Origin of the sequence: Flavobacterium agri, assembly GCF_013401995.1 — a bacterium.
GTDB classification, from domain to species: Bacteria; Bacteroidota; Bacteroidia; order Flavobacteriales; family Flavobacteriaceae; genus Flavobacterium; species Flavobacterium agri.
On sequence record NZ_JACBJI010000007.1, the window covers coordinates 56,869 to 114,539 of the forward strand.

39 protein-coding genes and 1 other RNA gene (2 of these 40 only partly in view) are annotated in these 57,671 nt (G+C 47.1%); 21 read left to right on the top strand and 19 right to left on the bottom strand.

Translation table 11 applies throughout. The features are described from left to right. The 4 genes in view from HZF10_RS14845 to HZF10_RS14860 are tightly spaced (each overlapping or abutting the next) and all read right to left on the bottom strand, a layout consistent with a single transcriptional unit that may run on beyond the window. Window positions 1-175, bottom strand: the 5' end (the start) of a protein-coding gene (locus HZF10_RS14845) for a response regulator (protein ID WP_176007012.1). It extends 488 nt beyond the left edge of the window; 175 of the gene's 663 nt are visible here — the first part of the coding sequence; it begins with the start codon at window positions 173-175; the stop codon falls past the left edge of the window. After that, window positions 147-935 carry a sensor histidine kinase gene (locus HZF10_RS14850; RefSeq protein ID WP_176007013.1) on the bottom strand — a complete coding sequence of 263 codons (789 nt, stop codon included), beginning with the start codon at window positions 933-935 and terminating at the stop codon, window positions 147-149. The genes HZF10_RS14845 and HZF10_RS14850 overlap by 29 nt, the downstream gene beginning before the upstream one ends. Next, window positions 925-1,572 (bottom strand): hypothetical protein, encoded by a 648-nt coding sequence (locus HZF10_RS14855; RefSeq protein WP_176007014.1) that lies wholly within the window; start codon window positions 1,570-1,572, stop codon window positions 925-927. Before HZF10_RS14855 ends, HZF10_RS14850 begins: the two co-directional genes overlap by 11 nt. Then, window positions 1,573-2,235 (bottom strand): hypothetical protein, encoded by a 663-nt coding sequence (locus HZF10_RS14860; RefSeq protein WP_176007015.1) that lies wholly within the window; start codon window positions 2,233-2,235, stop codon window positions 1,573-1,575. It abuts the gene before it with no gap. A gap of 225 nt (window positions 2,236-2,460) precedes the next feature. Between HZF10_RS14860 and HZF10_RS14865 the strand changes: the two genes are divergently transcribed. The 3 genes from HZF10_RS14865 to HZF10_RS14875 all read left to right on the top strand — a co-directional run bounded on the left by HZF10_RS14865 (window position 2,461) and on the right by HZF10_RS14875 (window position 6,189). After that, window positions 2,461-4,323 (top strand): hypothetical protein, encoded by a 1,863-nt coding sequence (locus HZF10_RS14865; RefSeq protein WP_176007016.1) that lies wholly within the window; start codon window positions 2,461-2,463, stop codon window positions 4,321-4,323. Window positions 4,324-4,818: 495 nt separating this feature from the next. Next, a complete protein-coding gene (locus tag HZF10_RS14870; RefSeq protein ID WP_176007017.1) occupies window positions 4,819-5,307 on the top strand; it encodes a hypothetical protein in 489 nt (162 codons plus the stop codon). 27 nt (window positions 5,308-5,334) lie between these two features. Continuing rightward, the gene (locus HZF10_RS14875; protein ID WP_176007018.1) at window positions 5,335-6,189 is read left to right on the top strand and encodes a T9SS C-terminal target domain-containing protein; all 855 of its coding nucleotides are present in this window, start codon (window positions 5,335-5,337) and stop codon (window positions 6,187-6,189) included. A 144-nt stretch (window positions 6,190-6,333) separates the two neighbouring features. Here HZF10_RS14875 and HZF10_RS14880 read toward each other — a convergent pair whose 3' ends face one another. The 4 genes from HZF10_RS14880 to HZF10_RS14895 form a co-directional block, all read right to left on the bottom strand. Further along, a complete protein-coding gene (locus HZF10_RS14880) occupies window positions 6,334-7,752 on the bottom strand; it encodes an efflux transporter outer membrane subunit (RefSeq protein WP_176007019.1) in 1,419 nt (472 codons plus the stop codon). Window positions 7,753-7,764: 12 nt separating this feature from the next. Continuing rightward, window positions 7,765-10,935 (bottom strand): efflux RND transporter permease subunit, encoded by a 3,171-nt coding sequence (locus HZF10_RS14885; protein ID WP_176007020.1) that lies wholly within the window; start codon window positions 10,933-10,935, stop codon window positions 7,765-7,767. A 105-nt stretch (window positions 10,936-11,040) separates the two neighbouring features. Beyond that, window positions 11,041-12,171: an efflux RND transporter periplasmic adaptor subunit gene (locus HZF10_RS14890; RefSeq protein WP_176007021.1), complete on the bottom strand. Its 1,131-nt coding sequence runs from the start codon at window positions 12,169-12,171 to the stop codon at window positions 11,041-11,043. 395 nt (window positions 12,172-12,566) lie between these two features. Next, on the bottom strand, window positions 12,567-13,157 hold the full coding sequence (locus HZF10_RS14895; RefSeq protein ID WP_176007022.1) for a TetR/AcrR family transcriptional regulator: 591 nt from the start codon (window positions 13,155-13,157) through the stop codon (window positions 12,567-12,569). Between the two features lie 304 nt (window positions 13,158-13,461). On the opposite strand from HZF10_RS14895, the gene HZF10_RS14900 reads away from it, so the two are divergent. Together HZF10_RS14900 and bglX (HZF10_RS14905) are read left to right on the top strand one after the other, a co-directional pair. Continuing rightward, on the top strand, window positions 13,462-14,541 hold the full coding sequence (locus HZF10_RS14900) for an SGNH/GDSL hydrolase family protein (RefSeq protein WP_246282626.1): 1,080 nt from the start codon (window positions 13,462-13,464) through the stop codon (window positions 14,539-14,541). 31 nt (window positions 14,542-14,572) lie between these two features. Then, entirely contained in the window at window positions 14,573-16,837 is a 2,265-nt protein-coding gene (gene bglX, locus HZF10_RS14905; RefSeq protein WP_176007023.1) for a beta-glucosidase BglX, read from the top strand. A gap of 58 nt (window positions 16,838-16,895) precedes the next feature. Here the strand turns inward: bglX (HZF10_RS14905) and HZF10_RS14910 are convergent, their stop codons facing one another. Continuing rightward, window positions 16,896-17,342 (bottom strand): hypothetical protein, encoded by a 447-nt coding sequence (locus HZF10_RS14910; protein WP_176007024.1) that lies wholly within the window; start codon window positions 17,340-17,342, stop codon window positions 16,896-16,898. Between the two features lie 60 nt (window positions 17,343-17,402). Continuing rightward, window positions 17,403-18,677: a glycoside hydrolase 5 family protein gene (locus tag HZF10_RS14915; protein WP_176007025.1), complete on the bottom strand. Its 1,275-nt coding sequence runs from the start codon at window positions 18,675-18,677 to the stop codon at window positions 17,403-17,405. Window positions 18,678-18,953: 276 nt separating this feature from the next. Between HZF10_RS14915 and HZF10_RS14920 the strand changes: the two genes are divergently transcribed. After that, entirely contained in the window at window positions 18,954-19,151 is a 198-nt protein-coding gene (locus tag HZF10_RS14920) for a hypothetical protein (RefSeq protein ID WP_176007026.1), read from the top strand. 113 nt (window positions 19,152-19,264) lie between these two features. Next, entirely contained in the window at window positions 19,265-20,131 is an 867-nt protein-coding gene (locus HZF10_RS14925) for a T9SS type A sorting domain-containing protein (RefSeq protein WP_176007027.1), read from the top strand. Window positions 20,132-20,134: 3 nt separating this feature from the next. On the opposite strand, the gene HZF10_RS14930 is transcribed toward HZF10_RS14925, so the two are convergent. The 3 genes from HZF10_RS14930 to HZF10_RS14940 are packed head-to-tail and all read right to left on the bottom strand — an operon-like array spanning window position 20,135 to window position 24,319. Next, window positions 20,135-21,301, bottom strand: a complete 1,167-nt coding sequence (locus tag HZF10_RS14930) for a BT3233 family polysaccharide utilization protein (protein ID WP_176007028.1) — start codon at window positions 21,299-21,301, stop codon at window positions 20,135-20,137. Continuing rightward, window positions 21,298-23,136 carry a glycoside hydrolase family 2 protein gene (locus HZF10_RS14935; protein ID WP_176007029.1) on the bottom strand — a complete coding sequence of 613 codons (1,839 nt, stop codon included), beginning with the start codon at window positions 23,134-23,136 and terminating at the stop codon, window positions 21,298-21,300. The genes HZF10_RS14930 and HZF10_RS14935 overlap by 4 nt, the downstream gene beginning before the upstream one ends. A 1-nt stretch (window position 23,137) precedes the next feature. Then, window positions 23,138-24,319 (bottom strand): glycoside hydrolase family 76 protein, encoded by a 1,182-nt coding sequence (locus HZF10_RS14940; protein ID WP_176007030.1) that lies wholly within the window; start codon window positions 24,317-24,319, stop codon window positions 23,138-23,140. A gap of 245 nt (window positions 24,320-24,564) precedes the next feature. Here HZF10_RS14940 and HZF10_RS14945 point away from each other — a divergent pair, with 245 nt between their 5' ends. The 4 genes from HZF10_RS14945 (at window position 24,565) to HZF10_RS14960 (ending at window position 35,236) form a co-directional block, all read left to right on the top strand. Beyond that, window positions 24,565-27,894, top strand: coding sequence for a RemA C-terminal-like gliding motility protein (locus tag HZF10_RS14945; RefSeq protein ID WP_176007031.1), 3,330 nt, complete (start codon window positions 24,565-24,567; stop codon window positions 27,892-27,894). A 152-nt stretch (window positions 27,895-28,046) separates the two neighbouring features. Then, entirely contained in the window at window positions 28,047-33,521 is a 5,475-nt protein-coding gene (locus HZF10_RS14950) for a YDG domain-containing protein (RefSeq protein ID WP_176007032.1), read from the top strand. 146 nt (window positions 33,522-33,667) lie between these two features. Further along, window positions 33,668-34,603, top strand: coding sequence for a ring-cleaving dioxygenase (locus tag HZF10_RS14955; protein WP_176007033.1), 936 nt, complete (start codon window positions 33,668-33,670; stop codon window positions 34,601-34,603). A gap of 3 nt (window positions 34,604-34,606) precedes the next feature. Continuing rightward, complete coding sequence (locus HZF10_RS14960) at window positions 34,607-35,236, top strand: alpha/beta hydrolase (protein WP_176007034.1); 630 nt, start codon at window positions 34,607-34,609, stop codon at window positions 35,234-35,236. 102 nt (window positions 35,237-35,338) lie between these two features. Here the strand turns inward: HZF10_RS14960 and ssrA are convergent. The 5 genes from ssrA to HZF10_RS14985 form a co-directional block, all read right to left on the bottom strand. Further along, window positions 35,339-35,736: a transfer-messenger RNA gene (gene ssrA, locus HZF10_RS14965) on the bottom strand. Between the two features lie 167 nt (window positions 35,737-35,903). After that, the gene (locus HZF10_RS14970; protein ID WP_176007035.1) at window positions 35,904-36,449 is read right to left on the bottom strand and encodes a hypothetical protein; all 546 of its coding nucleotides are present in this window, start codon (window positions 36,447-36,449) and stop codon (window positions 35,904-35,906) included. Between the two features lie 181 nt (window positions 36,450-36,630). Further along, window positions 36,631-37,041 (bottom strand): hypothetical protein, encoded by a 411-nt coding sequence (locus HZF10_RS14975; protein WP_176007036.1) that lies wholly within the window; start codon window positions 37,039-37,041, stop codon window positions 36,631-36,633. A 34-nt stretch (window positions 37,042-37,075) separates the two neighbouring features. Continuing rightward, window positions 37,076-37,456 (bottom strand): hypothetical protein, encoded by a 381-nt coding sequence (locus HZF10_RS14980; protein ID WP_176007037.1) that lies wholly within the window; start codon window positions 37,454-37,456, stop codon window positions 37,076-37,078. Window positions 37,457-37,493: 37 nt separating this feature from the next. Then, entirely contained in the window at window positions 37,494-38,705 is a 1,212-nt protein-coding gene (locus HZF10_RS14985; protein WP_176007038.1) for a serine hydrolase domain-containing protein, read from the bottom strand. A gap of 199 nt (window positions 38,706-38,904) precedes the next feature. On the opposite strand from HZF10_RS14985, the gene HZF10_RS14990 reads away from it, so the two are divergent. The 9 genes from HZF10_RS14990 (at window position 38,905) to HZF10_RS15030 (ending at window position 56,930) form a co-directional block, all read left to right on the top strand. Next, the gene (locus tag HZF10_RS14990; protein WP_176007039.1) at window positions 38,905-40,122 is read left to right on the top strand and encodes an NAD(P)-dependent oxidoreductase; all 1,218 of its coding nucleotides are present in this window, start codon (window positions 38,905-38,907) and stop codon (window positions 40,120-40,122) included. Between the two features lie 73 nt (window positions 40,123-40,195). Further along, window positions 40,196-42,958, top strand: coding sequence for a two-component regulator propeller domain-containing protein (locus HZF10_RS14995; RefSeq protein ID WP_176007040.1), 2,763 nt, complete (start codon window positions 40,196-40,198; stop codon window positions 42,956-42,958). Between the two features lie 237 nt (window positions 42,959-43,195). Then, complete coding sequence (locus HZF10_RS15000) at window positions 43,196-46,204, top strand: SusC/RagA family TonB-linked outer membrane protein (protein ID WP_176007041.1); 3,009 nt, start codon at window positions 43,196-43,198, stop codon at window positions 46,202-46,204. Between the two features lie 5 nt (window positions 46,205-46,209). After that, window positions 46,210-47,640 carry a RagB/SusD family nutrient uptake outer membrane protein gene (locus HZF10_RS15005; protein WP_217703391.1) on the top strand — a complete coding sequence of 477 codons (1,431 nt, stop codon included), beginning with the start codon at window positions 46,210-46,212 and terminating at the stop codon, window positions 47,638-47,640. 81 nt (window positions 47,641-47,721) lie between these two features. Then, window positions 47,722-49,089 (top strand): glucoamylase family protein, encoded by a 1,368-nt coding sequence (locus HZF10_RS15010; protein ID WP_176007042.1) that lies wholly within the window; start codon window positions 47,722-47,724, stop codon window positions 49,087-49,089. Between the two features lie 3 nt (window positions 49,090-49,092). Continuing rightward, window positions 49,093-50,484 carry a glucoamylase family protein gene (locus HZF10_RS15015; RefSeq protein WP_176007043.1) on the top strand — a complete coding sequence of 464 codons (1,392 nt, stop codon included), beginning with the start codon at window positions 49,093-49,095 and terminating at the stop codon, window positions 50,482-50,484. Between the two features lie 147 nt (window positions 50,485-50,631). Continuing rightward, the gene (gene bglX, locus HZF10_RS15020) at window positions 50,632-52,929 is read left to right on the top strand and encodes a beta-glucosidase BglX (RefSeq protein WP_176007044.1); all 2,298 of its coding nucleotides are present in this window, start codon (window positions 50,632-50,634) and stop codon (window positions 52,927-52,929) included. A 102-nt stretch (window positions 52,930-53,031) separates the two neighbouring features. After that, complete coding sequence (locus HZF10_RS15025; protein ID WP_176007045.1) at window positions 53,032-55,281, top strand: glycoside hydrolase family 3 N-terminal domain-containing protein; 2,250 nt, start codon at window positions 53,032-53,034, stop codon at window positions 55,279-55,281. A gap of 215 nt (window positions 55,282-55,496) precedes the next feature. Then, entirely contained in the window at window positions 55,497-56,930 is a 1,434-nt protein-coding gene (locus HZF10_RS15030; RefSeq protein ID WP_176007046.1) for an MFS transporter, read from the top strand. Window positions 56,931-57,152: 222 nt separating this feature from the next. Here the strand turns inward: HZF10_RS15030 and HZF10_RS15035 are convergent, their stop codons facing one another. Next, window positions 57,153-57,425: a hypothetical protein gene (locus HZF10_RS15035; protein ID WP_176007047.1), complete on the bottom strand. Its 273-nt coding sequence runs from the start codon at window positions 57,423-57,425 to the stop codon at window positions 57,153-57,155. 122 nt (window positions 57,426-57,547) lie between these two features. Here HZF10_RS15035 and HZF10_RS15040 point away from each other — a divergent pair, with 122 nt between their 5' ends. Next, on the top strand, window positions 57,548-57,671 hold the 5' end (the start) of the coding sequence (locus HZF10_RS15040) for a hypothetical protein (protein ID WP_176007048.1). Its footprint extends 281 nt past the window's final position; the window shows 124 of its 405 coding nt (coding positions 1-124); the start codon lies at window positions 57,548-57,550; its stop codon lies beyond the right edge, outside the window.

Sequence of the window (57,671 nt, forward strand, 5' to 3'; positions counted from 1 at the left end):
AATAATCGAGGATGAAAAGGTCGGGAGCGTTTTCCATAGGAAGGCTCGACAGGAAATCCTCTCCGTTGTCGAATTCATGCGTTACCTTGTAATTGCTGATTTTGTGCAACAGCTCCTTCAATCCGTGGCGGACGATGTGATGGTCGTCAATGATGCCGATCGTCGTTTTTTCCATAAGTGTCGTTTTGCTGTAATCGTATGATCGTGCCGGTTCCGGGTACAGACGAAATGTCTATTTCGTATCCGATTGAAGTGGCACGTTGTTTCATGTTGGCCACGCCAAGTCCTGATGTGTCGGAGGCGTCGAATCCTTTTCCGTCGTCCGATATGACCATTTCGAAAGGATGATCCGTCATGGTGATGTTCACGTAAGTCGCCTTCGAATGTTTGAGAATATTGTTCATCGATTCCTGAAAGATACGGTAAAGCACGGTTTTTTCGTTCGTGTCGAAAACCTTGTCGAAATGCTGCGGTATATTGAATGACACCGCGATGCGCCCGGTTTTGTTGAGCCGTTCGCTTTCAGAAGCTATGGCCTTCATCAAATCGTTGCTCATCAAAAGTTGGTTGCTAAGGGAGTGGCTGAGGTTGCGGATGGATTCCGAAAGTTTTTTGACGGCTTCAGACAGCGGTTCCAGAGTCGTATTGTTTTGGGCCGAATCCAAACGCAATGCCTCAATCTGGAAGTTGATGTACGTAAGCTGTTGGCCCGCGTCATCGTGCAGATCTTGCGAAATGTTCTGCAATACTTGCTCCTGGGTCTCAATCACGGTTTGGGTAAGGGCTTTTTGCAGGTCGAGATCTTTTTGGTAGAGTTGAGCGGTGTACGAGCGGATTTTATTGATGTAAAGTTTTATAAGAAAGGCACAGAAAACGATTATCGTGCAAACGAAAATCAACGAAATCAAAATGCCGAATACGATTTTATCGTTCATGGGGTTCGATTTTTGGGCTGGAAACGCAATAATTGATCAAAGAATAATAAACAAGATTTACAAAAAGACTAATGATACTGAACAATGTGGTAGAACCAAAGACAACTGTCTGGAAAATGGCTTTGTCCCGAAAACCAAACAATAAGCTGAACCCAAGAAAGAAAAGCAAAGGCGCACACAACATCAGATAGGTAGAGCCATGCATGTTCAGGATGCTTTCATTGTGTAGCATCCTTAGGCTTTCGACAAGAAAAAGCAATACATAAAGAAATGCACCCGCAAGAAACGGATAGTAATTGAAATTCGTTGTGCCTTCGATAAAAAACAAGTTTATCAAACTGAAAACCGCATACAGGATGATGGCTTTGAGAATGTAAGGACGGTGAAAACTCTTATAAAATATCCAAAGCCAAATGACGTTGTGCAAAACCACATAGATGCTGGTATTCAAACCAGAATCCACTTTCGTGTAAGCCAGATAGCTTAGACAAAACTCGTTTATCAAGCCGACAACCAATACGAGAAGCAACGGAAAATACTTTTGGAACCTTCCTTTGGAATTATACAAAATCCAAAGGAAGGTAATGATCATGTAAATCCTGACCGTATTGATGGATGCCAGCAGGAATTCCTTCATCTATTTGAGCGACATTTCCTGTTTGTGGATTTTGAGCAGCATATTATAAAAATAAGGGACAGTCGAAATATCGAAATGGTAATAGGACTTTCCGCCCTGAATCCTGAACATGACCATTTCGCGTCCCGAGTCGTCTATTCCTCTTGAGAACTCGAATTTGGAGCCAGGTAGTAAATTTTGGCGTCTTGCGATAGCGTTGAACAATACGATCGAATAGCAATTCGCATCCTTGTCGTAACAATCTACAAGACTAGGCCGTATCGTGGAATTGTTTGCCGAAGTCGCGTCGAAATCAAACTGTACGAACTTGTCATAACACGTATTCGTTCCGATCACATTCTGGATTTCCTGCCAGGTAAGTTCTTTCATCGCAGGTGGATTAGTCGGGTACTTACGCTCAAAAAAACGCTTGAAATCATTGCTGTCGATGTTATGCGTAATGTGGGAAAGTGTCATACCGTCATTGCCACAAATACTTTGACCTAACCTTCTGAGGGTTAATGTAGTTTCGTCCTGGCAGGTTTCGTCTAATGGAGTTGCCGGCGTTGTAGTCGTAACAGCGTTTGTGGCTGTGGTTTCCGAAGCAGTTGCGGTATCTTTCTTTTGTTGGTTGCAACCAACTGCCAAGGTCAATAATGCGAGTAAAAGTGCGGATGTTTTCATGATATGTTTGAATTTATTGGTTTCAAAGTTGGTGATCATAAAATCAATGGCTAGATGTTTTTCTCCTAAAACGACTAGGTTTTTCCCTAGCGTCCGTCTTGGTCGAAATACTGGTTTGCAATAGTAAATCTACCAAGGTCAGGCCAATCACGGTAAAATAACTTTGGTAAATAAATCCGGGATACCGAAAACGGCAAGAGTAGGTGTTATAAAAATATAGAAATTATGCATACGACAAACATTTACAAGTGGTTCGACCTTAAGAAAAATTTGATGGTCATTTCGAGTCCGTCAAAAAGTCACGTGCGTTTTGCACTAGTATTGGTTTTGGCTGTATTGTTCCAAAGTTGCGGCCTTTTCCTCAAAGGGAGCATCAACAGGAAGTTTCCTCCCGTCATTACCCAAGATATGAAAATTGCGGGCGCATGCAAGAATCTCAATGCGCTTGATACGACTTTAAATTACGATGTCTCGATGCAACTTCGTAAACAGATGCTCGATTCACTTGTGTCGGAACTACTCAAGCAAAACACCAGAAGCATCGTATTTGACCAAAAAGAGCTCGACAGTCTCGTCATCAAAGATGCAAGTCTCGCTTTTGGCGAACAGGAATTGCTGGCCAACACCGAACAAAAACTCTATTTGAGCCACAAAAGGCTTAAAAATGTCGAGTATGAAGTAAATGCGGCGCTCATTCCTTACTACAGCGGAGACACTTTGTATCTGAATCCGTATTTCAATTCTATAAAAATCAAGCATATAGGTTTTAAAGGTTTGGGGTTTTTGACGCGCCAGAAACCCCTTTACAAACTTTTGAACAACATCCTTTCGCAACATTTGGCCAATCTCAATGGAACACTTAAAACGTATCACGTAAAACTAAAGCCATTGCCGCAAGACAACATACAGGTTTCTACGCTTATAAGTGCGGGAAGCGGTGTGTCTATAGAAACCGATGCAACGATAACCTTTAAAGGATTGAAACCACAGTTCTCCATAAACATAAACCCCGATGGGATGCGCATGCTGGGGCTTTTCAACGCCGATCCTGTCAATGCGTTCGAATGCCCGTCTTACCAAGCAATGGACTTAAGCGAGAAAAAGCGCGTGTTTATGGTGTTGGATAAAGAGCTCAAGAATCGGTTCGAAAGTATCGACAAACGCAATTTCGACACTCCCGAATGGGAAGCCAATTCCCAAATGACCGTTAAAATAAGAAACGGATTCCTTTCATCGAATCTCAACGAGGCGTTGTCGAATTTGAATTTCCGGTTTTCTGCAAACAAAAGTTTTGCACAGGATATACCACGTGCCGGTGTGTATGTGCCAAGACCGGGACTTTCTTGTCCGTCCGGTTGGAGATGCGTAATAAATCCGGGCTTTTGTGCGGCGTGTAATGTAGCTAAACATGCACTCAATGTATTGCCTTCGAGAATAAAAGCCGGTACGATAGGCGGAAGTGCCAATGGCAGCGGCTCGATTTCATGTAACCTCAACAATATTGTTTTCGACGATACTTTTTCGTCGGTAGCCATAGCACAGGACATGTCTTTTTCGGGAAAATTGAATTACGATTTGACCTATCACGGTTACGAAGGGATAGGTTTCCTGTTGAGTTGTCCGTATTTGCAATTCAAAGGGAATCCAAATTTTTCGGGTTCGATCAAGAATCCCGAATTGGTTGCCGACATCACCAAAACCAATTTGGCCGACGGTTGTACGCTTTCGATTCGTCCACGTCCGATACAATATCAGATCCAACTTTCGTCATCTCCGGTCGAGGACATGTTCACCAATATTAGAAATCACCTGACTTGCGGAGCCGGTATCCGTGCTTTGGGGATCACTTTCGGTTTGGGAAGCATAGTAGGCAATGCATTCAAATTAGACGACCTGGCCCAGATTGCCGATGCCGCGTTATTTGGGAAATACGATTCTGAACTCGAACTGCATTCGATGGATCTTCCTATACAGTATACGGTTCAGACACCTTACGGCAATTTTCCACTCATCCCACATTGGGGGCAAAAATCAATCAATGCGGGATATGTTGCCCCAACTGCCACTTCTTTGGTAAGCAATAAATGAACTAATGGCCGGTGTTGGGAACAATCCTTCCGATGCCGGCTATAAAACATCGGGAACAATAAGGAAATTATACACGGCAGTCTTGGTTTTTGCGAAAATTTCTTTGCAAAGCCCAAGCGCCGCTTTCCACGTGTTTTGTGAACCCACATGGATTCAAAAAGGTATCTTCGTCTTTGGATAAGTTGGATTATGAGGCTTTGCCGGTGACCATTATGTCGTCGTTCAAATTGACTTGATACAGTAGGCGACGAGGTATTTTCGGGTGTTATTTGCGATGCAGAGAATGAGAATTACGATTTAGAGACGGTCAAAATCGGTTTTTGGCGTTTTTTTCAAAGAACCAGCCCGGGAACTCAAAACAGTCTCCATTAGTGTTGGACATATGACCTCATTTTCGTAAATTGGTTAGTTGTAATAGTTGAATTTTGTAAGAATTCACAGAAATGTTGTAGACAGAAACAACAATGGATTCAGCATATTGCAAAAAACTATCTTATGAAATATATCTTTTGGTTTCTTAGCGTAGGTGTCCTGATGTCGGTATTGGATCTCGCCCAAGTCCGCCAAGCCTACATCGCGTCACCGAAATCCGAATCGGACGCCAACAAATTTGCCGAATTGGTCAAAGACGTACAAAAAGACGATGCCAACAAAACGCTTGTGGCGTATAAAGGCTGTGCGTTGACGCTCAAATCAAAACATTCCAATTATCTGCCCGACAAAATCTCATTCATGAAAGAAGGTGCGGGTTTTATCGACGCCGCCGCATTGGCCGATCCGCAAAACATCGAAATCCGTATGATCAGGATGAGCGTACAGGAAAACGTGCCTTTCATCGTGAACTATCGCGATAACCTTAAAGACGACAAGACCGTTATCGAGACCGGATACGCCAAAGCGCCCAAAGACATCAAGCTGTTGGTCAGGAACTTCATCAAACAATCGGAAAGTTTCTCTCAAGATGAGAAAGCCCGCTATAAGTAATCCGGGTTTTTTTACGGAAATTGCAGCATGAGACAACTTTTGATGTGCGTTCTTTTTCCGGTGCTGGTGTTTGCCCAGCCTATGCAGAAACGTTGCGTCAAACCGCTTGTTTCGATCAAATTGCCGTCGGAAGTTTCCGAAACGTCTGGACTTACCGTTTTCAATGGCCAACTGCTCACGCATAACGACTCCGGAAAAAAGCCCATACTTTACAGCCTCGACACGCTTACCGGTAAAATAGGAGAAAGGTTTGGGTTGCCTGTTAAAAACTTCGATTGGGAAGAGATTTCGAGCGACAGCCTTTTCATTTACATAGCCGATATCGGAAACAACCACCATGCACGCGACCGTCTGTATATTTACAGGTTAAGGAAAAAAGCACTTTCAGAACGCCGGATCGAGCTCGACAGTATCGGTTTTTCGTGGCCCGAAGAGCATTTGCACGATAGCATAAAGAAAAGAAATTATAATTGCGAGGCGTTCGTCGTTTCGCGCGACAGTATTTATCTGTTCACAAAAGAGAAGCACCGCACCGGCTGTTATTCCATTGGGAAATCACCGGGCTTTTACACGGCGAAATTCCAGTCCGAATTCAAATCTAAAGTGCGCATCACGGGCGCTTTTTTTGACGAAAACAAACAACGTCTCGTGCTTTGCGGCTACAACGGATTGCTTCGGACGTTCCTTCTCGATTTCACCGATTTCAGCAACAACGCTTTCTTCTCCGGAAAGGTCACGCGTTACCGACTGCGCAAAGCGTTCCGTCAAACCGAAGGCATCACGACTTTCAACGGACGCGATTTTTATCTTTCCAACGAACATTTCCTTTTGCCGTGGATCATCAGCCGAAAACAGGAACTCCATCTGGTCCGGCTTGAATAATCTTAGCCGCGAATTGCACGAATGCCACAAATAAATAACAGTAAAAGAGTAGTGAAATTAGTGCCATTCGTGGCAAACCAAACCGCCCTAAAAGTAAAAAGCCCTTCCGAAGAAGAGCTTTCCACACAAAATGAAAACAAATAATCATTTCCACCCACCGCCCAAAGAGCGGTAAAGTTCCACTGCGGCGTCAAGACGGGCTTTTTTCTGCACCAACACCTGAAGCTCGCTTTGCAACAAATTATCCTGGGCCGTAATCACCTCGAGGTAATTCGCCATACCCGATTTGAACAGCAGGTCGGCATTTTTCACGGCGGTTTGCAACGTATTCTTGCGACTGTCTGCCGCTTCGTACTGCAATTTGAGTTTGTCGATAGAAACCAAAGCGTTCGATACTTCGCCCACGGCCACCAAAACCGATTGCCTGAACCCGATCACGGCTTTCTCGCGTTCGGCTTTCGAGACTTCGTATTGCGTACGAAGGCGTTTGCCGTTGAGCAAAGGCTGCGTCAATCCGCCGGCGACCGTTCCGAACAAGGAAGCGGGCATCGTGAACCAATTGCTGGCTTCGAACGAATTCACACCAGCGGTCGCACTGATCGTAAGCGACGGATACAGTTGGGCTTTCGTGACTCCGACTTCGGCGTTCATCTGTTGCAGATACAATTCGGAAGCTTTTACATCGGGACGAAGCGCGACCATTTGAGAAGGTACACCCGCATCCAATTTATCGGCTACGGCCAATTGCGCCAACGAGGTTTTGCGGTCGATGGTTTTCGGGAAACTTCCGGTCAAAACGCTCAATGCATTTTCCTGGATTGCAATTTGTTGCTCCAAAAACGGAATCAATTGAGCCGCGACAAGACGTTGTGCTTCAGCTTGTTGTTTGGCCAAAGACGTCACCTGCCCCGAATCGTATCTGAGATTGATGATCTGCAGCGTCCTTTCGTTGAGTTCGAGGTTTTTGCGTGCCACTTCAAGTTGGGCATCAAGCATCAACAGGTTGTAGAAGCCGCGTGCGACATTCGAGACGATAATGGTTTGCAACGCATTTTTGGCTTCGGACGACTGTAAATATTGAGCCAAAGCCGATTTTTTGCGGTTCTTGATTTTTCCCCAAATGTCGGCTTCCCAACTCAAGGTTCCGGCGGCCGTGAAATCATCGATATGATGTTGACCGACGAACTGGCTCAGACTCAATCCGTTCAAACTGTTCTCGGACGGATTCGTAGAACTCGCGGTTACCTGAAGGTTCAACGTGGGCACATTTCCCCATTTTGCCTGAGACAAACGAAGACGTGCGATTTCGATGTTCTGTTGGGCAACCAGCAAATCGTTGTTGCGGACCAACGCACTGTCGACAAGGGTTTGCAGCGTATTGTCGGTAAAGAACGAACGCCAGTCCGTGTCTGCGATAGTGGCAGAAGATGTAGACGCAGCAACGTCCGAACGATAAGCCGCAGGAATCGCTTCCTTAGGCGTTTCAATGTCTTTCGAGACCTTACAAGCACTTGCGATAAGCAGCAAAACGCTTGCGGTCAGTATTTTTATGTGATTTTTCATGATGTCAGGATTTTAGGCGTGTACGATTTCGGTTTCAGGTTGAGATTGTACCGGTTTTTTAGACGAAACTTTTTCGTGCAGGTATTGGAATACGATGAACAGCACCGGAATGATCAAAATTCCGAGTACGACTCCCGTAATCATACCGCCCGCAGCACCGATACTGATCGAGTGGTTACCCTGTGCAGACGGGCCTTTGGCGCGCATCATCGGCAACAAACCGACCACGAAAGCCAAAGACGTCATGATGATCGGACGCAGACGCAACTTGGCAGCTTCAAGCGAAGATGCCACGAGCGATTTGCCCGACCGTCGCCTTTGAGCCGCAAATTCCACAATCAGGATCGCGTTTTTGGCGAGTAATCCGATAAGCATGATCAAAGCAACCTGAACGTAGATGTTGTTCGAAATGTCGGTCAGGCCGATCGCTGCGAACACTCCGAAAACGCCCGTAGGTATTGAAAGTATGACTGCAAGTGGCAATACATAGCTTTCGTATTGTGCGGCCAATAGGAAATAGATAAACAACAACGATAAGATGAAAATCACGGTCGATTGTCCAGCCGATGAAATCTCTTCGCGCGTCATACCCGAAAACTCGAATCCGTAACCGAAAGGCAAGGTTTGGGCGGCGACTTCCTCGACTGCGCGGATCGCATCGCCCGAGCTGTAACCTGGTTTGGCGATCGCATTGACTCCGATAGAGTTGAACAAGTTGTATCGCGATGCGTTTTCAGGTCCGTAAACGCGTTCCAATTTGACGAGCGTTTTGATCGGTACCATTTCGCCTGTGCGGTTCTTCACGAAAATTCCGTCCAATGAAGAAATTTCGTTTCTGGAATCTTTGTCGGCCTGTACCATGACGCGGTAATATTTACCGAATCGGTTGAAATCCGACGCTTGGGCCGAACCGAAGTAGGCCTGCATCGTCTGCGTGATGTCTTTTACGCTTACGCCCAATTGCTCGGCCTTTACGTCGTCGATCTGCATGTCGTATTGAGGGAAATCGGCTTTGAACGATGAGAACGCGAACCCGATTTCAGGTCGTTTCATCAATTCACCTAGGAATTTATCCTTGATGCCGCTGAACTTTTGCAGACTTCCGCCGGTTTTGTCCTGCAGCACGAAATCGAGTCCGTCGATGTTGCTGAATCCGGGAACGGTCGGGAAGGTGAACACGAAGAAATTCGCGCCTTTGATCGCACTGAGTTTGTCTTGTACGTCACCCATGATTTCGTTAATGTCGTCGATTGCTCCACGTTCGCCCGCTTTTTTGAGCAAGATGAACGCGACTGCAGACGACGGACTCGAAGATTGGGTCAACATATTGAAACCAGACAATCCCATGATGGTGCGTTGTGACGGCAGTTTCTGCAAGATCGCTTCGGCTTCCTGAACGACTTTCGTGGTTCTTTCCAAAGACGCTCCGGCCGGCATCGACATCGAGATCGCGATGAATCCTTGGTCTTCAGACGGGATGAATCCTGTCGGTGTGCGTTTCACCATGATGACCGTTGCGACGATCACGACGGCCAACCCGCCAAGGCTTAACCATTTGTGACGTGTTAGGAAACGAAGGCTTCCGATATAATTGTTGGTCAATTTGTCGAATCCTTTGTTGAATCCGATAAAGAATTTTTCCTTGAACGATTTCTTTTCCGATGGCGCTTCCCCGAAATGGTTCGGTTCTTTAAGGAATAAAGCTGCCAACGCCGGACTCAACGTCAACGCGTTCAAAGCCGAAATCACGATCGCGATCGCCAAAGTGAACGCGAACTGACGGTAGAAAACCCCTGTCGAGCCTTCCATAAATCCTACGGGAAGGAACACGGCCGCCATGACCAGCGTGATCGAAATGATCGCCCCCGTGATCTCGCTCATCGCCGATATGGTGGCTGTTTTTGGCGGTAAATGCCGGTGTTCCATCTTCGCGTGTACGGCCTCGACGACCACGATCGCGTCATCGACGACGATACCGATGGCCAAGACGAGCGCGAACAGCGTAAGCAGGTTGATCGAGAATCCGAATACGGACATGAAGAAGAATGTTCCCAAAATCGCGACCGGAACCGCGATGGCCGGAATGATCGTCGATCGGAAATCCTGCAAGAACAGGAATACCACGATAAATACGAGGACAAACGCCTCTACCAAAGTGGAAACGACTTGTTTGATCGACGCGTCGAGTGAATCTTTGGTGTTGTAGAGAATCAGATATTTGACGCCTTTCGGGAAGTCTTTTTCTGCTTTTTTCATCAGATCGGCGATCGCGATCTGGATTTCGTTCGAGTTCGATCCGGCGAGCTGCATCGTGGCGATGTTGATGCCGGGTTTTCCGTTCGTACGAGTATAATTTCCGTAAGTGTAAGCGCCGAATTCGATTTTGGCGACGTCTTTCAAGCGCAATACCGAACCGTCGGGATTCGAACGGATGACGATGTTTTCGTATTCGGCAGGCTTGTTGAGTTTCCCTTTGTATTTGATCACGTATTCGAACGCTTCTTTGCTGCTTTCGCCGAATTTACCGGGAGCGGCTTCGAGGTTTTTGTCCTGGATCGCGCCGATGACTTCTTTCGGAGTCAGATTGTACGAGGCCATTTGCGACGGCTTGAGCCACACGCGCATCGAATAATCTTTGTTTCCGCCGAAAATGAGTGATTGTCCTACGCCCGGAATCCTCCTGATTTCAGGGATGATGTTGATTTGTGCGTAGTTGGCAAGGAAGGTTTGGTCGTATTGTTTTTCGTCTTCCGAATACATATCGACGACCATGATCAAGCTGTTTTGCTGCTTGGTCGTGGTGATTCCGGCAAGCACGACTTCCGAAGGCAACTGGCTTACCGCCTGGGACACGCGATTCTGTACGTTTACCGCTGCCTGATCGGGATTTGTGCCGAGCTTGAAGTAAACGGTGATGACCAATGACCCGTCGTTACTGGCGGTAGAGCTCATATAGCTCATGTTTTCGACACCGTTTATGGCTTCTTCCAGAGACGGTGCGACCGAGCGTAAAATGGTTTCCGCGTTGGCGCCCGGATAGAAGGCGGTCACCTGTACGGCCGGAGGCGCGATGTCAGGAAACTGTTGAAGCGGAAGTCTGGTAAGCCCCAAGATCCCGACAATCACGAGCAAAATCGAGATTACCGTTGCCAATACGGGGCGTTCTATGAATTTTTTGAACATGTTTTCTTGTGTGTGAGTTTTTAAAAATTGTTCCGAATAGGATAGGGAAGTCCTGTCCGGCTGCTTGTGACAACCGGAAACAGTCTGATTCCCTTGGGTTAAGGCTTAGTTCTTGGCCAGAATTTTCTCTTCTTCGGGTTTGATGATGGCGCCTTCCTGAAGGTTCTCGAATCCTTTGAAAACGATTCGGTCGCCAGGTTTTACGCCACTTTCGACGAGATAGGAATTGTCGGTTTTACCGGAAACCGCAATCGGTTGCTTCGAAACTTTGTTCGATTTGTCTACGGTAAATACAAAAATCTTATCTTGTATTTCGATGGTCGCTTCCTGAGGTACCAAAATGGCGTCGCTATGTGGCAGGCTCAACAATACTTTCCCTGTATTTCCGGAGCGCAAAAGTCCTTTGGCGTTCGGAAATTTGGCGCGAAGTGTGATCGCTCCGGTAGTTTTGTCGAATTGGCCGTCGATCATGTCGATGCGCCCTGTTTGTTCGTAGGCCGAATTGTCTGAAAGTACCAATTTTACGGCAGGCAATTTTTTCAACTTCTCGTTCAAGGTCGCGCCTTCGTGATCGGTTTTGAAACGGATGAAGTCGGATTCGCCCAGTGAGAAGTAAGCATAAACTTCGTGCACGTCAGACAAAGTTGTCATTGCTTCGAAATCTGCCGGTGAAACGAGGCTGCCTTGTTTTTTTGGCAAACGTCCGATATAACCGCTAACCGGGGCCGAAATACTCGTATAACCGAGGTTAATCTTTGCCGAACCTACGGCAGCACGTGCTTGCTCAACATTAGCCGTAGCAATTTTAAAAGCTGCTTTCGCTGTTTTGAGCTGATAGTCCGAAACAACGTTATTGGCAACTAACGGGGTTAGTTTTTCTACCTCGAGTTGAGCGTTGGTTTGGGCGGCTTCGGCGGCGCGCAATTGTGCGGTCGCATTGTTCAATTGTTCGCGGAACGGTTGTTCGTTGATTTTGAATAGCGGTTGGCCTTTGGTTACATAAGCTCCTTCGTCTACGAGGATTCTTTCAAGATTACCGCTTACTTGAGGACGGATTTCTATATCGACCGTACCTTGTAAAGCAGCAGGAAATTCTGCGTCGGTTACGGCGTCGGTATTGGCGATGCTGATTACCGGTAGGGCAGGCGCAGCGGCTTGAGGAGCGCTAGCCTGATTGTGGGCACAAGCTGTTATAATGAGTGCGCCTATCGCATAAAAAAACAAACTATTTTTCATTTTGTGGAGTATTAAATATGGATGGATTGAATTGATTGATGTTTTTGATGATTAGTTTGAAAGGAAATGCGCCTTGTCCAGATTGGCGCGTGCAAAAAGTCGCACACAGGCTTTACAACGTTTGACAATAATTCTCATAGCTATTGTTTTATTTAGGTTATTTTTTCTAACAGCGTTAACTTAAAAGACCCGCGATTCTATAATTTTACAAAAAGTTCATCCTTCAAAAAAAATTTAAAGCGATGCCTTCTTATTTCAATTTATTATCTCGGTTATCTTACTTAACAGTGTTAACCAACTCGCTTTAAAAAAATCAAAACCTACTTCCCGCATGATGCGTATATAAATTTTGATCTTTGATTCTTGGTGACTTTTTAAAATTACCAAGAAGCTTTTTAATCTTTCAGCGATCGGATTATTCCACTTATCGCATCCTTGAGGATTTGCGTATTCATTTCTCCATCGAGGCCGTTTCCGACAATATTGATCGAGATCAAACCGTGTACGACAGAAAACAATGTAAAATATTTTTGCTTGACTACATCGGGTATCGGATAACCGTTCATCACGTTTCCGATAGCATCCAGAAACAAATTGTATTGTAATTCCGCTTCTGGCACTTTCATCATACAACAGGTCATTTCGACTCCGAACATCACCTGATACATTTCGCGGTTCTTGAACGCAAACGCCCAAAAATTCATCCACATTGCCTCGAGTAGCTCCTCAGGATCTGAAATCTGATCTTTGAGATCTTTCAACTCGTTATATAATTGAAGAAAACCTTTCTTAGTGATTTCCATCAAAATGGCATCCTTATTCGAAAAATGCTCATAAATTACCGGTGGTGTATATTCTATATCATCGGCAATTTTTCGCATATTCAATCCTTGCCAGCCTTCTGCCTTTACGATTCTGTAAGCAGCCTCGAGAATTTTACATCTCGTTTCTTCCTTCTGCCTAAGAATCCTGTCCTTACTTCCCATAACAAGAATAAATAAATCTAACAATGTTAGGCAAAGTTAAATCAAATGATTTTACGGTTACAATTTTTTTGTATCGTTTTTAACTATCAAACCGACAGTTTTTGATTATTATCCCCTAAAAGTGCTGATTTTGTTGGGGTTAATAAAATTTCGTTTACGGGAATATTTTCAATTTTTGTCTAAACCGCACTGTTTTTCTTTCAATTAGTCAATTGACATTGACCAATAAGGCATATGGAGAAATCCTAAATTATTGGGTATCCAAATCAACTTTCACGTATTTTTACAAGATAAACCTCTAATCATGATGCGAATTCTTGTCGTCGGCCTTTTTGTGCTGGCATCGTTTGGTACATCCCAAAAAACAGAATCACCTTACACTACAACCGGGCGAATCGAAACCACAAAAGACAACAAAGTACTGCTTATAGGATCGGCCTCGTCGGTCAGTTTCAATTTCAGGGGAAGGAATTGCAGCATTTCACTTCAAAACGCCACGGCGAACCACAATTATGTTTCCCTGGAACTCGATGGCGACTATATCGGACGATATCGCATAGAAGCAGGTTCGGCAAAAGACTACAACGTTCCTGTTTCCAAAAATTACAAACAGCACACCTTGCGCATTTTCAAAGCGACCGAAGCAGCAAATGGAGTTGTCGTTTTTAATGGCGCGAAAGCGGAAAACATCACCAAATTCAAAATCGGTACACCAAAAAAAGTTGAATTCATCGGCAATTCCATAACATCGGGAATGGGCAATGACGTACTTCAGGTGCCATGCGATAAAGGCGAGTGGTTCGACCAACACAACGCATATTGGGCGTATGGACCGATTTTGTCACGTTCGCTCAAATTCGATTTTTTATTGAGTTCGGTTTCCGGAATCGGCATTTACAGGAACTGGAACGATGAGAACCAAATCGAACCGATCATGCCCGACGTGTATGAAAACCTTTACCTGAACAAAGACACGTCCAAGAAATTCGATGCGAAATACCAACCCGATTTGGTCAGCATTGGTCTCGGGACTAACGATTTATCCGATGGAGACGGCAGAAAACCGCGCCTTGCGTTCAATGAGAAAAAGTACGTTTCCAATTACGTGAACTTCATCAAAAAAATCTACAAACGCTATCCTAAAACCCGTATCGTATTGCTTACCAGCCCAATGATTTCGGGCAAAAAGAACACCGTTTTGGTCAAATGCCTCAAAGAAGTGATCTCGAATTTCGCTTCAGACAAAACCCACAAGCCCATCGAACTTTTCGAATTCAAACCGATGACACCCCAAGGTTGCGGCAACCACCCCGACATAAACGACCACAGGCAGATGGCCGAACAACTCGAACCCGTATTCAAGCGGCTGCTCGAGCTCAAATGACAATTGCAAACCTCTATAACTTCTAAAAATCATGAAAAAAATGACAATGGCCGCCGCCTTGCTCATCTCTATGGGTATTTGTGCGCAGCAACGGCCGTGGACCGACAAGTCCAAAACGATCGACCAGCGTGTCGATTTGTTGCTCAAGGAAATGACGCTCGAGGAAAAAGTGGGTCAGATGAACCAGTACAACGGTTTCTGGAACGTCACCGGACCGGCACCAAAAGGCGGTAATGCCGAAAAGAAATACGACGACCTCAAAAAAGGCCGCGTCGGATCGATGCTAAACGTAAGAGGCGTCAAAGAAGTGCGCGCCGTGCAGAAAATCGCTGTCGAGCAAAGCCGATTGGGCATTCCGCTTATCATCGGGTTCGACGTGATCCACGGATACAAGACGCTGAGTCCGATACCATTGGCAGAATCGGCGAGTTGGGATCTGGAAGCCATCCGAAAATCGGCTTCGGTCGCTGCCGATGAAGCGTCTGCCGCCGGAATCAACTGGACGTTCGCGCCAATGGTCGACATTTCACGAGACGCCCGATGGGGACGCGTGATGGAAGGTGCAGGCGAAGACACCTATCTCGGTTCGAAAATCGCCGAAGCGCGCGTAAAAGGTTTTCAGGGCGATTTGTCCAAAAACAGCAACATCATCGCATGCGCCAAGCACTTCGCGGCCTATGGTTTTGCAGAAGCCGGACGCGATTACAATACGGTCGACATCGGCAACAACACCTTGTATAATGTCGTATTGCCTCCTTTCAAAGCCGCGAGCGATGCCGGCGCGCGTACGTTTATGAACTCGTTCAACATCCTTAACGGCATGCCCGCAACAGGTAGTAAGTTCCTTCAGCGCGACATCCTTAAAGGAAAATGGGGATTCAAAGGTTTCGTGGTTTCCGATTGGGGTTCGATTGGCGAAATGATCGACCACGGTTACGCCAATAACGGCTACGACGCTGCAATGAAAGCCGTCAATGCGGGTTCGGATATGGACATGGAATCGAACGCTTACGTAGAAAATCTCGTCAAATTGGTTCAAGACAAAAAGGTAGAAGCTTCGGTTATAGACGATGCGGCAAAACGCATCCTTCGCGTGAAGTTCGAGCTCGGTCTTTTCGACGATCCGTATCGCTATTGCGACGAGAAACGCGAAACCACGATCGGACAGAAAGCCAACCGCGACGCCGTTCTCGACATGGCGAAAAAATCGATCGTGCTGCTCAAGAACGACGGCAATCTGCTTCCGCTCAAGAAATCGGGACAAAAAATCGCGCTTATCGGTGCTTTGGCCAACGACAAGAACAGTCCGCTAGGAAGCTGGAGAATCGCTGCCGACGATAATTCGGCCGTTTCGGTTTACGAAGGTCTCAAACAGTACAAAGGCAATTCGCTCGTGTATGAAAAAGGGGCCGATGTTTCTGTGGGCGCAACTTCGTTCACGACAGAAGTCAACATAAACACTACAGACAAAAGCGGTTTCGAAGCCGCCAAAAATGTAGCAAAGTCGGCCGATGTGGTAATCATGGTACTTGGCGAAATCGGATTCCAGAGCGGAGAGGCGAGAAGCCGTACGAATCTTGACCTGCCTGGCGTGCAACAAGAATTGCTCGAGGAAATATTCAAAGTCAACAGAAATATAGTACTCGTGCTTAACAATGGCCGTCCGTTGGTACTAGATTGGGCTAAGGCGAACATTCCGGCGATCGTGGAAGCGTGGCATTTGGGAACCGAAACCGGAAATGCCGTCGCTCAAGTGCTTTACGGCGATTACAATCCGTCAGGAAAATTGACGATGTCGTTCCCGAGAAACGTCGGGCAAGTTCCCATCTATTACAACCAATACAGCACCGGACGTGGCGGAAAGACCGAAACCGTGTTCTGGTCGCATTATTCCGATGTCGATAAAATGCCGCTTTTCCCGTTCGGCTTCGGCCTTAGCTATACCAAATTTGCGTATTCGAACCTCAAGATTGACAAGACTTCGTATAAAAAAGGAGAACCGATAAAAGTTTCGGTAGATGTCAAGAATACAGGCGATTTTGACGGAAAAGAAGTTGTGCAGCTTTACATACATGACGAAGTGGCGAGCTTGGCGCGTCCGGTGAAGGAGTTGAAGGGTTTTGAACTCGTTCCGCTCAAGAAAGGCGAGAGCAAAACGGTTTCATTCACGTTGACCGAAAAAGAGCTCGGATTCTTTGACAACGATGGTAATTTCCTTGTCGAAGCAGGCAGTTTCAAAATTTACGTCGGAACGAACTCCCAAGATGTACTCGAATCCAAATTCGAACTCCAATAAAGAATAAAAAATAAAAGTAAAGAATAAAAAAAGCCCCGATTCAAGTCGGGGCTTTTTGTTATTCGTGAACCGTTTCCTGGTCTTTTTCTTTTTTCTTCTTCTTTTTCTTGCCCGAGCGCAATTCTTCTTTCAACGCGTTGTATTTTTCGAGTTGACCCGGATCCAGAAGCGATTGGATTTCTTTGTCACTTTTTTCGGAAATCAGACGCGCCTCATCCATTTTCTCGGATTCCGGACGCGAATCCTGACGCAAGGCCGTAAGTTGCACCATCTGCTCTTTCAAAATGTTGCGGATGGCCGCTTCCTGTAAACCGTTCAATCCGACGTCGGCCGTGATTTTTTGCATGGTCGTATTGAGCTGTTCCTCTGGTGTAGGGCCTTTGTTCGAGCCTTGCATATCGTGTTGCTGATCAATGGCGTTGATTCCGGTACTGTTTCTTCGAATTTGAGCCGATGCCGAAACTACGCAAAAGAGACAGATCAACAGGGCGAAACGCATTTTCATAAAACTGGATTTGTGGCGAAGGTAAATAAAAATTGATTTGTGCCGATAGACGTTAACATCTTAGTTGGCGAGTCGGGCGTTATAGTTTTTGATGATGTCCAGCAATTCCTTATCGGACGAGAAAACCGTGTTCAAGCCTTGTGGTTCCTGAGGTGGATCGGCCGTAAAAGGATCGCCCGAATTCCATTTGCCTTTTTCGTTTTTTGCAACTCCTTCGCCTCCGAATCCCCAAAAGTTGACACCTTTTAATAGCTCACCATTCTTTTTGCTTTTGGCGAGCCTTTCGAAAAACATCGTATAAAAGGCGTTGCGGCTGTCGGTGTTCGATTTCGGGTCGAGGCTTTCGTCTCGTCGCGGTAGCCCGAATTCCTCAACGACGATCGGTTTTTTGAGGCGCGTCGCCACGGCAATATGTTCTTCCATATACTTGCTGGCCTTTTCGATTGCAACAGGCAACGTGCCTTTTTCATCCTTATGATCGTACCATTGCCAGTTTTTTGGCCAGATGTGCATGGTCAGGTAATCGATTTTGGAATTGTTGTGCGTGCGTTCGAAAGTGTTGATGTCGGCATTCGATCCGGCGCTTCCTTCAGAACCCGTGCAAATCAGGTGGTTTTTGTCTAAACTTTCGATAAGGTCGACCGTTTTGTTGAGCCAATCGGTAAACGCGGCCTCGTTTTCGACCTTAAAAATACGAGGTTCATTGGCGACCTGCCAGGCCATAATCGCCGGATCTGAGGTGTATTTCTTTTTGGTGTAGGTGTTCGTTCGCGTCAAAACTTTGCGGATGTGTTGCTCCAACGCGGATTTGCAAGGCTCGCACGTATGGAATTGGGCCACGTAATCCATAAAGACCTGCCACGTATTTTCGGGCCTGATGTTCGGATTCGGGATTTCGTCTTTTCCATTCCACTCCAGATATTGTGCCATACCGCCGCTCCATTCCCAATTGTTGGTCAGGTAGAGCACGGCTACCATATTGCGTTTTTCCATTTCAGATAGCAAATAGTCGAGCCCGTCGAAAGTTTCGGCATCGTATTGGCCTTGTTTGGGCTGCATGGCGTACGGAACGGTGTAATCGTATGTGCCGCCGTCGGCTCCGACCATGATTCTCAAATTGGTGATGCCGTTCGATTTCATCACGTCGAGTTCACGTTTGAGGCGTTCGCGGTCACCATATTTTTTAGAAGCCAGCAACGCGCCATACCAATAATTGGCTCCGATGTACATATAGGGTTTTCCGTTTTTGACGAATTGGGCGTTTTCGACAGTAACGAATTGTTTTTGGGCGCACAGTTGTGTGCAGATAAAGAACAGTAGAAGGTATTTTTTCATTAGTTGGATTGGTTTCCGTAAAAATAGGAAATCCGATTTGACAAGGCCGAATTTGGTAGTGTCGGTTCTTTGATTTAGTGATAGCATACAAGCCAGTAATTATTAGTTGATGAATCGTATTAGCCAAAATTAAGTTAAAACAAAATATGTAAACTATTGAAAATCAGTATATATAAACAAAAACTGTTTCAACTACGGCCATTATCTATAATAATACAATTAGATTATCTAACGTTGTTAGGTAAATTTGTAACCATCAACTAACAACCATTACCCATGAAATCAATCATAAAAATGCTAGGGCTTTCCATCGGATGTAGCTGTACGCAAATCCACGCACAACAAAACGTCCAAAAAGAATTGCAGAGCGATGACGCGCTGATCCTAACGACCGTCATATCGGACGAAAGCGTCACCGAAACGCCAAGTACGTTGTCCAGTCTTCAGGACATCGGCAAAATCTACGCTTTGTAAGGCTTTTTGGGACCGGGGTTTTTGCTCCGGTTTTTTTATGTCACACTTTGTCGCGCCTGATTATTAGGCTTTTCGTTAGGTCAACGTTAACTTTATGAAAAATTAATCGACCTATGAAAACAACATTACTTTCGGCCTTACTGGCACTTTTTTCATTAACGCTGTTCGGTCAGGAGCCGATAATAGCAGGCGATACGATGTTATGTCCGAATGGCTTCGGAACCGCATACATCGTGACCGATCAAGCGTACGATTCTTACCAATGGCAATATCGCTTTGCGTTCACATCGGATCCTTTCCAGAACATTCCGAATGCGGACGATGCGACGTTCACCTATGATTATTACAATTACAGCGTTACCGAAATCCGCGTGCAGGTCACTTTGGACGGCTCGACATACCAATCGAACGCTTTGTTGATAGACGGTTATGCGTTCCTGCCGATTTTCACGATTCAGTCTTTCGACGAAAACGAAGTCACGATCGACCCGAACAACGGGACGCTTTTGCTTTGCCAAGGCGCATCCATCGAATTTTCGGTAGGCATGCCTTACACGACCAACATTCAATGGTACAACAACGGCAATCCGATTGACGGCGCGACCAACACGACGCTTATCGTGACCCAACCGGGTAATTATTACGTGACGGCCTCGCCCGAAGTATGCCCCGACAGCGAAGATACGTCGCTGCCTACGGCCGTCGGAATGAACCCCGATTGCAACCTTTCTGTAGGAAATCCGGGTGCTGGAATGGCTTTCGGGTTTTATCCTAATCCCGTAAAATCAGAATTGCAGTTCCATTCCGATACGACTATTTCTCAAGTGGATGTATACGATATTACGGGCAAGAAGCTGTTGCAGGCCAAACCGAATTCAAATACAGGCAAAATAGACATGGGCTCTCTGTCTTCGGGCGTTTACATCATGCAGATTACGTCCGATACGCAGCACAAGAACTTGAAATTCATCAAAGACTAAACTTCATCTCAACACGACTATTGTTAAAGGACTGGCCAGACATCTGGCCTTTTCTTTTAGCATTTTGTCCCAATCTTCTACCGATTTTATCTGATCGCTTTTCGCCCACGCGAATCCTGCGAAATATTCGATTTTTTTGTTCGGGTCAAGTAGAATAAGGATGTGATCGGCATCAGGAATTCCTGATCGGATGACTTTCGATTCCGAAATAAGTTTTGGTTTCACGACGATTCCTTCACACAAAAGCGTCCCGTCTATGGTTTCGGCATATCGGAACCAACCGTGTTCGGGATGCGTTTCGACTTGTCCTTTGCCGTCGTGTAATGTGATTCCGACAGTATAATTGGGAATCGCCCGTCCTGACCTATATGATACTTCGAATTTTGAGAAATTGCTGCCCAAATCGAGCGAAATCCGTTTGGTTTCCGAAATACCGAAGCGACCCCAAGGCGCGTATTCGAGTTCGAAAACCGTGCGCAAAGGTCCGGTTGCGATGGTTTTATAATCAATGAAATTTTTTGAAACCTCGAGCGAATCGTTTATCCATATACCCGATCCGCCTGTGCCGCGACTGCCGCCGACGTGATAAGGATCGTAACCTTCACCGCGGTCTTTGTGGTAAAAATTCCCGTCCGAAGCATAACCTGCATACCATTTGTCGATTACCGGTTTTTCGGTGCGTTTGAGCCACACGTCGATGCCGCTCGAAAGCGTGCCGTTGGGCAATTTTTGCTCGACGCGTCTTTGGGCATCGGGTCCGTACGTGCGAAACGCGACTTTGTCGTTTTCCCAGGCGTAATCGTCTGTGCGTTCGGGGACGAATCTCGAGAACGTTTTGATTGCAGACGTCGGAACTGGCTGAGAAACGTCTGCAAAAAGGGTATATGTAGTCTTCGATTTGGCTTTGACATCGGCTTGAAAAAGCAATTCATCAGAAGCGCCGTCCGAATCGTTGTCGATCCATTGCAGCACAAGATTTTGTTTGCCGTCTGAAATGCGGATGTCTTGTTGATTTTTATCCGAAAGGAATTTTGTCAACTCACTCGTCTTGATTCCGACGATTTCCTTTCGCTCGAAGTCCAGTTCGTTCCTGACCTCGACTTTAAGTCGTTGCTGACCAAAAGCGGTTATGAAACTTAACGACGTTAAAATCGATAACACGCTTTTCATTTGCCCGATGCTTTAAGTTTGCGATAGAATTCCTGCAATACGAAAAACGCCTTCTTTTTCTGTCCGTTGTCGGCGATAAGCCCTTTTCTGTTCCAAAGCTGCTGATATAAAGGATTGTTGCGTTTCGGACTTCGGAAATCGCACAAGATCCAAGGCGACAATCCGCTGAAATTATCGGGGAAACGCGAAAACATATCGATTTGCTCCTGATAGTACCATTCCTGGTATTCTTCACTGAAGCGCGTGAGCTTGTCCGCATGGAATCCGGCTTTGGCGTCGGCTCCGGTCTCGCTGATGAAAAACGGTTTGTCGTACTTCACTTCCCACACGGCCGTTTCGCAATCGTTGGGCAAACCGACATACCAACCTAAATATTCATTGACCGAAATAATGTCGGTAAACGCGCCTAACGGATCGTCGATCACGTTCTTGTTGTCTTTGTGGTTCACTTCCAAAGCGGCCGAAACCAAGCGCGAATTGTCGAGAAGTTTGGTTTTTTTGGCCAATGTGCTCATAAAAACGGTGCGTTTTTCGCTCACAGGCGTCTCGTTCCCGACCGACCAAATCACGATAGATGCACGGTTGCGGTCGCGGTCTATCATTTCCTCAAGCTGTTTTTCGGCTTTTTTGAGCACTTCGGGATTCCCGAAATCGATTGTCCAGTACACGGGTATTTCAGACCAAACCAATAATCCCATCTCGTCGGCGAGGCGCGTCATGTTCTCGTTGTGCGGATAATGCGCCAAACGCACCATATTACAACCTAAATCCTTAGCCCAACCGAGCAGTTGTTTGGCGTCGTCAAGGCTGTGCGCGCGTCTTATTTGCTGCGCGATTTCTTCGTGTATCGAAATGCCGCGCATAAAGATCTGCTTGCCGTTGAGTACGATTTTCTTTCCGATGACCTCGATTTTCCTGAAACCGATTTTTTCGCTGATGCGCTGCTTTCCGTTGGTAAAAATCACCTCATACAGCTTCGGATTTTCGGGCGACCAAAGCGAAATATTAGGCGTTTTGAAAGAAAACGCGATGCTGTCGCCTTTGACTGGGAATTCTTTTTTGAGCTTCAATTCCGGGATTTCCACGACGATTTTGGAATCGGCAGACGTATCGAATTTTACGAATCCGCTCAGATCGAAGCTTTTCTTTTTGATCGAAGCCAAAATGTCCTGTTTCTGGTCGACGTGGATATCGTATTGCACGATCGGATTTTTAGGTACGATCACGAGTTTCACATCGCGTGTGATGCCGCCGTAATTCCACCAATCGGTGTTCAACGTCGGGATTTCGTCCGAATGCCGCTTGTTGTCGACCTTCACGACGAGAAAATTGCCTTTTTCCTGTAACAGATTCGTCGGAATTTTGAAGTTGAACGCCGTAAATCCGCCCTTGTGCGTTCCCAGTTTCTTTCCGTTGAGATACACATGAGCCTCGTAATTTACGCCCGCGAAATACAGATAAACTTGTTCATTGTCAGACAATTGAGGCTTTTCGAACTCGCGTTGGTACCAAACCGTACCTTCGTAATGCAGGAATTGCCTGTCCTGGGAATTCCAGTCGCCGGGCACGTTGAGGCTGTTTTCGTCTGTGTACGTATGTTCGATCAGGTCGGTCTTTGCCTTTTGTTCGTTGCGGTTCCAATAGGCCGAGCGATCGTCTTCCTTGCGTTCCTTGTAGCGGTAATCGTAAAATCCGGTTTCGTAAGTGTCGATGATGTAATGCCATTTTCCGTTAAGCGAAACGTTTTTGCGGCCGTCGGTATTCGTAAGCAATGCGTCTTGAGAAAGAACGGTCATCGATACGAAAAGACTCAAAATAAGTGCGATCTGTTTCATCTCAATACGATTTATAGCGTTTCATGGCTTCGATCAAATAATAATCGCCATACGTCAAAGGCGTGTCGATTTCGGTTTTGTTGGGCATGTTGCCGACGCCGTGTTTGAGCAGATAACCGCCATTTTCACCGACTTTGGCGAAATATTCGGGTGTCAGCAAAGTAGCAAGCATCGTTTCTGCGGAATTGAAATACGTTTTCGATTTTTCGTTGTCGGAATATTTCGAAAGCTCAAGTAGGGCAGAGGCGATGATCGCACCCGCCGACGAATCGCGTAAAGCATTCGGAACTCCTGGCGCGTTGAAATCCCAAAACGGAACTTTGTCTTTCGGAAGGTTCGGCTGGTTCAGGATGAAATCGGCTATGTGTTGCGCCTGCTGCAGGTATTTCTTGTCTTTGGTTTCTCGGTACATGAGCGTGTAGCCATACAATCCCCATGCTTGTCCGCGCGCCCATGCCGATTCGTCGAACGCGCCTTGATTGGTGATCTGCCGGTGTACTTTGCCGTCATTCAAACCATAAACGACCACATGATACGAACTGTAATCGGGACGGAAATGATTCTTCATCGTCGTATCGGCATGGCGCGTTGCGATTTTATAGTAAGTACTGTCGCCGCTGTGTCGCGTGGCCCAAAAGAGCAATTCGAGGTTCATCATGTTGTCGATGATCACGGGCATTTCGTCTTTGGCGGCTTTGTTCCATGGCGCGCTGTCCCAAGATCTGATGCAGCCGGCTTTTTCGTTGAAACGCGTGCTCAACGATTTGGCGCTGTTCATCAAAATCTGTTCGTATTCGGGTTTTGGAGTCAGGCGTTCGGCGTTTGCGAAACTGCAGAACATCATAAAACCGAGGTCGTGCGTCGTTTTGTTGAATTGTTCTTTTTTGAGGTCAGAAAGGAAATCGAGTGCTTCTTTTTTAAGTTGCGGATTCGGTTTGGCCTCGTCCAGATATAGCAAAGTGCCCGGATAGAAGCCGCTGCACCACCAACCCGAGTCGCTGGTTTCGAGTTTTCCGTTCACGAATGTCTTCGGATAAGCGCCGGGTTCGACCTGAGTCGCAAGGAAAGCGTACTGTTTTTGTGCAGTCCCGATCGCATCGCCAATAGACTTGTCGAGCTTTTTCTGGCCGAACGCTGTATGGATGCACAGCGCGCTCATGGCCAATAGGAGTTTTGTCGTCATTGTAGTTGTTTTTTAGAGGTTGCCGAGGTTGGCCTTGTAAATATCCGTCATTTTTATTGAAAATAGAAGTGTCTTCTTACATCGTGCGCGTAGAAAAAGTGAAAAAACCTTCCAAATAAAATCGGTGAAATGCACTAGAAATCAGTCGAAATACACCTTTACAATTCGTTAATGATAGCATAATTTTTTATGACGATTAGCTCGAAATCAGCCTTCTACTTTTGCCCGTAATAAATAGGCAAAGAATGAAACCATCTCTATCTCAGGTTTTTATAAAATTCTGTTTTTCAGCACTGTTACTTTTGGCTTTCCATATGTCGCAGGCGCAAATCGCCTCCTGGACATACGAACCTTATCAAGGCACGCTCAACAATCCGACGCCTAATACGGGAAGCGGTTCTTCGGCCGTCGTCAACAACGGTGGCGGAACGATTGGCATCCAAATCCGCACGGGAATGGCCGGAACGGGTTGCGGAGCGCAAAACGGTTCGAACGCCTGGGCCATGGAACCTTTCGATCCCGGAAGTTCGAACGAAGCCAATGGCGTGCAGTTTTCGGCATCGACCGTCGGCTATCAAAATATCAATTTCACTTGGGACCAACGCTGGTCGAATACGGCTCCGAATACGGTACGACTTCAATACACGCTCAACGGCTCGACGTGGACTAATTTTACGATGACGGCCGCGAACACCACATTCTGTAACGGTTCGATCAACAACGGGCGCTTTCAGACGAACACTTCGGGCGACCAATACCGACGCATCAGCGTAAACCTTTCTGCCATTACGGGAGCGAACAACAACGCCGATTTCGGAGTGCGTCTCATGGCGGCTTATTACCAGGCGACCACCGAATTCAGACGCACCGACGATCCTACGCTAACCGCAGGAACGGCCGGGACATGGCGTTTCGACAACGTCGCGATCACGGGAACGGTTTTGCCAGGCCCGACGGCCTCGGTAATGAGCGGTACGACTTCGATCTGTATCGGCGGTTCGGCCAACATCAAAGTACAGATTACGGGCGGAACAGGTCCGTACACGTTGGTGTATACGAACGGGACGACCAATTTTACCGTGAACAATTATGCGAGCAATGCCAATATTTCGGTTTCGCCTACATCGACGACCACGTATTCGATCGTTTCGGTAACGGCTGCGAACGGTGCGGTGGGAACTGGCAATTCGGGTGCTGCGGTGATTACCGTGAATCCGTTGCCGACCGTGAGCGCTACCAACATTACGACCTGCTCGACGGGAGCCGTCACGCTTACCGGCGGAAGTCCCGCAGGCGGAACGTATAGCATCGCCAATCCGTATTCAGGTCCGTCGACGACTTTTACCTATACGTACACCAATGCAAACGGTTGTACAAAGACCAGTGCGACCTATACTTTTACGCGCAACACCGCACCGGCGATAAGCGCGCAGCCTTCGGCAATTCCGCAATCGACATGTCAGAATACTGCATTTTCGGCGATTTCGGTTGGTGCAACGGGAACGGGATTGTCGTACCAATGGTATTCGAATACGACGGCCGCGACTTCTGGCGGAACACCTCTTACTTCGGCCGCACAAATCGCGAACGGATCGCAAACTGCTTCATACACGCCATTGTCGACTACAGTCGGAACATTGTATTTCTATTGCATCATAAGCGGAACCTGTACGCCAGCCGCAAAAACGTCGATATCTGGAGCGTTTTCTGTGATTCCGGGAACGGTCGCAGGAACAGTTTCTTCAGACCAAACGATTTGTGCCGGAACGCTTGCCGCCGATCTTAACCTGACGGGACACAACGGAACTATCGTCAAATGGCAAAAAGCCGATGACGTTTCGTTTATCACGAACGTTTCCGATATCGCCAATAACACCGCCACACTTCCCGCTTTGACCATTGGCGCACTTACCCAAACTGCCTATTTCCGTGCCGTGGTTCAAAATGCAACGTGTACTACGGAGTTCTCGAATGCGGTCGAAATCGCGATCAGATCGACTACCTGGAACGGCACATCCTGGAGCAACGGCGCGCCCGACGGTACGCAAACCATCATTTTCAACGGCAATTACATTTCAAGCGGCGATTTGAAGGGTTGTTCGGCCATCGTGAATTCGGGCAACGTCAATTTCCAGCCCGACGACACCTTGACTTTGCTCAACGGACTGACCGTCAATTCCGGGACGCTGACCTTCGAGAACAATGCGAGCCTCGTGCAAACCAACGACGTCGCGAATTCGGGCGCGATTTTTTACAAACGCGACACGACGCCGATCCGAAAGTTCGACTTCACGTATTGGTCGTCTCCGGTCCAAAACCAATTGTTGATCGGGGTTTCGCCTTTGACGCGCCAGGACAAGTTCTTTTGGTTCGACGCCAATGTTTATAACTGGATCATGGCCAATCCGAATACGACCTTGATGCAACCTGGGATAGGCTATATTTTCCGCGGCCCGGATGATTACGACCAGAATTTCCCGGTGGTTTATCATGCCGCATTCAACGGAGTTCCGAACAACGGCGAGTACACGGTTCCGGTTTTTGTAAACGGTACGAACGATTTCAATCTTTTGGGAAATCCTTATCCGAGCGCTTTGGATGCCGATCTTTTCATGTCCGATCCAGACAACGCGGCTTCGCTAGGAACGGGAACTACGATTTACCTGTGGACGCACAATACCGCCGTGACCGATTTTGAGTACGTTTTCAGCGATTATGCGACTTACAATTATACGGGCGGCACCGGAACGGCACCGTCATCGGGTGCGAACAACAACATCCCGAACGGGTTCATCGCCTCTGGCCAATCGTTCTTTATCCAAGGCATTGCCACGGGTACGGCCAAATTCAAGAATTCGATGCGTGTTTCGGGCAACAACGACCAGTTTTACAAGAATGCCGCCGTTCAAAAAGACCGTTTCTGGCTCGAATTCAAAAATGGACAAGGCGTTTACAAACAGGCGCTTTTGGGCTATATGCCAAATGCCACCAACGGATTTGACAACGGATTCGATGGCTTGCTGTTCGAAAGCGGCATTACGAGCAATTTCTACTTTGTAAGCGGCGAGAACAGATTTTCGATCGAAGGTCGTGCCTGGCCGTTGCAAACTTCCGATATAGTGCCTTTGGGCTATAGAGCGAGTGTATCGGGCACTTTCGAAATTGATTTGATGAAAACCGAAGGCATATTCGACAATCAGGAGGTTTTCCTTGAAGATCTATCGCTTGGCGTCATCCACAATCTTAAGGACGCTGTGTATTCGTTTTCGACGGAAGCGGGCACTTTCGACAATCGTTTTCGCATCCGTTATTCCGATTCGGCTCTCGGAAATCCAGATGGCATTTCAAAACAGGATATCGTAGTGTTCAAGCAAGATGGAAACGCCGTCGTGAAAGCTTCGGGAATCGATTTGCGTGACGTTGCGGTGTTCGATCTAAACGGAAAAAAACTCATCGAATTCATCAACCTGTCCTCGAATGAACTGTCTTTCCCGTTCGAATTGCGCAACCAGGTGGTCTTTTTCCAGATTACGACTTCTAGAGGAGAAATCGTGTCGAGAAAAGTGCTTTTCTGATACTTGTGATTAACTGAAATATCGACGAAATACACAATAAGACGGCCAAATGCAAGGGCGCTTTTTGTTAACGAACGCATAACCATTTCTTGCAGCCTAAGGGTTTCAAACCCAATACTTTTAAAAATTCAAAACAATAAACAATAACTCTGATGGAATTAAAATTACCCGATTCGGAACCGAATCCAAATTTCTCTCGGAACGGTTTTCACAACGCCTTTTGGTTCGTGAAAATCGACCGACTCAAAAGCTGGCATAGTTTTTTTATGTGTTGTATGATGTTGTCGATATCGGCTTTTGGGCCAAAGGCTTCGGCACAAACGCCTCTCGTACCCGGAGATGTAGCTGTCATTGCGTTGAATCCGGCGACGACCGATGCTTTTGCGTTGGTGCTTCTAAAAGACATCCAGCAAAATACCGTGATCAACGTGACCGATAACGGGATGACATCGACCACTGCCGGAAGAACCGGAGAAGGTTTCATTACCTACACCGCGCCCGGAGCGAGAACCGCGGGAACGGTTTTGGTATGGACAGCCGGGATGAGCGTTACAGGAACGGGCTGGAACAGCAGCTCGCCCGCGAATTTCGCGTTAAACAATTCAGGCGAGCAATTGTTCGTTTTTCAAGGAAGTACCGCGAACTGGGCCAGCCAATCTGGAATTACGTTGATTTATGGAGTCAATTTCGGTGCGGCGTTGGCCACTTCGGGTTCAGGAAGTTCTTCCACGACTTATGCGCCAGACGATTTGACTACGGGAACTACCTTTTTGAATTTCCCTTCCGCAACTTACGGAAATGCGTATTTCGCCAACCAAAATACCTCTACATCAAGCGTCACGGTTTCCGGTACGCCTGCACAACTTTTGGCATTGTTCGCCAACTCGGCCAAATGGTTCGGGAATTCGGGAACGACGACTACATTCCCGACTTGGAATATCACCGTTTCGAGCGCCGCGGCGGTTTCGGCCACAGGAACTTTGGCGGGTGTGAACACGATTTACGGAACGGCTTCATCGGCTACTTCTTTCACCGCTTCGGGAACAGGACTTTCGGCCAATATTACCGTAACGCCTCCGACCGGATTCGAGGTTTCGAGAACATCGGGAACTTCAGGTTTCGCAGCTACTCAAACGCTTACGCAATCGGGTGGGAACGTAGCCAACACCACGATTTGGGTGCGTTTGAAATCGACGACTACTGCAGGAATATATAACGGGAACGTAACGCTCGTTTCGGGCGTCGCATCGACTACAAAAGCAGTCCCGAACAGTACGGTTTCGGCCAAAACGATTACAGTATCCGGAGCTTCGGCCCAAAATAAAGTATACGACCGCACGACGACGGCAACCATTACGGGCGCAACCGCAAACGGATTGGTCAACGGAGACGTGATTACCGTCAGCGGAAACGGAACTTTTTCTGATTTCCTTGTCGAAAACGGCAAATCGGTAACGGCTTCATTAACGTTGAGCGGAACGAACGCGACAAGTTATACGCTCACGCAGCCTTCTGGCTTGACCGCGGACATTACGGCTAAAGATATTACGCTTACTTCTGTTACCGTAAACGATAAAACGTACGATGGCAGCACAGAAGCGACTTTGAACGCTATCTTGAACGGTGTGATTTCTCCCGATGAAGTGTTGTTGAATCCATCGGCTACTTTCGCAAGTGCGTTTGTAGGAACGGATATCGCCGTCACTTCTGCATCTTCTGTTTTCGGTGCCGATGCCGCCAACTACAACCTCGTCCAGCCGACCGGATTGTCTGCAGACATCACGGCCAAAGCCTTGACGATCGAGAACGCGACTGCCCAAAACAAAGTTTTCGACGGCAATACGAACGCTGTGATAACCGGAACGCTTCTAGGTGTGATCGCACCCGATGAAGTGACGCTTGTCGCACAAGGAACATTCGCTTCGCCAAACGTCGGGCTCAATATCGCGGTGACTTCTACGAGTTTCATCACGGGTGATATCGCCAACTATACGCTGACGCAACCGACAGGTTTGACCGCAAATATTTCGGCAGACGAATTGCAGGCCCAGACCATCACATTCGATGCATTGGCCAACATGACTTACGGAGACGCCAACTTCAACCTTACGGCTACGGCAAGTTCTAATTTGACGGTTTCTTACGAAAGCTCGGATGAGAACGTGGCCACGGTTTCCGGGAATGTAGTGACGATCCACAATGCGGGAACGACTACGATCACGGCTACGCAATCGGGCGATTTGACCTATGATTCGGCCGAACCGGTAGCCCAGATTCTAACCGTTTTGCCTAAAGAATTGACCGTGGCTTCGGCTTCGGCACAAGATAAAATGTACGACGGGAATACGAATTCCGTGGTTTCGGGAACACTTTCGGGAATCGTCGGATCGGATGACGTGACGCTCGCAGGAAGCGGGACTTTCGCGCAAACTACAGTAGGAACGGATATCGCGGTTACATCGACATCGTCTTTGCAAGGTTCGGCGATCGCGAATTACACGCTTTCTCAACCGACCGGATTGACAGCCGATATCACGACAAAAAACCTTACGGTACAAAATGCCGTCGCCAACGATAAAGTTTACGATGCTACCGATGCCGCAACGATCAGCGGCGGCGATTTGATCGGAGTCGTGAACTCGGACGACGTTTCGCTTTCTGGTTTCGAAGGTACGTTCGCTACTGTTGACGTGGCCGATAACATCGCCGTCACTTCGAACTTGACACTCCAAGGAAGCGCGGCTTTCAATTATACGTTGGAACAGCCTTCTGACCTTACTGCCGACATCACGCCGTTGGCCGTGACGGTTTCAGGCTTGTCTGCGAACAATAAAGTATACGACAGGACTACGGTTGCGACGCTTTCGGGAACTCCGGAAATCCTCGGGTTGCTCAATGAAGACGTTGTAACCGTTTCAGGAACGCCTACGGCGACTTTCAACAACAAGAACGTCGGGACTGCAAAACCGATTACTGTTGTGGGCTATACGCTTAGCGGTGCACAATCGGGTAATTATTCGATTACGCAACCGACCGACATCACTGCCGATATTACCGTAGCTTCGGTTACGATCACAAACGCCCAAGCCGTTGATAAACCATACGACGGAACTACCGTTGCCACGATTACGGGAACGCTTTCGGGCGTGATTTCTCCTGATGTCGTGACGTTGAATGGAACTGGAGTTTTCGCACAAGCGGCTATCGGTGCAGACATCGCCGTGACGTCTACTGCGACTTTATCAGGCGCTGACGGACCGAACTACATCATCGATCCGCAACCTGCAGGATTGTCGGCTGATATTTTGGAAGGCCCGTCGGTTTTGGCCGTAGGCGACATTTCACTGCTCGGTTTCCAATTGAACGCGCCCGATACGTTCGCGTTCGTGACTTGGGTCGATTTGTCGAACAACACCATCATCAAATTCACCGACAATGCTTTCCTTTCGTCGAATTCGTCTAACGCGGCCAATAACGCAAGAGGCGGAGAGAATTTCGTGATCTGGAGAAACAACGGAGGTATCATTCCTGCGGGAACTGTCGTGCGCATTTTCGACAACAACGGAACGGCTTCGGCTTCTGCGGGAACGATCGTTTCGGGCAACCTCGACGGATTGTCGGCCAGCGGTGATAACATTTTCGCGTATCAAGGTGCGGCGACTTCGGGTTCGAACCCGGATTTCAGCACGAACTCGAATCCGACGACATTCAACGGAACGCTGCTTTACGGAATGTACATGCAAGGTTCTAGCGGACAATCGACTTGGATGACATCGGGTACGGCTTCTTCGAACTCATCGTATTTGCCTTCTCAATTGAACGTTTCGGGTGGCAATATTGCCATCGGGAGTTCGGCTTCACGTGCACAATACAACGGCTCAAGAACCAACCAGCCTACGTTCGCGGCTTATAAGGCATTGGTGAACAATTCTGCAAACTGGACGATCGCTTCAGGTTCGGGAACGACTACGATCAGTACGACGCCGTTTACGTTGGTAACCGGTCCTACGGCTTCCGTGCTTTCAGGAAACGCGACGATCTGTTCAGGCCAGAACGCTTCGATAAGTGTTGCGGTTACAGGCGGGACAGCTCCATTTACGGTAGTTTATACAGACGGGACGAATCCGTTCACGGTCAATGCCTACGTCAGCGGAAGCGCTATTACCGTAGCTCCGACCGCTTCGACTACGTATACCATAGTTTCTGTTACCGATGCGAATGCCATTGCCGGAACAAACAATAGCGGAAGCGCCGACATTACCGTCAACCAGCTTTATGCGTTCTATGCCGACGCCGATGGTGACGGTTACGGAACCGGAAATGCCGTACAGGTTTGCGCAGCCGATGCCAACACGCCTCCGAGCGGATATTCCGTAAACAACACCGACTGTAACGACGCTGTGGCGGCCGTACATCCGAATGCGACTGAAATTGCCTATAACGGAGTTGACGACGACTGCGACGGAACGATCGATGAAGGCAGCCAAGTTTTCTCACAAGTATTGCCTGCACAATGCGGAACGACTTTGGCTACGATTTCTTCTGTGATCGGTGCGGTGAATTATGCGACGGCTGTAGACGGTTACCGTTTCAAGGTCGTGAATTCGACTACTTTGGCCGAACAGGTCGTCGACCGCAACGTACCGAACTTCCAGCTTACGGACTTGCCGACATACGATTACGCTACAACCTATATCATTTCGGTACAGCTTAGAAGAAACGGCCAATGGCTCAACTATTATGGTCCGACTTGCCAAGTTTCTACGCCTGCCATCCTTGACCAAGGCGGATCGGCAGCGATTACACCATCGCAATGTGGCATCGTGTTGCCGAGCATCAGTACGCTGATCGCAACGACAAGCCTTCCGGGTGTGACGGCTTACCGTTTCCGCGTGACCGATACGCAAACCAACGCCCAACAGGTAATCGACCGTAATTATCACTGGTTCTCTCTGACGATGCTTTCGTCTTATCTGTACGGAAGAACGTATGCTGTAGAAGTTGCCGTGAAGACCAACGGACAGTTCTCGGGTTACGGACAGCCATGTCAGGTGACGGCTCCGGCCATTCCTCAATTGGCAAATTGCGGTGCGGTGATCGCGACTACGGGTACTTTGATACATACGACAAGTTTGAACCGCGTGACTTCGTATCGTTTCCAGTTGACGAACATGACGACGTTCGAAACCACGTTGATCGATCGCTCACAGCATTATTTCTCATTCAGCAACGTACCGAACTTTGTACCTGGCGCACAATACAGCGTAAGCGTGGCCATCATGACGGCCGGCGGATGGTCTGATTTCAGCGAAGCTTGTACGATAACGGCTCCAGGAGCTGCAAGGGCTATCGCAAAAGAAGAAACGGCTGCAGTTGCGACGAATTTCCGCGCGGTGGTTTATCCGAACCCATATACCGAAAGCTTTGCTATCGATATGGATACGGATTCGAACGATAAGATTTCGGTCAAAGTTTACGACATGATCGGAAAGCTCGTCGAAGAAAGAGAATTCGCATCGGATGTAATCGAAGTACAACAATTCGGCGAAAGATATCCGTCGGGCGTGTACAACGTGATCGCATCTCAAGGCGCGTCGTTGAAGACACTTCGCGTGATCAAACGATAATTATTTTCATTCGTTTTTTGGAAAAGGCCTCCCGATCGCGGAGGTCTTTTTTTATTAGCCGAAACGCGCAATAATTACTTGTCCTAGTTCAATGCACGGCACGCGATACAGACGTAATTTTGGATTGTAATTAAAGCTATAACATCATGGAAAATAAAATCTTAGGACTTCACCACATCACAGCCATCGCCGGTGACGCCAAACGCAATTTCGACTTCTATTCAAAAGTGCTCGGGCTTCGGTTCATCAAGAAAACCGTGAACTTCGACGATCCCGGAACCTATCATTTCTACTTCGGTGACGAAGTGGGAAGCGCAGGTACGATCCTTACGTTTTTCCCATGGGGAAGCGGTATCGCACAAGGCCGTCGCGGCTCCGGGATGGCGACCGAAATCGGGTATTCCGTACCAAAAGGCAGCCTCGATTTCTGGATCGACCGCTTCGAGAAATATAACGTCATCTATAACAAGCCGGCCGAGAAATTCGGAGAACGCTACCTCACGTTCCTCGATCCCGACGGGCTCAAATTCGAATTGACCGAAAACGCCAACGACACACGCAAACCTTGGGAAACCGATGAGGTAAAGGCCAATGTCGCCACGCGCGGTTTCCACAACATCACGTTGTCGCTTAAAAGCATTACCGCTACGGCCGCCGTGCTTACCGAAGTGTTCGGGTATAAACTCGTCGCCCAGGAAGTGAACCGTTACCGTTACGCTACCGATGCGGTCGAAAATGCCGCGATCGTAGACTTGGTCGAATTGCCTGCAGAAGAACGCGGTCTTGTGGCCGGAGGAAGCGTCCATCACGTGGCTTTCCGCGTTAAGGACGATGCGGCGCTTATGGCTTTCCGCGAAAAGGTGGAAGCCCACGGATTGAGCATCACGCCTCAAATCGACAGGCAGTATTTCCATTCGCTTTATTTCCGTGAACCGGGAGGCGTCTTGTTCGAAATCGCGACCGACAATCCCGGATTCATGGTAGACGAGAAGCTCGAAGACCTCGGAAAAGGCTTGAAACTTCCGGCCCAATACGAAGCGCATCGCGAGAAAATCGCCGCACATCTTACTCCAATAAACTGAGATATGGAATTTGCCTCTTTGAAATATGTGTATAAAGCTTCTGCCAAGCCAGATGCTTACACCTTGCTGCTTTTGCACGGCACAGGCGGCAACGAGAACGATCTTTTACCTTTGGCCGATTTCTTCGGACCCGACGTCAACGTGTTGTCGGTTCGCGGAAATGTGATGGAAAACGGCATGCCGCGTTTCTTCAAGCGCCTCGGGATGGGCATTTTTGACGAGAAGGATCTCGAGTTCAGGACGTCCGAACTCGTGCATTTCCTGAAGCAGCTTTCGGTTGAAAAAGGTTTCGATGTGACCAGACTGATCGCTCTAGGCTATTCGAACGGAGCCAATATTGCCGGTGCATCTTTGGTGATGTATCCCGATTTTTTGGCAGGTGCGATTTTATTGCGTCCGATGCAGCCTTTCGCGGACAAATATCCTGAGACGCTTGAAGTAAGCCATCCGGTTTTGATCACTTCGGGGAAACTCGATCCGACCGTAGATCCGACCGCCACAGAACGCTATATAAGTATGCTCAAGAACGCCAAATTCGACGTTTCGGCTTACGAGTTGCCTATGGGACATAACCTTTCCAAATCGGACATGCAGCTCGCTTCGGATTGGTTCATAGAAAATTTTAAATCCTGATTACCAACAGACAATTGCTGAAAAACCTGCTTTTGGGGCAGGTTTTTTTATGCGTTCGATTTTGGGTACAAAAAAACGGGAAGACTTTGAATCTCCCCGTTTTCGTGGAATCGCCGGGAATCGAACCCGGGTCCAAACAAGCAATCAATGGGCTTTCTACACGTTTATTTTCCGCTTGGGTTTTCGTTAGCGAACTAGGCCGGAAACTGCCATCCGCTACTTAGCTTCTTAAATTTCGAAGGTTCCGCGAAGCAAGAAACCTTCTAGGTCTATTTTTACGGTTCTCCGTAAACTGTCGCCACAAACCAAGGCTACAGGGGAGAATTCAGCCTCCGTACCTTGTACGGACGTGGATTAATCTTACTTTAATTCAGATTAAGCAGCCAAAGCGTAATTAGATTCGCCGTGTAAAAGTGTTGCAGCTCGGGATTAACGTGAATTGCTGCCTTCACGACGTGCTTACCGATCAATTGGTCTTGCTGTCAAAACCAGTCGACCCCATAAGTGGATGCAAATGTACGTTGGAAAGTTGAGAGGTGAAAGGGGTTGGGGAAGATTTGTGAAATGCGATGAAAAGTGAATGGTGAAAAGTGAATGGTGAAATGTGAAATGTAGAATGTGAGATGTGAGATGTGAGATGTGAAAAGCGAAAATTAATATGTGATCGTTACAATATCGGTTTTAGGCTTACTCTTTTTGAAACCTGTTTTTGGTTTTTAGCTTGATAATACAGCATTAAAATCTGCTTTTTGACGATTATTGAATCGGGCTGTCCGTAAACCCAAAGGTTCATGTCGGGCACATCGACAGTCATTGTTTTACTGTTCGATAAGTTGCGGATGATCAAATGTTCAAAATCCTCGTCTTCGATATGCGAAATGAAATTGATGCTGTTTTTAGCCTGCACTGCGTATTCGTATTGTTCTTGCGGACGATTTTTATCGGTAAATACGAAAACCCGTGAATAACAAGGGCCGCCGCAAGCAAAACCGACTACCGTGCACAGATCGTTGCAATAGGTTATCCGCGACATCTTTGGCCGTACATCTAAAAACGTATTGAGTTGAAGTTTGTGGTTTTTGGAAGTAATCGTCAATTCGTAAGCATTTGTCGATCGATCCGGTATTTCACGAAGTATCGACCGGTAGTTTTCGTTCGTACAAGAATCGATTTCTACCTCTTCTTCTTTTACTCCCGATCGGATTGTGTCCAATACTTTTTCGGTCGAATCAAGAATTTGCGTCGCTGTCTCACCATCATTATTCTCAAACCTTGGATTATGGCAACTTACAACCGACAATACGAATATTAACATGAGTCTCTTCAAAACGACACATTTTACATGCAACATTTCACATCTCACCATTCACCATTCACCAATCACTTTCACCTCACTAAAACCCACTTTCATCCTTTACCAATTTCAGCAAAACTTTGAGATTTTCATTGTCTTCCTTGAATGTAACAGGCGTTTTGAGATTGCCCAACGTGAATTCGACGATTTCCTGACCGTCGAGTTTGGCTTCGAGTTCGGGCGTCAGCAGGATAGAAGCCTTGACGTTGGCGCGGTTTGGCGCATAAGGCCCGCAATCGACGGCTACATTGTCATAAATCAAATTGTCTCCGTTGGTAAGGCGGATGCGCACACCCTTTAGACCTTTGCAGTTGGATTTGTCTTGTTCCGAAGGCGATTTGAACGTAGAAATCCCAATGAAACTTCCAGGTTTTTTGAGTTCCATTTCATAATCGATCTGGTATTGCGGATCGCGTCCCGACGTTTGTGAAAAGACAGGAAGTCCAATCATTAACAAGAAAAATAAGATTCTATTCATCGTGTAATCAGTTTTTTATCGGAATTCGGAAAATATGCACCCACACGGAATCGTTTTCCTCGCGATACATCACGTGCAGGTTCAACGTGTCTTTCTTGAGGTATTTTTTTTCGGGTACGATTTCAAACAACGATTCTTTTTCGGTCGGATTGTTGATGAATCGTAAACCGGGCGCCGCGCTTGACAAACGTTTCGGATCGATGTTCTCAAACCGGAAATGAAGTTTTGTCTTTTGTCCCCAATGCAACTGTTTTGCCTTGTTTTCCAGCTCAAGCGTGATTTTTTGTTTGCCACGACTGTAAGTGAAAGTATCGTCCTGCAAACCGATCCAGCCGACGAGCAAAACACTAATGATCGGAAGAAAGGAACGAAATAGTTTGTTTTTCATTTTCGTGCAATTAAATCAATATTTCACAATAGCTGCGTTACTCGAGCGCTTCTTCGTCCTTGTCTTTCTTAAACGGATAATCGCCGAACAAAGGCGCGAGTTTGCGTACCATATACGGCTTTCTCGAAAACTTGTTCGAAAGCGCGACGATCATGACTTTCTCTTTCTTGAGGTTCACGTACGAAGACGTATTGCCGTGCCACCAACCGTTGTGGAAGTAAAAATGCTGGCCCGTGACCCACTCGATCATGCGGATTCCCAAACCGTAGTTTTTCTCACCCTTGTGTTCGTAACTGTAACCGACGTAAGCCTGTTTGATGAGGTCGGGATTGAGGAAATCGGGCGAATAACGCGCCATGTCGAACTTCATCAGATCGCGTGGCGTAGAGTAGATGTTCTTGTCGCCGTAAACCGCGTCGAGGAAATCCATGCCGATCTCGACACCGTTTCCTTTATACGAAGGCACGACGTTTTTGCGATCCTTGTCGTAATCCATCACGAACGTGTCCTTCATGCCAAGCGGATCGAAAATCATGCGCTTCATGGCCGCCGGATATTTCAAACCCGTGATTTTCTCGATAATCAGCGCAAGCATGGCGTAATTGGTGTTGCAATACGCGAAACTCCGGTCGGCGGGGCGATCCAAAGGCGTGTTGAACTTTACGAAAAGATCGAGAATGTCTTGGTTGGTCAACACCTGTTTCTTGTCCCAAATCTCCTTACGGTCGGCATAATAAGCGTAATTGGTAAGCCCGCTGCGATGGTTGAGCAACATACGCACCGTAATGTCGGGATACGGAAAATCGGTAAGGATCGTACTAACTTTTTGGTCGAGTTCGATTTTTCCGGCATCGATCAATATCAAAGTTGCCGTCGCGGTGAGTACTTTTGAAACCGAAGCGATGTGCAAAGGCGTGTGCTCGTCCATTTCGATCTTGCGGTTCTTGTCGGCCGTGCCCATGTATTTCTCGTAAACGATCTGGCCGTTCTTGACTACGATCATGCTCAGGTTGTCGCGCTCCTCGTTCCAGTTTTTGTCTACGAAATGTTCGATCGTCTCGCGTTTTTTCCCTTTAAAGGCAAGCGAAAGTTTCGGTCCTGTTATTTTGTAAGGTTCGATGTGCGGCAAGGTATCGGTAATTTCCGAAGCTTGGGATTCGCCTTCAACGGGCGTCTCTTTCTTGCATCCGACGAGCAAAAAAACGGTTAAAATGCAGTATGTGAAGTGGAGTTTGATCCGCGAAATCATTTCAAAAAAAGTATAAAAGCAAATATAACCAAACCTAAACTTCCCAGACAAACCGCTTTGTTAATGATTTTCTAAACTTATTCGATAAAATGCATTAATACCTTGTAATTCAATAATTAATCGCGTGGTTTATTGTGGATAAAAAAAGTTTTGACATCGTTTTCGTAAACCTTACTTTTGGCGTCGAAATATCCCCATCATGAAATTTGCCATTATCAGGGAACGCAAGAACCCGCCAGACAGACGCGTGGTATTCAGCCCGGACGCTCTTCTGGAATTCAAGAACCGCTTTCCCCAAGCCGAAATAAAAGTAGAGAGTTCGCCGATCCGCGTGTTTACCGACCAGGAATACCGCGATAAAGGATTCGAAGTCACCGAAGACGTTTCCGATTGCGACGTGTTCATCGGTGTCAAGGAAGTTCCCGTTGAGGCGCTTGTCCCGAACAAGAAGTACTTTTTCTTTTCGCATACGATCAAAAAACAGCCGCACAACCAAAAATTGCTGCAGGCCATCCTCGATAAGAAAATCGATTTGTACGACCACGAAACCATCGTCGATAAAAACCATGTACGCCTGATCGGTTTCGGGCGTTATGCAGGAATCGTCGGCGCTTACAACGGTTTGCGTGCGTTCGGACTCAAGTTCGAGCTGTTCAACTTGCCCAAAGCGGAATCGTTGCACGGCCAGGAAGAAATGACGGCCCGCGTTAAGCGCGTCACATTGCCTCCGATCAAAATCGTTTTGACCGGTTTCGGCAAAGTAGGCAAGGGTGCGAAACATTTTCTCGATTCGGTAAAGATCAAGGAAGTGTCGCCCGATGATTTCCTCAACAAGAAATATTCAGATCCGGTTTACACCCATATCGACGTGTTGGATTACAACAAGAGAATCGACCGAAAAACTTTAGATAAACACGATTTTTACGCTCATCCTGAACAATATGAATCCGATTTCGAGCGATTTTCGAAAGTAGCCGATATTTTCATGGCCGGACATTTTTACGGCAACGGCGCGCCCGTGATCCTGACGCGCGAAATGCTGCAGAAACCCGATAACAACATCCGCGTCGTGGCCGATATTTCGTGCGATGTGGACGGTCCGGTGGCTTGTACGTTGCGCGCTTCTACGATAGCCGATCCGATTTACGGGTATTCGGCTTCTGAACACAAGGAAGTCGATGTGTTCCATCCGTCGGCGGTGGTCGTGATGGCTGTCGATAACTTGCCTTGCGAACTTCCGAAAGATGCGAGCGAAGGTTTTGGGGAAATGTTTCTCGAACACGTCGTTCCCGCATTTTTCAACGCAGACGAGCAGGGCGTACTCGAAAGAGCTTTGATTACCAGCGACGGACATCTTACGCCGGCTTTCGCTTATCTCGAAGATTACGTCCATCCGCTCGAAACCCATAAAGAATAACAAGAAGTGCTTCCCGAAACGGAAGCATTTTTTTTTAGCTATTGTTTATATTTGGCTAAAACTCGACCTTATAGTGAATAGTTCCCGCCTGCTTTTATTGCCTTTGTTTTTTTGTTGCCTGCTTGGCCGCTCCCAGGATATTCCGGGTGCGAGCTTGTTGCCGTTTGTCGAGAACTTCGTAAAATCCGAATACAACGGCGACAACCAGGTTTGGAGCATCACCCAAGGAGGCGACAACGCCATGTATGTGGCCAACAATCATTATTTCCTGCGGTATAACGGTGTGAAATGGGAGCGGTATACGTTACCCAACCGCAGCATCATACGTTCGGTCATGGCCGATGGCGACAAGGTTTATACGGGTTCTTACAACGATTTCGGTTACTGGAAAAGGATAAAAGGCCAAATGGTTTATTCTTCTCTCGCCGAAAACGCCAAATGTTTCGGTGCCAACGACAATGAAGAGATCTGGAAAATCTTCAAATTGGGCAATACGATTTATTTCCAGTCGTTCAATGAGATTTTTATTCTTTCCGCCGACGGAAAAATAGAAAAGAAGCGCTTTCCGCACCAAATCTCGTATTGTTACGTAGTAGGCGATAAAGTTTACGCGGCCACCGTGCGTCACGGCGTTTTTGTACTTGAAGGAAACGGATTCCGCAAAAAAGAAAAGTGGACGGCAATCCAGAACGACGTCATCCACCACATAGAAATGCACGACGGACGCATTTACGTGTTCACAAAAAACAACGGGATTTTTATTGAACAAAACGGTGGATTGGTCGCATGGAGCCATATGCTCAACCAATCTCTGAAAAACCACAGCATCCTTTCGGCTAAATTCGTCGGAAACAACACTTTGGCAATAGGAACGGGACTTCAGGGCTTGTACCTCGTCAATTTCACCGACGGTTCCTACAGGCATTTGAGCCGCGAAAACTCACTCAAGAACAATGCGATCCTTTCTCTCGCGCTCGACAAGGAGAATGATCTGTGGATTGGGTTGGACAACGGTATCGCCCATGTCGAAATCAATTCGCCTGTAGACGTTTTCTCGGACAGTTCGGGCGTCATGGGTTCGGTTTATGCGCTTTCGCCTATGAACGGTGGTTATTTGCTTGTGACCAACAACGGTATTTTTACCTATCGGGATTCCCAGTTGAAACCGGTTCCGAATTCCCAAGGCCAGGTTTGGGACATTTACGGCATCGACAATAAATTTATTGTAGGCCATAATGACGGCACGTTCGTTTTCGACGGACATAATCTGGTCAAGGAAAACATCGTCAACGGCGGATGGAAGTTTTTCAAGAGCGACTTCGATGGCGTGTATTTCCAAGCCAATTATGCGGGAATCGCTTGGTATAGAGATATCAATGATTTGTCTTCGTATAAAATCCTGCCGCGGTTTACCAAGCCCGTGCGCAATTTGGAACAGAACAAACCCGGAGAAATCTGGGCGGCAGACAACTATAAAAGCCTGTATCGCATCACGTACGACAAGGATTTCAATACGCGAAAAGTAGAAAACGTCTCGCAGGCAAATGGGTTGAAGAACGATTTCGGTGTCAAGATATTCCGATACCGGAACGAGTTGTTGTTCCTGATCGATAAATCGTGGTACACCTACGATGCGATTTCGGGAAAGCTCGTCAAAGACCAGACGTTCAACAGGACTTTTAAAGATATTTCGGACATCATCCCGGTTGATGAGGAAAGTTTTATCGTCGAAAAATCGGGGTTGCTGTATGTGATTACGCAAAAAGGTAATCTTTTCGATTGGAAGCTGATCCCGGAAAAGTATTATCAAGGAAAAGTTATTTTCGAAAACACGAAAGCGTATAAGATAGGAGGTAAGATTTACATCAATCTCGACGACGGATTCATTTCGTACAAACCCAGCGCAAAGACATTGCCGCCAGACGACATGAAGGTCGAAGGTTTTTACGAAGGCGAGTTGATTACCGATAATACCGTGATAAAAAACAGCCAGCCCGTCGAGCTTCACGTGATTTCGTCATATTTCGGTTACAGCAGGCCCAATCTGTATTTCAGGCGCAACGGTTCCGACGAGTACCAACGCATCCACAACGGACAGCTCGTACTCAACAACCTTACGGGCGGGAACCAGGACATCGGTATTTATGTTTTTGACGGCACGCGGTATTCCAAGCTTGCCGAGTACAGTTTCTACGTCAAATTCCCTTGGTATATCTCGTTTTGGATGATTCTCATCTACATTATCGTGATTGCCGTGATCTTCCTTTTGTACTATCGCTGGAACCATTTGCGTACCAATCAAAAGCTTCAGTTACAGGAAGAAGAGTTGCGCCACCAAAGGGAAATCGTCGAGATGGAACTCAAGCGCGAAAATGAGCTCAATGTCCAGGAATATGAAAAGCACATCCTCGAGCTTGAGTTGCAGTCGAAATCGTCCCAAGTGGCAGGTAAATCGCTATCGATCGCCAAGCAAAGCGAAATGATAGAAAATATCGAAAAGATTCTCGATTCCGAAAGCAATATTTCGCGTTTGAAATCGGATATCAAGAAAGTCATCAAGTTCAACGCCGTCAATAAGCACGAATGGGAATCGTTCGAATCGAACCTGAGCCAGGTGCACAATGAATTCATCAAAAACCTGTCAAAGCGCTATCCTCAACTTACTTCCAAAGACATACGATTGAGCATCTACCTGCGCATGAATATGTCGTCTAAAGAGATCGCGCCTCTTATGAATATCTCGTTCCGCGGGGTAGAACTTCACCGCTATCGCCTTCGCAAAAAACTCGGATTGGCGGCTGAGGAGAGCATTTCTAAATTCATGCTCGAAATTTAAGCGCACGGCAATTGTTTATTTCACATTTTTAGGCTTTGTTTTTTGGGATTTCCCCATACATCAACGCTACATCATTGTTAGCAAGTAATGGTAAAGATTTAACAATATTAATTTACTGTAAATCAATATTTTATCAATTTATTTTAACAAATTGATGTAGTAGTGTAGTGAGCTTGTGTTGACAACTATAACGTTTGAAATACCTAAATTAGTCCTGCTAACTTTTAACAAATAAATATGAGAAATTTTATTTTCTGCTGTTTGGCATTGCTCATGCTTCCTGCATTTGCCAATGCCCAAGCGATCAGGGGTAAGGTCGTCGATGAAAACGGTCTTCCTCTACCCGGCGTCAGTATCAATAATACGACATCGGGTGGCTCTACCGTTACCGATATAGACGGTAATTTTGCAGTAAATGCCAAAACTGGCGATGCGTTGAAATTCTCGTTTATCGGCTACCTCGAGCAAACGGTGGCTGCTGCCGAGGGCATGAGCATCAAAATGGCGGTTTCGGCTACGGCTCTCGATGAAGTTGTCGTTGTCGGGTACGGCACACAGCGCAAAGCCGACATTACCGGTGCGATTGCGGTAGTAAACGAAAAGGAATTACGGGATCGGCCAAATGCGAATCCGATTAGTTCTATTCAGGGTAAGGTTGCGGGAGTAGTTGTCACCAATGGAGGAAAACCAGGAGAAGCGCCTGGAATAGCCATTAGGGGAATTGGCAGTATTGCAGGCAGTACTCCTTTGTATGTAGTGGATGGTGTGTTGACTAAAGACATTTCATATCTCAATCCTAATGATGTCGAATCGATGAGTCTTTTAAAGGACGCTTCGAGTTCGGCTATTTATGGTATCCGTGCGTCGAACGGCGTTATCGTGATCAAAACCAAATTGGGTAAGAAAGGCGAGGAACGTATCAAGCTGCAGTATGACACAAATGTGGGCTTCTCAACTCCTACGGATGTTCCGGACATGGCCAATTCGGCCGATTATGTGCGTTTGTTTAACGAAAAACTCGCTTACGAAGGAAATACAAATCCGGATAATCAGCTAAACTTGGCCGACTTTAACGGTGTTAATACAGATTGGCTGGATGAAGTACTTAAAAAACAATCATTTACCCAAACGCACAATCTAAGCATTTCAGGAGGTTCGGCTAAAGCCCAGTATAATCTAGGTTTGGGATATTTCACTCAGGAAGGTATTCTCGATGCGGGTAAAGGAATCAGTTCCGGAGACGATTACAAGAGAATTTCGACGCGATTTAACGGTCTTTTCCATGTTACCGACAAATTTCGTATCGGAACGAACATCGCTTACTCGAAGTCGAACAGTAACGACGCGGCCAACCCTATTTACCGAGCAATTGCTGCGCCTCCGGTTATCCCGGTTTACAATGCGGACGGTAGCTACGGTCACCTTGACGATCCTGCAATTGAAGCAGCCCTGGGCGATGCGGGGAATCAAAATCCGCGTCAAACCCTTGATCTCTTCCGCGGAAAAAGCAAAGGTACTCGTACCTTAATGTCGGGTTACGGTGAATATGACATAATTAAGGGCCTTACATTTAAAATGAGTTATTCCCGCGACGTTTCTGATGTTTTCAGCTACACCTATACTCCCGAATTCACTTCGTTTACTGGTACTTTGCAGCCAAGCAAGCTTACCAATACTGCCGTCGAGACCGAAAGTGTGCTTTGGGAAAATACGCTTACCTACGATCGCGAGATCGGCAAGCATCGCTTCACATTGTTAGGAGGTTACAGCCGTCAGCAGGATAGATCGTTCACGTTCACGGGAAGCAAGCTCAATGTGCCTTTTTTTGGTGACGATTCTTCGCTTTACCTCAGCAACAGTACGACGGGCGCCGATGTTACTTCAACGGGAGATAAAGTGAGGTATCAGTCATACTTCGGCAGGTTGAACTATGCCTTTGACGACAAGTATCTTTTGAGTGCGACGGTAAGACGTGACGGAGCCTCTGCCTATAATTTTGACGGCGACCAAAAAACGGCTACATTCCCTTCGGTAGGGCTCGGATGGATTATTTCCAAAGAAGGTTTCATGGCAAATTCAGGGCTTGATTTCTTAAAACTCAAAGGAAGTTGGGGACGATTGGGCAATGCTTCGATTACACGCCAATTTGACGAAACCGCGACAACCATTCCTGGCGGCGTAGCTTTTGGTACGCCAGCCATCATCTCGAACGCTACCTCAATTACACAATTGGTGGATCCGACAATTGATTGGGAAGTGGTTACCGAGGCTGATTTCGGACTTGAACTGAGATCGCTTAAAAATCGCCTTTCCGTAGAAGCAGGCTACTATAACAGGGAAACCAAAGATGCCGTTTTCAGTGTTTCTATTCCTTCTCAGGCCGGATTAGGCTCGTCTTTCTATACAAATGCCGGAACGTTCGTGAACAAAGGATTTGAGTTCGACGTTCGCTGGAACGATAAGATCGGTGATAAATTTACCTATGGCATTTATGGTAACCTGACCACTATCGACAATGAGATTACCGAAGTACTCGGCGGTTCGTTCCTGAATACGGGACCTGGCTTGTTCGGTAACACCATCAAAAGATGGGAAGTAGGTCAGGAAATTGGTTCATATTATGGTTTCCAGGTTGCAGGTGTAGCTCAAAATGCCGAAGAAGCAGCCGAATTCGGAGTTCCCGTAGGCGGATTCTATTTCAAGGACCAAAATGCCGATGGCGTGATTGACGACAACGACAAGAAGTTCCTTGGAAGCCCGATTCCAGACATCACATACGGTTTCGGTTTTAATCTTGGGTATGCTAACGTAGATTTTGCAATGGAATTCCAAGGACAGGCCGGAAGCGAAATTTATAACTTCAACAGGAATACGCGTTTCGGAAACGAAAACTGGGATCAGGATTTCGTGGACAACCACTGGAGTCCTACAAATCCATCCAATTCATATCAAGCGCCTAATACAGACCAGCAGACATCGCGTCCAAGTTCATTCTATGTAGAAAGTGCCGATTATTTCCGTATTCGTAATATAACTTTAGGATATACTTTGCCACAGTCGTTTTTGGACCGCATCAAAATAGACAGGCTTCGGTTTTACCTAAGTGCCCAAAATCCTGTTACTTCTTTCAAGTATAACGGATTCTCTCCTGAGCTGGGGAACCAGTCCATTGAGAACGCAGGTATAGACAACAACGTATATCCATTGTCGGCTGTGTACAGTTTTGGATTGAATCTAAATTTCTAAAAATTATGAAAAAGACATTAATATTATTTTCCGCACTTGCGATTTCCCTGACGTCGTGTAATGACGATTATCTGGATTTCGACAAGGAAGATTCCATTCCCGCCGAAAACTTCTTTCAAACAGAAGCAGACGCGATAGAAGGAACAAATGCCATTTATGCGAACTTGCGCTCATGGGAAGTTTCCGCTTTCCCGTCGTTCATTTTCTCTATCGCTTCAGACGATGCAGAAAAAGGGAGTTCTGTTGGTGACGCTTCGTTCTTTAACGATTACAACAACTTTACGTTCACCAAAACCCAAGTCCAGATCGATTCTTGGTGGAGAGGCCAATGGAACGGCGTGAACCGTTGCAACCAGGTCATCACCAAAGTTCCTGCGATTTCTATGGATGAAACCCTTAAGAACCGTCTCATCGCCGAGGCGCGTTTCCTGAGAGCATTCCACTATTGGTATTTGGTAAGGGCGTTCGGAGGCGTGCCGATTTACGACGGTCTTCCTGCCGATGGCAACTATAACATCCCGCGAAACACGAAAGAAGAGGTTTACGCTTTCATTATCGCAGACCTGCAGTTCGCGGCCCAAAACCTGCCGCCAACTTATTCGGGAGCAGATAAGGGAAGAGCTACTTCCGGAGCCGCTAAGAGTTATTTGGCCAAATTGTATCTCTACCAACAAAACTGGAGTCAAGCGTTGACGTTGTCTAACGAAGTCATGGGTATGGGGTATGACCTCTTGCCAGATTACAACAGCGTTTTCCGCATTGCCAACGAGAACAGTATCGAATCTGTTTTCGAATCTCAGGCTTCTTACGTTGCGGGTAACTGCGATATTTCAAATTCCCAGTATTCACAAACCCAAGGTGTACGCGGATTGTTGGGTTGGGGCTTCAACGTTCCTTCGCAGAATCTTGCCGATTCTTTCGAGGCAGGCGACGTTCGTCGTGACGCTACGATTGTTTTCCGTGGAGAAACGACCCCTGAAGGGGATTTCATTCCGCTCGAAGGTGATAATCCTATGTACAACCAAAAATCGTACGTGCCTTCAGGCCAGATCGGACCTGGTTGTTCAGAAGGTTCAGAGCAGAATGTACGTTTGATGCGTTTTGCCGAAGTGTTGCTTATCAACGCCGAAGCCGCGAACGAGTCCGGAAATACGTCTCAGGCACTTGAGTCGTTGAACCGCGTGAGAAACCGCGCTGGTCTCGACGATTTCGATTCTGCCGACCAAGCCGCTATCCGTCAGGCCATCTGGAGAGAAAGACGCTCCGAATTGGCAATGGAGAGCATCGACCGTTATTTCGACGTGGTACGTCAAGGGCGTGGTACAGAAGTGTTCGGACCACTTGGATTCCAGGCAGGCAAGAACGAGGTTTTCCCGATTCCTAACGACGCCATCCAATTGAGTAACGGTGTTCTCGAGCAGAATACCGGTTATTAATAGCATTCATTAATTTGTTTTGGGCCCTGTTCTAATATCCCAATTTTAGAATGGGGCCTTTTTTTCTATCAACAACACGACATGAATAAATTTTTCTGCATCCTTGTAGCGACTTTCTTGAGTTGCTCTTCATCCGATGCGCCTTCCGGCCAATCTCCAACCGAGCCTACAAATCCCGGGACACCGCTCACGGACGCTCAGCTTTTGGATTTGGTCGAGAAACAAACTTTCAAGTATTTTTGGGATTATGCCGAAGCGAATTCAGGAATGGCGCGCGAACGTTACATTCCGTCCGACCCATCGTACGATCAGAACATCGTCACTACCGGAGGATCGGGCTTTGGGCTTATGGCTATCCTGGCCGGCATCAACCAAAACTACATTACAAGAACTCAGGGCTTGGCAAGGCTCAACCAGATTGCCGATTTTTTGAATACCGCCGACCGCTTTCACGGTGCATGGCCGCACTGGATGAACGGAACCAACGGAGATGTGATCCCTTTCGGGACGATGGACAACGGAGGCGACTTGGTAGAAACCGCTTTCCTGGCTTCAGGAATGATAACGGTTCGCGAATTTTTCAAGAACGGGACAGCCGAAGAACAAGCTTTGGCGACTAAATACGACAACCTTTGGAAAGGCATCGATTGGGATTGGTACAGAAACGGACAAAACGTATTGTACTGGCATTGGTCGCCTAATTACGGCTGGCAAATGAACTTTCCGCTACAAGGTTACAACGAATGCCTGATCACTTATGTGCTAGCGGCATCGTCTCCAACGCATGGCATCACGGCCGAACCTTATCACCAAGGTTGGGGAAGGAGCGGGCAAATTACCTCTTCGGCGAGTTATTTCGGATTTCCGTTGATTTTGAAACACAACGGGGCCGAAGCCAGCAGCGGTCCGCTTTTTTGGGCGCATTATTCCTATTTGGGATTGGATCCAAACCAACTCAATGACCAATACGCGAATTATTGGGACGTGAACTACAACCACAGCATGATCCATTACAATTATTGCGTGGCCAATCCGAACCAATACAACGGATATGGCGCCAATTATTGGGGATTGACCGCATCATATAGCAGAAACAACGACGGTACTATCGGCTACGACGCCCACATGCCAAGTAACGATAAAGGTGTGATTTCACCTACGGCTGCCATTAGTTCGATTGTTTATACGCCGACCCAATCTATGGCGGCAATGCGCAATTTCTACGAAAACTACGGCACACAACTTTGGGGGCCGGCTGGTTTTTATGACGCGCACAGCAAGCATTTCAATTGGACCGCCCCAAGATATTTGGCCATCGATCAAGGACCCGAAATCGTCATGATCGAAAACTACCGCACCGGACTGCTTTGGTCGCTGTTCATGAACGCTCCCGAAGTGCGTCAAGGGCTACAGACATTGGGTTTTCACTCATCTAAATACGGAATCTGAGCCATGAAGCACACGATAGGATTTCTTTTGATATTTCTGGCCTGCTGCTCTGGTAAAACGCAAACTGTTTCGGATGAGAAGTCAAACGAACACGTTGAAAAGCTTACAGACGACGAGCTTGTCGATTTGGTCGAAAAACAAACGTTCAAATATTTTTGGGATTATGCCGAACCCAACTCCGGATTGGCGCGCGAGCGATTTTTCCCCGACGGATATTATCCCGAAAACGATTCCCACATCATAGCCACCGGAGGCTCTGGCTTTGGGCTTATGTCTATCCTGGCCGGAATAAACCAGAAATACGTCACGCGCGAAGAAGGGCTTACGCGTTTGGAAAAAATCGCTTCCTTTCTTGAGAAGGCCGACCGTTTCCACGGCGCATGGCCGCATTGGATCAACGGAAACAACGGTAAAGTCGTGCCTTTCGGATTGAAAGACAACGGAGGCGATTTGGTAGAGACCGCTTTCCTGTGCGAAGGCATCATCTGCGTACGCGAATTCTTTAAGGACGGAAATGCACGTGAAAAAGCACTTGCCTTAAAATACGACGCGCTTTGGAAAGGTGTCGACTTCAACTGGTATACCAACAAAGAGCAAAAACTCTATTGGCATTGGTCGCCCAAGTACAATTGGGAAATGAATTTTCCGCTCGAAGGTTATAATGAAACGATGATTACTTACGTGCTGGCGGCTTCTTCGCCAAATCATTCGATCGACGCGTCGGTGTACCACGATTGTTGGGCGCGCAAAGGCAAAATCGTGACCGACAAAAAAATGTACGGACTGCCGTTACTGCTCAAACACAACGGCGCCCAAGATTTCGGAGGTCCGCTTTTCTGGGCACATTATTCCTATGTAGGATTGGATCCGAACCAATTGTCCGACAAATACGCGAATTATTGGGATGTGAATTACAATCAGGTCAAGATCGATTACGAATACTGCGTAAAGAATCCGAAGAAATTCAAATGCTATGGCCCGGATTATTGGGGATTGACCGCATCGTATTCGATAAACGCCGAAGGAACGATCGGTTACGATTCCAAAAAACGCGTCGGCTACAACGCCCATATGCCAAGCAACGACCACGGCGTCATTTCGCCTACAGCGGCCGTAAGTTCAATCGTGTACTTGCCGAAAGAATCGATTGCCGCCATGCACAACTTTTACGAAAACCACAACGAGGAATCGTGGGGAGTTGCCGGGTTTTACGACGCCATAAGCTGCCAAAACAAGGCATCCGCCAAACAATATCTGGCCATCGATCAAGGTCCGATGGTCGCCATGATTGAAAACTATCGCACCGGATTGCTGTGGAAACTGTTCATGAACGCTCCCGAAGTGCGCTCCGGATTGCTGAAGCTCGGGTTCCACTCGGGTAAGTATAAGTTTTAAGTCGAAAGGCTTGGGTTAGTTTTATTGATTTCTGTTTTCAACGGTTTCCTCGGTCGGAACCACTGAGGGAACCTTGGAAGCAGTTTTGATCCGGCCTTTATCTACTTTTGCATTCACGCCTTATAAAAATCAAAAAAGACACACATAATGAAAAGACAACTGATCGCACTTTCGCTTCTGGTGGCCGTCACGGCTTATCCTCAGAAAAAGAAAGCGACGAAAACGACGATTAAACCAAGAGCCGAATTCGTATCGGAGCTCATGTCCAAAATGACGCTCGACGAAAAAATCGGACAACTCAATTTACCGACTTCGGGCGACATCACCACAGGACAATCCAACAGCTGGGACATTGCCAAAAAAATCGAGGAAGGCAAAGTCGGCGGCTTGTTCAATATCAAGACGGTCGCCAAGATCCGCGATGTACAGAAACTGGCCGTAGAAAAAAGCCGACTGCACATCCCGATGATTTTCGGTATGGATGTAATCCACGGATACGAAACCGTTTTCCCGATTCCGCTCGGATTGTCGTGCAGTTGGGACATGGCCGCCATCGAAAAAAGCGCACAGATCGCCGCTCGCGAAGCCACGGCCGACGGTATTAACTGGACGTTTTCGCCAATGGTCGACATTTGCAGAGACGCGCGTTGGGGACGAATCGCCGAGGGTTCCGGAGAAGATGCTTACCTCGGAAGCCGCATAGCCGAAGCCATGGTGCGAGGTTATCAAGGAAAAGATTATTCGACCGGAACGACCATGATGTCGTGCGTGAAGCACTTTGCATTATACGGAGCCGCCGAAGCTGGACGTGATTACAACACGACCGACATGAGCCACATCCGTATGTACAACGAATATTTCCCGCCGTACAAAGCCGCTTTCGATGCGGGAGCCGGCTCTGCAATGGCTTCTTTCAACGAAATCGACGGAATTCCCGCAACCGGAAACAAATGGCTCTTGACCGACGTTTTGCGCAAGCAATGGGGTTTTAAAGGCTTTGTCGTCACCGATTTTACGGGAATTCCTGAAATGATTGAACACGGAATGGGCGATTTGCAAACCGTTTCGGCTTTGGCCTTGACCGCCGGAGTAGAGATGGATATGGTAGGTGAAGGCTTTCTTACTACGTTGAAAAAATCGCTCGATGAAGGTAAGGTCACGATGGCGCAAATAGACAATGCCTGTAGGTTGATTCTCGAAGCGAAATACGACCTCGGATTGTTCGAAGACCCGTATAAATATTGCAACCTCGATCGCGCCAAAACTGAAATCTTTACCAAATCGAACCGTGATATCGCACGCAAGATAGCCGCAGAATCGATGGTATTGCTCAAAAACGACAAGCAAACGCTTCCGTTGAAAAAATCAGGAACGATCGCTTTGATCGGACCGTTAGCCGACGCGAAAGAAAACATGGGCGGAACCTGGAGCGTCGCCGGACGCATGAACGATAACATTTCGCTTTTGGCGGGAATGAAAGCCGTTGCCGGGAATTCGGCCAAAATCCTGTATGCCAAAGGAAGCAACCTCGATTACGACGCCAAGTTCGAAGAAAATGCCACGATGTTCGGCAAAACGCTTCATCGCGACAGCCGTTCACCTGAAGTCCTGCTCAAGGAAGCCTTGGATATTGCAGGCCAAGCCGACGTGATCGTAGCCGCCATCGGTGAATCTGCCGAAATGAGCGGAGAAAGCTCAAGCCGCACCAATATCGAAATACCACAAGCCCAAAAAGACTTGCTTCAGGCGTTGGTCAAGACGGGTAAGCCTGTGGTTGTAGTGCTTTTCAATGGTCGTCCGTTGGCTTTGGTCGATGAGGAAAAATCGGCTACCGCTATCCTCGACGTTTGGTTTTCGGGTTCAGAATCAGGATATGCGATTTCGGATGTGTTGTTCGGAGCAGTCAATCCGTCGGGTAAGTTGACAACCTCTTTCCCGAGAAGCGTCGGTCAGGTGCCCATTTTTTACAGTGCCAAAAATACAGGCCGTCCGTTGTCGAACAAAGAAGGTAAATTCGAGAAATTCCGTTCCAATTATATAGACGAACGCAACGAGCCGTTATTCCCGTTCGGATTTGGTTTGAGCTACACGAAGTTCGAGTATTCGAATCTGAAAATATCGTCGAACAAAGTCGGCATGAACGATACATTCACGGTTTCGGTCGATGTGACCAATTCGGGGAATTACGACGGTGCCGAAGTCGTGCAGTTGTACATCCGCGACCTTGTAGGTTCGGTGACGCGTCCGGTCCGCGAGCTTAAAGGTTTCAACAAAACGTTCCTTAAAAAAGGCGAGAAGAAGACGGTGACGTTCAATCTGTCTGCAGAAGATTTGAAATTCTACAATTCCGATCTGCAATTCGTGGCCGAACCGGGTGCTTTCCAGGCTTTCGTTGGGACGAATTCGAACGCCGACATGAAAGTCGATTTCGAGTTGACGAAATAACAGTCAAATAATTTGAACCATTAAGGGAGTTGAGGAAGTTAAGATTTTGTGCACAGCAACTTAATTTTCTTAACTCCCTTATCGTTTTAAAAATAAAAAATCATGAAATTGAAATCTATTCTTCAAAACAGGTTTTGCATCTCCGTAAGTGTCCTTCTAATCGGTTTCATCGGTTTCGGACAAAAGAAAATCAAGCCCAAAGCTGAATTCGTCTCCGAACTCATGGCCAAAATGACCGTAGACGAAAAAATCTACCAACTCGTGCAATTTTCCTCAGACGGCACAATAACCGGTCCGAAGCAAGGCGAAAACTACATCACGCGCATCGAGCAAGGTAAAGTCGGTTCTGTGCTCAATGCGTACGGAGCCGAAAACACGCGCAAGATCCAGGAAATCAACATGAAAAATTCGCGTCTCAAGATTCCGTTGTTGTTCGGATTCGATGTGATTCACGGTTATAAGACGATTTTCCCGATCAATTTGGCAATGGCGTCGAGTTTCGATCCGTCGGCTGTGGAATTGGCGGCAAAAGTTGCTGCCGCTGAAGCTTCGTCGGCCGGCGTGCATTGGACGTTCGCGCCCATGGTCGACATTGCGCGCGACGCCCGTTGGGGACGCATTTCCGAAGGTTCGGGCGAAGACACCTATTTGGGAATCCAGATGGCAAAAGCCAACGTACGCGGTTTTCAAGGCTCCGATTTTTCGAAAGCCAACACCGTACTTGCGTGCGCCAAACATTTCGCGGCTTACGGTGCGGCCGAATCGGGTCGCGATTACAACACGGTCGACATGAGCGAACGGGTCTTGCGCGAAACGTATCTGCCGCCATTCAAAGCTGCGACCGAAGCGGGCGTGAAAACGTTCATGGCGTCGTTCAATGAGATTTCGGGCGTTCCGTCTACGGCGAACAAACATCTTTTGAGAAATATCCTTAAAGGCGAATGGAATTTCGACGGAATGGTCGTTTCCGATTACACGGGCGTCAACGAAATGATCGCGCACGGATTCGCCAAAAACGACCAGGACGCGGCCCAACTCGCGATCAATGCCGGTCTCGATATGGACATGGTCGGTGCTACGTTCATGACGACTTTGAAGAAATCGTACGATGAAGGAAAAGTATCGATAGAAACGATAAACGACGCATGTAAACGCGTGCTCGACGTGAAATACGATTTGGGATTGTTCGAAGATCCGTACCGCTATTCAGACGCCAAACGCGAAAAAGAAACGATCTACAAACCGGAATTTTTGGAAGCAAGTTTGGAAGTCGCCAAAAAATCGATCGTACTGTTGAAGAACGACAGAAATGTGCTCCCGCTTAAAAAAGAACAGAAAATCGCGTTCGTCGGGCCTCTGTGCGAAGACGATTACCATATCATAGGATCGTGGGCCGCACTTGGCGATCGTCAGGGTTATGCTGTGAGCGTGAAGGAAGGCGTACAGAAATTGCTCGGCAATTCAGCTAAAGTAACATTCGATAAAGGTGTCGAAATCGAAGGAAACAAGCGCGACGGCTTGCAACAAGCGCTCGACAATGCCAAAAACGCCGACGTTATCGTAGCCGTGATGGGCGAACTCGAAAACATGTCCGGAGAAGCGGCTTCACGTACAAACCTCGATTTGCCCGGAATCCAGAAGGAATTCCTCATGGAACTCAAAAAACTTGGAAAGCCCATAGTTCTGGTTTTGATGAATGGACGTCCGCTCACACTTTCATGGGAAGACCAAAATATCGACGCCATCCTCGAAACCTGGTGGACGGGAACGCGAGGAGGCGACGCGATTGCGCAAACACTTTTCGGACAGAACAACCCGAGCGCGAAACTGCCGGTTTCTTTCCCGAGGAATGTCGGGCAATTGCCGTTGTATTACAATGCGAAAAACACGGGACGCCCGTATTTGGGGCCGAAAGATCCCGAACAGCGCTTCAAGTCGCGTTATCTCGATGTCGACAATTCGGCTTTGTACCCGTTCGGATATGGCTTGAGTTATACGACGTTCGCCTATTCAGATTTGAAATTGTCGTCTAACAAGATCGGATTCGGTCAAAAACTTGCGATTTCGGTGACGGTTTCGAATACCGGAAATTACGATGGTGTGGAAACGGTGCAATTGTATGTGAAAGACGAGGTCGGATCGGTGACGCGTCCGGTGCGTGAACTCAAAGGTTTCCAGAAAGTCGCGCTCAAGAAAGGCGAGAAGAAGACCGTTTCTTTCGAATTGACTTCGGACGATTTACGATTTTACGGACTCGATATGAAATTCTCGGCCGAAGCAGGTGATTTCAGTGTTTTTGTAGGCGGAAGTTCTACAGCCGACCTGAACGCGAAATTCGAATTGGCCGAGTAGAGGCGAAGTCGATTCGAAATCCGACTAAAAACCTGCGAAAACGTTTTAATTGGGCTTTTGAAATCGATTTCGTTGATAACTTGCCTACTTGTATCTTGTGGATTCGCCATTTAAAAATGATATTTATGAAATTTTATGCCTCGAAACTGCGAACCTATTAAAAATGAGGTAATAATATTAACAATAACAAACCTTTAAACCCTTAATCCTTAACTATGAGTTCCGGAACACAAACCAAATGGGGCCAGTTCATACCGCTGGTGACCGTATTCTTTTTCTGGGGATTCGTCGCGGCGAGCAACGACATCCTGATTCCCGTTTTCAAAAAGGCTTTTGACCTCACTCAAGTGCAGAGCCAGCTCGTTTCGTTGGCATTTTACATTTCGTATACGGTCGGCTCGCTGATTTATCTGGGCATTTCGTATGCGATGAAAAGCGACATCGTGAACCGTTTGGGTTACAAGAATTCGCTTGCGCTTGGGCTCGTGATTTCGGCACTTGGTACGCTTTTGTTCTATCCTGCGGCCAATACGGGCTCGTTTCCGTTGATGCTTAGCGGATTGTTCATCGTCGGACTCGGATTTTCGCTTCAGCAGACCGTGGCCAACCCGCTTGCGATCGCGCTCGGACCATCGAATACAGGTTCTCAGCGTTTGACTCTTGCCGGTGGAGTGAACAACTTCGGTACGACTATCGGGCCTTTGCTTGTAAGTTTTGCGCTTTTCGGTTCTCCGGATTCAGGAAATACGACCGTGAACATCGAAGACGTGAAAACACCATACTTGATTCTTGGAGCGGCTTTCTTGCTTGTTGCGGCAATGCTTAAGATGTCTTCGCTGCCAAATCAACCGGAAGTGGAAGAAGAAGTGGTGTCGGATTCCGGAAACAAATTGCGTTCGGCGTTGACTTATCCGCAATTGGTTATGGGAATGATCGCGATTTTCGTTTACGTCGGCGTCGAGGTTTCTACTGCTTCGAATATGCCGGCTTACCTTGAAAAAGATTTGGGATTCCTCACGAAAGACGTCGCGCCTTACGTTTCGCTTTATTGGGCGAGTTTGATGATCGGTCGTTGGACGGGCGCGGTCGAAGCGTTCACAAGTAATCCAAGTACACAAAAAGTACTTAAAATTGTCGCTCCATATTTGGCATTCGGTGTATTCTTGGGCGTTAACGCAATCATGAAACACGATTTGTCTCCATTCTATGTATATGCCGTGATTATCATTGTGATGATCGTTGCGGATATTTTGTCTAAAGGAAATCCTGCGCGAATGTTACTGATTTTCTCGGTTCTTGGTATTGTCGCACTTTTCACGGGAATGGCAACCAGCGGAATGGTTTCGGTCTACGCGATTACAAGTGTCGGGTTGTTCTGTTCGACGCTGTGGCCGTGTATTTTCGCGCTTGCGATCAGCGGATTAGGCAAAAGCACGAACCAAGGCAGTAACTTCCTGATCATGATGATTATGGGCGGTGGCTGGATCAGTATGGCACAAGGTCTTGTAGCGGATGCCGTAGACATCAAGACAAGCTACATAGTAGGTGTCGTGTGTTTCGCATATCTCGCGTTCTATGCTTGGAGAGTGCCGAGCATCTTGAAAGCTCAAGGAATTACTTTAGGAAGAATCGAAGGCGGCGGTCACTAATTCGTCCGATTTCATAAAAAGCCAAAGGGTTTGTACAAATTGTGCAAACCCTTTATTTTTAAACCCTACTAAAAGTTTATTGAATGGCTTTACTAAAATAGCAAAGCGCGATGGAACTCAGGAAAGTACGCTTCAGTTTTCGATGAAGTGCAAGCTTGGACATCAAAATGTAGGAAAAAGCGCCATATGATTAGGAAATGAAAAACGCTGCAATCGCAGCGCTTATTTTTTGTTCTCCTTGTATCGTTTGTCTGGAGTGCCGTCTTTTTTGACGTGGACTTTCTGTTTGTAGCGCTTGTCTGGCGTGCCATCTTTTTTAAGGACGACGCCTTGAGAAGTCACAGTTTTGCCGTCTTTAGTGGTGACAGTAGTCTTTTTCTCAACTTTGGTCGTAGCACCTTTTTTCTCGACTTTGGTCTTTTGGGTCGTGGTCTGTGCCTGGGACGCGAAAGTGAACGCCATCGCCACCAACAGACTGAACAGGAGTTTTTTCATGATACGGGTTTTTAGTTCATCCTAATTTACGATAATTTAATCCCGGCCACGATTTTATTAACGTTATGTTTTGGAAAATCATGGTGGTCTGCGTAAATTGTCACAACTAAAATCCCCAAAAAATGAATGCTTTGAAAACGAATATACAGAACCTCGCGATGCTGTCGGCGGTAATCGCTTTCTCCTCTTGCGAAACACATAAGAAAGTAGAAATCAAGGAAGACGGCACCGAAGTCGTAAAAATCC

Coding starts and splice junctions, on each gene's coding strand:
- HZF10_RS14855 (WP_176007014.1), bottom strand. CDS start 1,572: ATGAAGGAATTCCTGCTGGCATCCATCAATACGGTCAGGATTTACATG.
- HZF10_RS14960 (WP_176007034.1), top strand. CDS start 34,607: ATGGAATTTGCCTCTTTGAAATATGTGTATAAAGCTTCTGCCAAGCCA.
- HZF10_RS14990 (WP_176007039.1), top strand. CDS start 38,905: ATGAAATTTGCCATTATCAGGGAACGCAAGAACCCGCCAGACAGACGC.
- HZF10_RS14870 (WP_176007017.1), top strand. CDS start 4,819: ATGAAATATATCTTTTGGTTTCTTAGCGTAGGTGTCCTGATGTCGGTA.
- HZF10_RS14930 (WP_176007028.1), bottom strand. CDS start 21,301: ATGAAAAGCGTGTTATCGATTTTAACGTCGTTAAGTTTCATAACCGCT.
- HZF10_RS14985 (WP_176007038.1), bottom strand. CDS start 38,705: ATGATTTCGCGGATCAAACTCCACTTCACATACTGCATTTTAACCGTT.
- HZF10_RS15005 (WP_217703391.1), top strand. CDS start 46,210: ATGAAAAAGACATTAATATTATTTTCCGCACTTGCGATTTCCCTGACG.
- HZF10_RS14975 (WP_176007036.1), bottom strand. CDS start 37,041: ATGATTGGACTTCCTGTCTTTTCACAAACGTCGGGACGCGATCCGCAA.
- HZF10_RS14940 (WP_176007030.1), bottom strand. CDS start 24,319: ATGACGACAAAACTCCTATTGGCCATGAGCGCGCTGTGCATCCATACA.
- HZF10_RS14860 (WP_176007015.1), bottom strand. CDS start 2,235: ATGAAAACATCCGCACTTTTACTCGCATTATTGACCTTGGCAGTTGGT.
- HZF10_RS14880 (WP_176007019.1), bottom strand. CDS start 7,752: ATGAAAAATCACATAAAAATACTGACCGCAAGCGTTTTGCTGCTTATC.
- HZF10_RS14850 (WP_176007013.1), bottom strand. CDS start 935: ATGAACGATAAAATCGTATTCGGCATTTTGATTTCGTTGATTTTCGTT.
- HZF10_RS15010 (WP_176007042.1), top strand. CDS start 47,722: ATGAATAAATTTTTCTGCATCCTTGTAGCGACTTTCTTGAGTTGCTCT.
- bglX (WP_176007044.1), top strand. CDS start 50,632: ATGAAAAGACAACTGATCGCACTTTCGCTTCTGGTGGCCGTCACGGCT.
- HZF10_RS15015 (WP_176007043.1), top strand. CDS start 49,093: ATGAAGCACACGATAGGATTTCTTTTGATATTTCTGGCCTGCTGCTCT.
- HZF10_RS14925 (WP_176007027.1), top strand. CDS start 19,265: ATGAAAACAACATTACTTTCGGCCTTACTGGCACTTTTTTCATTAACG.
- HZF10_RS14910 (WP_176007024.1), bottom strand. CDS start 17,342: ATGAAAATGCGTTTCGCCCTGTTGATCTGTCTCTTTTGCGTAGTTTCG.
- HZF10_RS14890 (WP_176007021.1), bottom strand. CDS start 12,171: ATGAAAAATAGTTTGTTTTTTTATGCGATAGGCGCACTCATTATAACA.
- HZF10_RS15030 (WP_176007046.1), top strand. CDS start 55,497: ATGAGTTCCGGAACACAAACCAAATGGGGCCAGTTCATACCGCTGGTG.
- HZF10_RS14950 (WP_176007032.1), top strand. CDS start 28,047: ATGGAATTAAAATTACCCGATTCGGAACCGAATCCAAATTTCTCTCGG.
- HZF10_RS14955 (WP_176007033.1), top strand. CDS start 33,668: ATGGAAAATAAAATCTTAGGACTTCACCACATCACAGCCATCGCCGGT.
- HZF10_RS14915 (WP_176007025.1), bottom strand. CDS start 18,677: ATGAAAAAATACCTTCTACTGTTCTTTATCTGCACACAACTGTGCGCC.
- HZF10_RS14980 (WP_176007037.1), bottom strand. CDS start 37,456: ATGAAAAACAAACTATTTCGTTCCTTTCTTCCGATCATTAGTGTTTTG.
- HZF10_RS14865 (WP_176007016.1), top strand. CDS start 2,461: ATGCATACGACAAACATTTACAAGTGGTTCGACCTTAAGAAAAATTTG.
- HZF10_RS14920 (WP_176007026.1), top strand. CDS start 18,954: ATGAAATCAATCATAAAAATGCTAGGGCTTTCCATCGGATGTAGCTGT.
- HZF10_RS14935 (WP_176007029.1), bottom strand. CDS start 23,136: ATGAAACAGATCGCACTTATTTTGAGTCTTTTCGTATCGATGACCGTT.
- HZF10_RS15000 (WP_176007041.1), top strand. CDS start 43,196: ATGAGAAATTTTATTTTCTGCTGTTTGGCATTGCTCATGCTTCCTGCA.
- HZF10_RS15025 (WP_176007045.1), top strand. CDS start 53,032: ATGAAATTGAAATCTATTCTTCAAAACAGGTTTTGCATCTCCGTAAGT.
- bglX (WP_176007023.1), top strand. CDS start 14,573: ATGAAAAAAATGACAATGGCCGCCGCCTTGCTCATCTCTATGGGTATT.
- HZF10_RS14875 (WP_176007018.1), top strand. CDS start 5,335: ATGAGACAACTTTTGATGTGCGTTCTTTTTCCGGTGCTGGTGTTTGCC.
- HZF10_RS14900 (WP_246282626.1), top strand. CDS start 13,462: ATGATGCGAATTCTTGTCGTCGGCCTTTTTGTGCTGGCATCGTTTGGT.
- HZF10_RS14885 (WP_176007020.1), bottom strand. CDS start 10,935: ATGTTCAAAAAATTCATAGAACGCCCCGTATTGGCAACGGTAATCTCG.
- HZF10_RS14895 (WP_176007022.1), bottom strand. CDS start 13,157: ATGGGAAGTAAGGACAGGATTCTTAGGCAGAAGGAAGAAACGAGATGT.
- HZF10_RS15035 (WP_176007047.1), bottom strand. CDS start 57,425: ATGAAAAAACTCCTGTTCAGTCTGTTGGTGGCGATGGCGTTCACTTTC.
- HZF10_RS14945 (WP_176007031.1), top strand. CDS start 24,565: ATGAAACCATCTCTATCTCAGGTTTTTATAAAATTCTGTTTTTCAGCA.